The following is a 57,671-nucleotide window of genomic DNA, read 5'->3' on the forward strand; positions in this document are numbered from 1 at the left end:
CTTAAAAGAGGATTTTTAGCGAGTAATGTTATTTACCTTTCGATTGCCCATACCGATGAGCTTTGCGATAAATATATTGATGCAATGAGAGATGTTTTTTATTTTCTTCAGCAGTCGCTAGACAGTAATGCAGATATAGAAAGCCTAATCAATGGCCCGGTATGCCACAGTGGCTTTCAAAGGTTAAATTAATGAAATCAGTTGCTGCATTTATTCAAGCAAGAATGGGGTCGTCAAGATTACCAGGCAAGGTGTTAAAAGAATTAAATGGGATCCCCGTTATTTTGCACATTGTAATGCGTTTAAAGCAATCTAGGTACATTGATAATATTGTTCTTCTTACTTCTTTTAACGAAGAAAATGATGAGTTGGTTAAGTTAGCCAAACACCATAATATCAACGTGTTTAGAGGTTCAGAGGAGAATGTTTTAGCGCGTTTCCAGCAAGCAAGCCAAGTATATCCATCAGACCATATTGTGAGAATAACAGGCGATTCACCTTTTGTAGATGTTGGCGTGTGTGATTTATTATTGCAGACGTACTTTGAAAAACAGGTTGATTATGCCTTTTTGAGTGAACAATTTGCCGAAGGCGTTGATTGTGAGGTTTTTAAAACGAGCGTACTGTCTTCTTTAGATACGGCTGCACTCAGAGAGTCTGAACGTGAACACGTGACGTTACATTTTTACGAAAATAAACTAAATCAATTTTCTACCTATGAAATGCAAAACACAACAGATGACAGCAGCTATCGGTTTACATTAGATACACCTGAAGATTGGCAGGTTATTAAAGAATTAGCACGTTTTACTAACGATACTGTTAACATTAATTATCAAAATATAAAAAATATACTTGATGCTTATCCTCACATTAAACAGATTAATAGCCAAGTTATTCGTAACGAAGGGTTAGCTATTTCATTACAAAATGAACAACATTAATTAGCTTTGGACTTATTATGAAAATTAACAATAAAATAATCGATGAAAATAGTCCGTGTTACATTATAGCTGAAATGTCTGCAAACCATGGTGGAGACATAAATAAAGCGAAAAAATTAATCGCTGAGGCTAAGTTAGCTGGGGCAGATGCTGTAAAGCTACAAACTTACACGGCAGATACAATCACACTAAATTGTTCGAAGCCAGATTTTTGTTTGCCTAGCGACAACCCTTGGCAAGAACATGTGTCTTTGCACTCACTTTATCAAAAAGCGTTTACACCTTGGGAATGGCATCAGGCGCTGTTCGAAGAGGCCAAGCGTTGCGAAATTGATATATTCTCTTCCCCATTTGATGAATCTTCCGTTGATTTACTTGAATCATTAAATACACCGGTATATAAAATTGCCTCTCCGGAAATAACAGATATTCCCCTTTTGAAATATGTTGCGGCAACAGGCAAGCCTGTGATTCTTTCAACAGGAATTGCTGAGTTAGCTGACATTGAACTTGCGGTTAGTACATTGCGCAATAACGGGTGTGATAGCATTGCAATTTTAAAGTGTACAACAGCTTATCCAACCCCATTAGAAGAATGCAACTTAGCAACAATTTCCGATATAGCTAAACGATTTAATTGTATTGCTGGTTTATCTGATCATACACAAGGGATTATTTCACCGATAGTAAGTGTTACATTGGGTGCAAAAATAATTGAAAAACATTTTATTATTGATAAATCTGACGATTCAGTAGATGCCTTTTTCTCATTAGATAGAGACGAATTTTCATCACTGGTTAGGTCAGTAAGAGACGCCGAAAAAGCAATAGGTACTGTGAGCTATGACATAACAGATTCAGCGAAAAAAAATATGTTAGCTAGGCGCTCACTCTATTTTGCTAAGGATTTACCTAAGGGCCATGTTATTACAAAACACGATATCAAATCGGTTAGGCCAGGCTTTGGCTTACACACTAAGCATTTTGATGATGTAATAGGGCTGTGTTTAACAAGCGATGTAGAGCTGGGTGATAGAGTTAGTTTTGCGTTAACGAATAAGTTAAGAGGCTAGCTATGAAAACATGTGCAGTGGTCGGTGGTGGGATTTGTGGAATAACGGCAAGCATTTTGTTGCGCAAGCATTACGATCGCGTTGTATTAATTGAGCAGTCTGAATCGTTAGGTGGCTTGTTGAATTCAGTCACTGACGATGCTGGTAATTTTTACGACCAAGGTACACACATTCCAGCTAGCACCGGTGTTGCTGAAATAGACGAGATACTATTCAACCACCCTCAATTTTCTAAGAATTGGCGTACATTTAAACACCTCAAAACAGGAAATTACTTTGCAGGTAAGTGGGATTTAGAAACACAAACAATTGATGCAAGAAAATTAGATACAGCACTTTATAAACAAGGTATTGGTGAGTTTATGTCACTCACATCAGGGTCTGAGGCTAATAACATTGAGCAATACTTATGTGAAACTTTAGGTGTAGTGTTTTATCAGTACCTTGCAAAACCGGTTATTAATAAGCTTTATGGTGACGACGTAGCATTTACTGATTTAGCTAAAAATACCAGCATTAATTATTTTGGTGCTACAAGAATAAAAGCATTCAATGCATCGTTGTCACGAGTGTTAAAGCAACATCCAGAGTTTGATAAAAAGCTTGGCTATCATAGTGCTGCTGAATTTGAAACATTACTAGCAGAGCAAGGTTCATACCTTCCTAATTATTACTACCCAAATAGCGCTAAAGGCGCGCAGACTTGGATCGATCAATTACAGGCAAAAGCTGAGTCTTTAGGAGTTGAAATTCGCTGTAGTAGTCAAGTGGTAGATATTGAATATCAAGATGATTTAGTTACTGCGTTTAGCCTTAACGATGGCTCACGTATTAAGTGCGACTTGTTATTTTGGAGTGCGCCGCCTGTATTTGCACTAAAGGCCGCTAATTTACCGATCGCAAATTATAAACCCATATTTAGGACCGCAAATATCTTACATTTTACGTTTGATAAGCAGCCTTTAAATAAAGAATCGCATTACCTTTGGAACTGGGACCCATGTTCGGATATTTTCAGGGTTACACTGTATAACAATTTAAGGCAAAGCGATAAGTATCAAGTATCAGCAGAGGTATTAAGGTACAAAGCAGATCCTAAGTACACATTAGAGCAGGGTGTTATTGATCTAAAAAATATGGGAGTTTTAACGCCTGACACCAAAATGAAAAGTGGATGTGTACAAATAATTGATAATACTTTTCCTGTACCTACGCATGATTTTTGTACTACAACACAGATTAATTATGAAACATTAACAAATTCGTTTAAAAATATTATTGTATCGGGTAGGTTTAGTGGTCGTTGCTGGTTGTTATCTGATGTGCTAATTCTTGCTCATAAAGAATTAAAAGAGTATTGCACTGTTGGCTAATTTTATATTCTATTGTAATGGAACTATGAAAACAGGCTTTGGGCATTTATCAAGGTGTTTAAATGTTGCAAGGGCGACCTTTGCATTACAGCCTTTTAGTAATATTGTTTTTTTTGGCGACTTTGATCAATTTTCTACCCAGCGTATTAATAATTTTGGGTTCACCGTAGCAGGCAGTGACTTTACTTTTGAGCCTCATATGACGTTGCTTGCCGATAGCTATCAGTTCACTTTTGAGCAATTATTTGAGTTAAAAAAAATAGGGTTGAAGCTATGCATCATCGACGACTTTGATCAATATAATTACACTTTTATAGATCTTATTGTGAATTTTAGATTTAACGCTGAGGCGTTTTGTCGTTCAACCACTAAACATAGGTTAGGGGTACGTTACTTTTCATTTGCCCAAGAATTATTACCATTAAGGCGAAGCCGCTCACAAGGTCACTTTCAAAATAGTATTAATACTATTTTGGTTTTTATTGGCGGTAATGATCGATTTGATGTGGCCACGCATGTTGTAAATGCCTTAGATAAGCTAGTGGTAGGTAAGAAAATTATTTTATTAGATCAAAAAGCCCCTTCTATTAGTTTAAAAAATAACACTTACCAAGCATTAGAGTTTGTTGATGATATGTCTGCCGTATACAAACAAGCCGATTTAATCATTAATGGCGGGGGATTAACAAAGTATGAAGCAGGTTTTTGCCTTATACCTAACTGCGCCATTTCACAAACGAGAGAACAACATACCGATACTATAGAACTTGCCAGAGCACATTTAACCTTTGATTTGGGTCTTGCTGAAGATGCAACGATAGAAAGCTTAACATTAAACATTGAGGGTTTTTTACACACCGGTGTTCTGGCGCAAAGAGACGCAATGTTATCATCATATTATCTCGATTCGACCGAGCAATTCGCAAAAGAAATTTTAAAGGTATCAAATGAGTGAGTTTAATTCTAAACAAGCAGAGTGGGATGAAATTGCTCGTATAAACAGTGATTTTAAGGCACAGGTTGGGCGACCCTTTGACGATACACTTTGGCAGGCGCTCATCGATGATGTTGAGCAAAAACTCATGTTCTCAGCGCAAGGTAATAGTATTTTAGATGTAGGGTGTGGTAACGGCTTACTATTATCAAAATTACACAAGTGCTCACAGTATGCGGGTGTTGACTACTCTCAAGCTATGATAGATGAAGCAAAAAAATTACTCCCTCAGGGCGTTTTTTATCAATCACAAGCGAGTGTTCTTCAATTTGAAAACAATGAGTTTGAGAGAGTACTCAGTTACAGTATCTTTCATTACTTCCCAAGCTATCAATATGCACTTGATGCGATTAAAGAAATGATACGAGTATGCAAGCCCGGAGGTATAATTTTGATTGGCGATATACTCGATAAACACTTTGAGCACGATATAAAAAGTGCAAGTGATCTGGAATATGAAAAAACGATTCCGTTGATACATCGTTATTCTCAGTGGCGCTTTTTTTCTTTTGAGCAATTGAAAACTGATTTACAGCATTGTGTTAAGAAAGTAGAAATACTGACTCAACCAGAAGGTTTTCCTTTATCTCGTTATCGCAAGGATTTGAGGTTATGGGTTTAACTCGATTACAGAGCCTTATTGCTACTGCATTTGACCGCCAGCATGCATTATTGACTAGCTCTGGAAGCTTTGCGCTTATAACTGCACTCAATGCCTCACAGGCTCCAAAGGGTAGCTCAGTAATAATGCCAGCAAGCTGTTGCCCGATTGTTTTGTTTGCTATTCAAATGGCAGGTTACAACGTTATTTTGGCTGATGTTTCGTTGTGCTCTTTGTCTATGGAGGTCACTAATATAGAAGCTGTTTTTAATGATTCTGTATCAGTAATAGTGGCCGTTCATGGTTACGGACACTATTGTAAAATTGATGAAATAGAAAAGTTTGCAAAACACAATAACATTACACTAATAGAAGATGCATGTTTGGTGTATGGCAGTAAATACAAAGGCAAACCGTTAGGTAGCTTTGGCGACTTCTCTATTTTAAGTTTTGGGTATGATAAACCTATTGATAATCAATATGGCGGAGCTATTTTAACTAACTCTGAGCGGCTATTTGAATGCGCTAAGGAGTTTTTAAACGAGAATAAAATGGCTCAATTTAGTGACGTAAAACCGTTAGAAGTATTAAATGGCCGCTTTTTAAATTTAAATAAGCAAATGCAAGTGCGAAAAGAGAATGTAGATTATCTGCAAAATAATATTACTAATTCGCTTTTTGTAAAAGCAAGTTTTGATGCTGAAGTAACGTATTGGCGCTACCCTTTACTTATAAAAAATAGACGTCACTTTTTAGCTAAGGCAAAAGAGAGTGGCATTATTTTTACTAAGCATTATAAATCGTTAGGTGAGTTACAAACCAATGGACATTATCCAAATGCGTCACTGATTGATGATCAAATTATAAATTTATTTGTCCGTCCCGAAACACCTCAAGAGCAATTAACCAATATGGTAATGTTTATAAATGACTACCAAGACAAGTAATACTTTAAAGTCGTATTATCAGTCTCTGTATAAAGAGTATGGTGACAGCCACAAATCAGTACAGCATGTATCAAAAGAATCACAAAATATAAGATTTGCGATATTTCTGAATATGATTTCATCAAGTAGCCGAGTTATTGATTTAGGCTGTGGGCTGGGTGATATGCTTTCGTATCTAAGAAAAAACGGTTTTACCGGTGAGTATTTAGGTTATGACTTTGTACCAGAGTTTATAGACGCCGCAAATGCCAAGTTTACCTCTGATACAAAAGCTCAGTTCAAAGTGTTTGATATCTATGAGGATGAGATAGCACAAGGCTATGACCATGTGCTTATTAGCGGTGTGTTCAATAATAAAATGACTGATAACATGGGCTTTTTAACACTTACCTTACAAAAAAGTATTCAGCAGTGTGAGCAGTCGGTTATTTTTAATGCGTTATCGACATTTGTGGAATTTAAAAATGAGGCTCTTTTTTATGTCTCACCCTTAGAATTATTTGAATTATGCAAAACAACAATGACACCTTTTGTTTCCTTAAAGCATGACTACGTTACTAAGCCAGATGGTTACCCTTATGAATTTACAATGCAATTAAGTAAAAGCGAAATAACATGTTACTGAGTATAATGCAGCCTACTTACTTACCCTGGTTAGGTTATTTTGGGTTAATTAACAGCGCCGATAAATTCGTATTTTTAGACAACGTAAAGCTTGAAAAAAGTGATTGGCATGTTAGAAATAAAATTAAATCGGGTAAGCAAGAGCTTATGCTGACTTGTCCGGTAAGTACCCCTAAAGGAAGAATGACAGCAACAATTGAAAACACTCAATTTGTCAGTGCAAATCCTTGGCGAAGAAAGCATCTTAAAAGCATTGCTGAAAGCTACGCAAAAGCACCGTTTTTTAGTTCCTTGTTTCCACTATTAGCTCCCATTTATAAAGACGAGAGCATTACTTGCCTGGCTCAAATGAATATTAAAATCATTAGAGTATTGATGGGGTATATGAATATAACCACACCAACATTTACTGCTTCTCAGCTTAAAGGCGTGTCTGGTGTTAAAGATGCTCGGCTAGTATCTATTTGTCATGAGTTAGAATGTAATACTTATTTATCACCAGTAGGCGCGCAGGCTTACATTGAACAAGAGACCCCAGGCGGGGCATTAGTTAAAAATGGTATTGATGTTTTTTATCAAAACTTTATTCATCCTAAATACCCACAAATTAAGGGTGAGTTTATCTCTCATTTAAGTGTGATTGACTGCTTATTTAACGTTGGGCCTGTTGAAACAGCTAAATTAATTAATACATGCACGAGAGCACATACTCACTATCAATCTCTATCAGTTTAATTGCCAAAGTGCTGGGTTAATAAAACGCTCATCAGGTAGGCTAAACTCAGATAAATCAATATTGGATAAGCTTGAAGTTAAGCAGCTTAAAATTTCATTAAGCTGTTGTTCGTTGTTTACGCCTACAACCACTTTGTCTACTTCATCAATATTAACCACATAATTTAATGCTAGTGATAACGTTGAGACATTTAAGTAATTACTCAGCGTGGTAAGCTTATCTAGTAAAGGAGCAATAGGTTTAAAATAATCTGGGAAAGTGTCACTTTCCATTAGCAATAACCCCTGAAGAAAGGCTGAACGAGTATGAATTTCTATATCTGCAGCTTTTAGTTGTTTTAATGAATTTGATTGAACGAAGCGTTGATCAAGAATATTAAGAGGTAACTGAATTAGATCTGCAAATGCTAATACATCATTATTAAGCTGCTCGGGGGAATATAAAGATACTCCCACTTTTTTTACTTTATTATCTGCTTTAATTTGCTTTAAGCAATCAAGTGCAACAGGGAATTGACTAAAATCTTCAAAGCGATGAAGTAGTAATCCATATAAAGCGTCACAATTTAAGTCGCAAAGAGACTGTTTAACCGTTTTTGTTATAAAATCATCAACATTGATTAAATTAGATATAGGAGGAACTTTACTTACTATATTGAATGAATTTACTAGGCACTGGCCTAATTCTTTTTCAGCATTACCATAAGCTGATGCAGTATCAATGGTCGTTATATTTTCGCTTTTGGCAAGGTTAAGTATTTTTTTTATTTCTTTCTGATGTGTTTTGCCACGTGTATTACTTATTCCGTAGTCAACACCAAACTGAACAGTACCTAGTGCGAGCTTCACAGTAATTTACCAATTTCATCAATAATATAGCTCTGCTCTTGCTCTGTAAGTTGAGGATGCAAAGGGATAGTGAATGCTGTTTTATAGTATTTCATTGCATTGGGGAAGTCGCTATCTTTAAAGCCCATTTTTTTATAAAAAGGTTGAGTGTGTATTGGAATATAGTGAAGATGACTAATAATGCCTTTACTCCTCAATTGCTCAATAATATGCCTATGAAGGTGGCAGTGGCCATCAGCAAGTTTAACTACGTATAAATGGTAGCTCGAATAGCATTTTGTAAGTTGTGTTAAATGCGAGAGTGGCATAGTTTCAAACGCATTAGAATATGAAATAGCGAGTGCGTTTCTGGTTGTAACAAATTCATCAAGTTTATCAAGTTGGCTGAGGCCAAGTGCTGCTTGTAGTTCTGTCATTCGGTAATTAAAGCCAAGCTCTACTTGCTGGTAATACCAAGGGCCATGGCTTTGCTCAGTCATTTCATTTGGATCATTAGTGATCCCATGACTTCTTAAGCGCTGTAATTTTTTTGCAAGCTGTTGATTATTACTAACTGCCATACCGCCTTCGGCAGAGGTAATTATCTTTACCGGGTGAAAACTAAATACAGTGATATCTGAAAATTCACAGCAACCTACTTTATTGCCATTATATTGTGCGCCAATAGCATGTGATGCATCTTCAATGATTTTAAAACCATACTGCTTTGATAAATCGTAAATAGCTTCCATATCACACGATTGACCTGCCAAGTGAACAGGGATAACGACTTTAGGTAAGCAATTATTTTTTTTTGCGCTAATAAGCTTATCAGCAAGGGCTGGCACTGACATATTGCCAGTTGCCAAGTCAATATCTACAAAGTCCACAGCAGCCCCACAGTAAAGCGCACAATTGGCTGAGGCTACGAACGAAATTGGCGACGTCCAAACAGTATCACCTTCGCTTACATTTAATGCTAAACATGCAATATGTAGAGCAGAAGTCGCGCTATTAACAGCAATACCATATTGAGCGTTACAGTATTTTGCAATCGCAGCCTCAAAAGCGGGTACTTTTGGTCCTTGAGTTAGCCAATCAGACTCTAAAACAGCTACAACGCTATCAATATCTGCTTGGCTTATTAGTTGTTTACCATATGGAATCATTTATTTTATTCAGCTTTAACTTAATGCCTGAGTGTTAAATTCTTTAATCTCCTCAATCGTCATATAATGCGAGTTATGCAGAGAGTTATATTCAAATCCTTGATCTACCTTTTTGCCAGTCTCGCCAATTGCGTTCACGGTAAAGTCATTACTACGGCTACTAAATTTAATACCTGGAGCAATAACAAAGTGGTCGTTGTACTCATAGGTTTCAAAACACAAGTCTGCTGGGCACATTACTTCATGAAGTTTTTCACCAGGGCGAATGCCAATTATTTTTAGTGGTAAGTCAGGAGCCATTGCTTTTGCAAGATCGGTAATACGGATTGAAGGGATTTTAGGAACGAAAATTTCACCGCCTAACATTCGTTCAAAATTAGTCAGTACAAAATCGACGCCTTGTTGAAGGTTTATCCAAAAGCGAGTCATTTCATCGTGTGTGATTGGGATATGATCGCGTCCCTCATCAATAAACTTTTGAAAAACAGGCACTACAGAGCCGCGAGAGCAAACCACATTACCGTAGCGTACAACAGAAAAGGTAGTGCGGTTGCCACCTGCAATATTATTTGCGGCTACAAAAAGTTTATCTGATGCCAATTTAGTGGCGCCATACAAGTTAATTGGGTTTGCAGCCTTATCAGTAGACAGTGCAATTACTTTTTCGACATCGTTATCAAGAGCTGCATCAATCACGTTTTCAGCGCCATTAATATTTGTTTTAATACATTCCATCGGGTTGTATTCAGCGGCCGGAACCTGCTTCAAAGCAGCTGCGTGAATAACATAGTTTACACCGCGCATGGCACGTATTAATCTGTCTTTGTCTCTTACATCGCCAATAAAATAACGCATACAAGGTTGGTCAAACTCTTGTTGCATTTCAAATTGCTTAAGTTCATCGCGTGAAAAAATAATGATCTTTTTTGGATTGTAACGCTCAAGTAGCGTTTTGACGTATTTTTTCCCGAATGAACCGGTACCACCGGTGATTAAAATTGTTTTGTTATCGAACATAGTGCTACCCAAATTATTTATTATTGGCGTTATATGACACGCAAACGTGATTTTTTAATACGCATCTCAATACTTTAACCACTAAGCAAGCAAAGTGCCAAGTTAATTTAGTCTAACCATGGTACAAAGCACAAAATTTCGCAAATTAAGCTATAATTTAATCAGTCAGCACCACGGAGGCCGTTATGAAAATTCAATCACCATCAGCTAACTTTTTAAACCAAACTCAGCAAACAAATAACAAACTTGCAGAGCAACTAGCAACCGGTAAAAAAGTAAATAGCGCAGCAGATGATGCCGCAGCGTTACAAATTATTGATAGACTTACTTCACAGCAAAATGGCTTCAGTCAGGCTTTAAATAACGCCTATGACGGAATTTCATATACTCAAGTAAGCGAAGCTAGCTTGAGTGGTGTAAATGATGCTGTCACGCGCATTCAAGAGTTATCTGTTCAAGCGGGTAATGGTGCACTGACTGATAATGATCGTGCTGCGCTACAAGAAGAAGTCGTGCAGCTGCAAAGTCAAATTAACGACACGTTCGAAAACGCTAATTTTGCAGGGAAACCGTTGTTTAATGGTGAGCCTGTATCATTTCAGGTAGGCTCTGATGCAAATATCAGTCAAACACTAAACCAATCTGATGGAAGTCTTGCCCCGACGCTATCTACTATTGATATTTCGACTCAGGCTGGAGCACAAGCAGCTATCGATATAACCAAGCAAGCAAATGATGAAATAAATGCGCAACGCGCTGAGTTAGGTGCATTTCAAAATACGTTGGCAAGTACAATTAAAGGATTAGGGGGGCAGCAAGAAAATATTGCAGCTAGTCAAAGCCGAATTCAAGATACCGATTATGCGCAGGCAATTTCGCAACAAGTGTCTAATGACATTTTAGCGCAATCATCAGTTGCACTTCGTGGTCAGGCTAACCAATCTGCTGAGTCTATTTTAGGTTTACTTTAAATTTTAATACTTAATAGTTAATTCTTAAGTATTATTGATCTTACTAGTGCGTCTGTTTTTTGGCGTTTATGTCAAAAAACTGCCGCTATCACTTGCATCCGTGCTTAACTGGCTTACAATTTAGCTAATTATATCAAAGAGTGAAGCACGGCTCGCTAACTATGATCCTGATTTTAGATAATAATAACAATCGCTCTATTGGGTTAAACGCATCACTTGGTTTTATCGGTGAGGTTACTCATCGCTTAGATGAAGATAACTTTGAACAAGAGTGTGCAAAATATAAGCAGCACGAGTGCATGGTTATTTTGGGGGCTTTACAGTCACTCGATCATGAAAGCTTAATCAAGCGCTACCCAACACTTCCATTTTTATTAATTGGTGAAACGTTAAGACCGTTACTTAGCATTGCTAACGTAGTTGGGCTTATTTGCGAGCCATTTAATCACGAAGTTACCACACAGTTACTTCATGATTGCCAGCAGTATCATCGTATGTTGCCGGGGGAGCACAAAAATAGTCAGCCGCATAAGTCTTTTGATGGCCTTGTTGGTGAAACACAAGCAGTTAAAGAGGTCCGCTTTTTAATTGAGCAAGTTGCAAAAACAGATGCAAACGTTTTAATTTTAGGTGAGTCAGGTACAGGTAAAGAAGTGGTTGCGCGTAACGTTCATTTGCTATCTAAGCGAAGTACAGGACCCTTTGTACCAGTAAACTGTGGGGCCATTCCGGCAGAGTTACTAGAAAGTGAGCTTTTTGGTCATGAAAAAGGGGCGTTTACAGGGGCTATCTCTGCTCGTAAAGGTCGTTTTGAGTTAGCGCAAGGCGGTACGCTGTTTTTAGATGAAATTGGTGATATGCCGCTACAAATGCAGGTTAAACTTTTACGCGTATTACAAGAACGAAGCTATGAGCGTGTAGGTGGCACTAAAGCAATTCAAGCCGATGTACGTGTTATTGCTGCGACTCACCGTAACCTTGAAACCATGATTGAAGCCGGCAGCTTTCGTGAAGATTTGTATTATCGGCTAAATGTATTCCCTATAGAGAATCCGTCGTTAAGTGAGCGTGCTGATGACATTCCTTTATTACTCAAAGAGTTAATGCGTCGTGTAAACGAGCAAACGGGAACTACCGCTAAGTTTACTGAGCGTGCAATTGAAAGCTTAAAAGAGCATGCGTGGCCGGGTAATATTCGTGAGCTTGCGAATTTGGTTGAGCGCATGGTTATAATGTTCCCTGAAAAGGTGGTAGACATACCTGACCTACCGAATAAGTACCGTTATATTGAAGTTGATGCTTATGAGCCTGAGTATCCTGAAGAACTAATGGAGAAAGATGCGTTTAACGATATATTCAGTACTGGGTTTAGTGACTATGAAAACGAACCCGAGGCAGAGTTTAATAGTAACGCCGGTGGCTTACTTCCAGATGATGGCATTGAGCTTAAAGAGTATTTAGCTGAGCTTGAAATTAGCTTAATTACCCAAGCACTTGAACGCTTTGATTATGTTGTGGCACGCGCCGCGGAAATATTAGGTGTAAGGCGTACAACGCTCGTCGAAAAAATGAAAAAGTATAACCTGTCGCGAGACTAATAATGCCCAAAAGATAAACTACTTTTTATACTCATTGTAAGCTATCACTTTACGGGCTTTGCCCGTTACGCAAGCAAGCTTGACGTCTACGAGTAAATTTAGCCTCGGTGTAAATTTTAGCGGTAGACGCTTAGCTTGCTCGCGTGAAAAGCGTAGCTTTTAATTACTTAAACACGCATCTTAAAAACGAAGGCAAGTGAGAAACCATAGTTAACTTACACGTTACTTCTCTAAAGCGAAGCGTCTCTTAGCCTCTTTGTGAACAGATCACTTTTATGGTTATAAGTCCTTATTCAGCAAAGCCTTAATAATTTCTTCTTTTCTAAAACAATCATTACTATGGTCGTTGACCATACCGCAAGCCTGCATGTAGGCATATACTGTTGTAGGGCCTAAAAATTTAAAACCTCGTTTTTTTAAATCTTTTGCAAAAGCTGTTGATGCCTCAGTGATTGCGGGGTAGTCCTCGGTATTATTAAAATTGCTGACTATGGGGGTGTTATTTACAAACTGCCATTGATACGCGCTAAAACTGCCAAACTCTTTTTGAATGTTTAAAAATCGCTGCGCGTTATTTATTGTTGCTGTAATTTTTAAACGGTTGCGAACGATTGTTTTATCAAGCATGAGTCGCTCTACATCATCAGCTGTAAACAAGGCCACTTTGTTTACATTAAAGTTAGCAAATGCGTTTTTATAGCCTTGTCGCTTTTTTAAAATGGTATACCAACTTAATCCCGCCTGAGCTGACTCAAGGGTGATAAATTCAAACAGTGTTTGGTCATCGTAAACAGGCACACCCCATTCTAAATCATGGTACAAAACATAATCGGGCTTAGTGGTATCGAGCCACGGGCAGCGGCACTTATTTTGCTCACTCATCTGTATTCCTTTTTATTCGCGTCATTTTTATGTCGCGTTATTATTATTGTAAGATTATGAAAATATAGCAATTTAATTTTGGTACGTATTGTGCATTAAGCCTTGTATCTATACAAATTCGAGATTTGATTATGGCCCTTGCGAGCGTGCTAAAACCACAGTTTATTTCTGCAAATCAGTATAACCCATGTTTACTTCAAGAGGAGTACATAGGTGAATTAAGCGATCTGCGTCAGCAAGCAAGTTGGCTTTCTCATTTAGTTGATACTATGCCTGCAGGTGTGGTTGTGCTTGATGGTAAAGGAATGATTGCAAAGGCCAATCAAATAGCGATTGATATGTTGGGTGAGCCTTTAGAGGGCGAGAAGTGGTTTAATGTAATTCAGCGCTCTTTTAGACCCCACCAGGACGATGGCCACGAAGTATCACTAAAAGATGGACGGTTAATAAAGCTTGATATAACAGCGTTAGCTCCCGAGCCGGGGCAACTTATTTTAATGACCGATTTAAGTGAAACACGCCGTTTGCAGAAGCGAGTTGCCCATATGCAGCGCCTTAGTGCGTTGGGTAAAATGGTGGCGTCTCTTGCGCATCAGGTTCGCACGCCGCTTTCAGCGGCTATGCTTTATGCTGCTAATTTAGGCTCTAAGCGCTTACCTGAGGCATCTCGCGATAATTTTCAAACCAAGTTAATGTCTCGCTTAAAAGATTTAGAAACTCAAGTAAACGACATGCTACTTTTTGCCAAAAGCGGCGATCAGCAGGTTGTTGAGCAAGTGTCTATGCAGCAATTACTCAGCGAAGTAAAGGCGGGCGCCGATGCGATGGTGACACTAAACGATAGCCACTTAGCTGTCGGTCTCCCAGAACCAGATATTCAAATAACAGGTAATAAATCCGCCATAGCCAGTGCAATTCAAAACTTGATTCATAACAGTATCCAGATCACTGGTGCTGGCGCAGAAGTGTATTTAAGTGCAGTTACCGATGAGCTAGATTCAGACTATGTACGCATTAGCGTTGCTGATAACGGGCCCGGTGTTGATTTAAGCTTAGCAGAAAAAATATTTGAACCGTTTTATACCACTAAAAGTCAAGGTACGGGATTAGGGCTTGCTGTTGTGAGTTCAGTTGCAAACGCACATCAAGGACGTGTTGAAGTGACCAATAATAAAGGCGGTGGAGCATGTTTTAGTTTGCTTTTACCTATTCGCACCGCATCTAAATTAGAGGAATCATTATGAGTAACACTATTTTAGTTGTAGAAGATGATGCAGGGCTTCGTGAAGCCTTAATTGATACACTCGAAATGTCGGGGATTGAATGCATTGCGGCTAATTGTGCAGAGCAAGCCATGCTTTTGCTTAAAAAAGAGCAATTTTCGCTGGTGGTGAGTGATGTACAAATGGGGACTATGAGTGGTTTAGATTTACTACGAAGTATTAAGCTTAACCACCCTGAGCTACCTGTTTTAATGATGACGGCGTACGCCACCATAGATGATGCCGTTGAAGCTATGCGCTTAGGTGCGATTGATTACATGGCAAAGCCGTTTGCACCTGAAGTTTTGCTCAATATGGTAAGCCGCTACTTACCTGAAAAAGCAAAAGAGACAGACGGTCCTATTGTTGCCGATCCAAGTAGTATTCAGTTATTAGAATTGGCAAGTAGAGTAGCACGTTCCGATGCAAGTGTGATGGTGCTTGGTCCTAGTGGTTCTGGTAAAGAAGTGTTAGCTCGCTACATACATGATAAATCGAATCGATGCGATGAGCCGTTTGTTGCAATTAACTGTGCAGCAATTCCTGAAAACATGTTAGAAGCAACTTTATTTGGGTATGAGAAAGGCGCGTTTACAGGGGCAATTCAAGCCTGCCCTGGTAAGTTTGAGCAAGCGCAAGGCGGAACTATCTTGCTCGACGAAATAACTGAGATGGATCTTGGATTACAAGCTAAATTATTACGCGTTTTGCAAGAGCGCGAAGTGGAGCGCTTGGGTGGACGCAAGACAATTCAGTTAGATGTACGCATACTTGCAACAAGTAACCGTGATCTAAAAGAAGCGGTAAGCGAGAATCAATTTAGAGAAGATTTATATTACAGACTTAACGTGTTTCCGTTAATGTGGCGACCGCTCAATCAGCGCCCAGGGGATATTATTGTATTGGCTAAACATTTAATTGAACGTCATTTAAGCAAAAGTAAAGAGCCTATGGCTTACCTCGATAGTGGCGCAGAGAAAAAATTACTTGCTCACTCTTGGCCGGGTAATGTGCGTGAGCTTGATAACGTTATACAACGTGCGCTTATACTTAGGACTGGTAATACTATTAATGAGCATGCTATTTTTATTGAAAATATAGCCGCAACAGATTTTGTAATGACGCCTACATCGATTAGCACACAAAGTGCTAGTCAGTCTCAGGCGAACACTGCTGATAAAAGTATTGAGCATGGCCCTACTAGCTCTGCTTATTATGATGAAAAGTCATCATTAGTAGAGCCGCCAAAACAAGACTTATTAGCTGGTGATACGGGCAGTTATAAAGATGAGCTCAAAGATAAAGAACACCGTATCATTTTAGAAACGTTAGCAAGGTGCCAAGGTAAACGAAAAGATGTTGCTGAAACCCTCGGTATTAGCCCTCGTACTCTACGTTATAAACTAGCGCAAATGCGCGACTTAGGTATTTCACTTCCTGCGTAGCCTCACATTTAGCCCTTGATTCAGGTATTGAATTTAAGGGCTGTCAAAACTCTGACTCACAAAATTAAGCTTTAAGCTATTGAAAATTAAAGCTTATTATTTGGCATGGTTTGTGCTTTATCTATATTAAGAGTTAACTGCATTGTCAGAGAAAAATTATGAAAATTCAAAATAGCGCTGTATTTCAAGAAATGCAATCAATGGCTTTAGAGGCTGGTCGTAGTAATCAAGTTGAACGACTGCCAGTAAAAACGCAAGCCTCATCAACGGCTCAATTTGGCGACATGCTGTCAGATGCAATTAATACTGTGCACGGTTTACAGCAAGATGCTAAGCAAAAAGTGGTTGCAGTAGAGACCGGCGACAGAAGCGTCTCTTTGGCTGAAGCGATGATTGCATCTCAAAAATCGTCAGTGGCATTTGAAGCGACAGTACAAGTTCGTAATAAACTTGTTGAAGCTTACAAAGAAATCATGAACATGCCTGTTTAACTAGGTAGTGGAGAATTATTGTGGCGCAATCTAATCAATCAACCGATCTTGCACTTGCTACTGGTGATATTGACCAAAGCGATAGCGACGATCAACAAGAACAAAAATCTGGCTATTTAAGTTCGTTAAACGGTGTTGATTTATTGCGCCAAGTAACGCTTGTTATTGCTTTAGGCATTTGTTTAGCAATTGCTATATTCATCATTATTTGGGCTCGCCAGCCAGATATGCGCCCGCTTGGTAAAATGCAAACAGAAGAGCTAATACAAACGCTCGACTTTTTAGATGCACAAAAAATTGAATATCAAGTTGATGGTAATGTGGTACTTGTCCCTGAAACCGAATATCAAAACATTAAGCTGTTAATGACTCGTGAAGGGTTAGAGCAAGGGCCTACATCGGGTTCAGATATCATCATGCAAGACATGGGCTTTGGTGTAAGTCAACGCTTAGAACGCGAACGCTTAAAGCATGGTCGTGAGCAACAACTCGCACGTACAATTGAAGAGCTTAACAACATTACTCGCGCACGTGTATTACTTGCCATCCCAAAAGAAAATGTATTTGCGCGCAGAGAGAAAAAACCTTCAGCTACCGTTGTATTGACTCTTAAGCGAGGGCGTTCACTTGACAGCGAAGAAGTAGACTCTGTTGTTGATATGGTTGCATCGGCTGTACAAGGTTTAGAGCCAGCTCGTGTAACGGTAACGGATCAAAATGGTCGCTTATTAAATTCTGGCTCACAAACGTCTCTTGCGGCACGTTCGCGCAAAGAGTACGACATAGAGCGCAAGCGTGAACAAGAGTATCTTGAAAAAATTGATAGCATTCTAATTCCCGTCGTAGGGCTTGCAAACTACACTGCACAAGTTGATTTAAGCATGGATTTTAGTGCCATTGAAGAAACGCAAAAGCGCTACAACCCAGATCTGCCTGCAGTAAGAAGCGAAACAACGTTTGAAGAAAATAATATAGGCGGTTTAGCGGTAGGTATACCTGGTGCGTTGACGAATCAGCCGCCAGTAAACTCAAACATTCCTGAAGTAGCTGGCCAAGGTGGAGCAGGTAGTGCAACTTCACCATCAAGAACACATAAAGAAGCTACGCGTAATTATGAGCTAGATACAACTATTTCACATAAGCGCCAGCAAACAGGTGTAATACGTAGAATAAGCGTGTCGGTGGCTGTTGATTACACTCCAAAAGTAGGTGAAAACGGTGAAACAACCATGACACCGCGCTCAGTGGAAGAACTGTCAAATATTCGCCGTTTATTACAAGGTGGTGTTGGTTTTGATATGCAACGTGGTGATGCACTTGAAGTGGTAACGGTTCCGTTTGTGCGTGAAGCAACTGATTTTGACATTAGTGTGCCGCTTTGGGAACAAGACTGGTTTATGAAAATAATCCGCTTAGTACTGGGTGCCCTCGTTATTATTGTACTGATAATGGCGGTAGTTAAACCGATGCTTAAACGCTTAATTTACCCAGACGATACACTTGAAGAGTATGACGAAGATGCCTTAAGTGCTGGTGTAGATATTGGCGATAGCACGTTAGATATGCTAAACAAAGACTTTGATTCTGCTTCAATTGGTTTCTCAAGCGATGGTACACTTCAGTTACCAGACCTACATGGCGACGAAGACTTACTAAAAGCAATTCGTGCCCTTGTGGCCAATGAACCAGAACTCTCATCACAAGTAGTGAAAGCGTGGTTAACAGAAGATGACTGATCAAGAACAAAAACAATTACCGCCAGCGTTTGATGTTGATAAGCTCGATGGCGTAGATAAAGCCGCAATATTACTGTTGAGCCTATCAGAAGAAGATGCAGCGCAAATCCTAAAACACTTAGAGCCTAAGCAGGTGCAAAAAGTGGGTATGGCAATGGCGGCGTTAGATGATCTTTCGCAGGCTAAGATTAGTGCAGTTCATAATTTGTTTATTGAACAGATTCAAAGCTTCAGCACTATCGGATTTCAGTCAGAAGACTTTATTAAAAAGGCGCTTACCGCTGCATTGGGTGAAGATAAAGCCGCTAGCCTTATTGATCAAATTGTTATGGGATCGGGTGCTAAAGGTCTTGATTCGCTTAAATGGATGGACTCTAAGCAAGTGGCAAACATTATTCGTAATGAGCACCCGCAAATACAAACTATTGTGTTGTCTTATTTAGAGCCTGAGCAGTCAGCAGAGATTATCGCGCAGTTCCCTGAAAAAGTTCGCCTTGATTTGACCATGCGTATAGCCAACCTTGAAGAAGTGCAACCAGCTGCACTACAAGAACTTAATGAAATAATGGAAAAACAATTTGCCGGTCAAGCGGGTGCACAAGCTGCGAAAATGGGTGGCTTAAAAGCAGCGGCAGACATCATGAACTACCTAGATACAAATGTTGAAGGTCAGTTAATGGATTCTATTCGTGAACATGACGAAGAGATGTCTCAGCAAATTCAAGATCTAATGTTTGTATTTGAAAACTTAATGGATGTGGATGACCGTGGTATTCAAGCTATATTACGAGAAGTACAACAGGACGTGCTAATGAAAGCAATCAAAGGTGCTGACGACGGTCTGAAAGATAAGATACTTGGTAATATGTCTAAACGTGCCGCGGATATGCTTGCCGATGATCTAGAGGCAATGGCGCCTGTGCGTATTAGTGAAGTAGAAGCAGCACAGAAAGAGATTTTATCAACAGCACGACGTTTATCTGATTCGGGTGAAATTCAGTTAGGCGGTGGTGGTGGTGAGGAGTTCTTGTAAGCCATGAGCAAACTCAAAGGGCGTCCACTTCGAGCTGAAGAAGCCGATGAATTATTAAAAAACTGGGCTATCCCAGATGTAGCACCTAACGAAAAAAGCTTTGGTAACCGCTCAACAGCCTATGGTACGCCCCTTAGTGAGCTTTATAAAAAAGAGCTTGCCGAAGAAATGCCCGCTGATGAACCACAAGAACCGGAACTGCCTAAGCTTACTATGGTTGAGCTTGAACGCATTAGGCAAGATGCTTACGAAGAAGGCCTTAAGCAAGGCCATGAACAAGGCTACATTGACGGCTTTGAAAAAGGCGTTAGTGAGGGAAAAGAGGCCGGTTACAAAGAAGGGTTAGAGCTTGGAAAAACTCAAGGGCAAGAAGATATTAAACCGATTGTTGAAGAGCAGCTAATTAGCTTAAAAAGCATTTTAGAGGCGCTTAATTCACCGCTAAAAAAGGTGGACGAACAAGCCGAATTGCAGCTTGTTCAATTGGCTAGCATGCTTGCTGAGGCTGTGATTTACCAAGAGGTACAAACATCGTCAGAGGTTATTTTACATACATTAAAACACAGTATTGATTCGTTAAATGCGCAGCAAGAAACAGTGAAAATTCACCTAAACCCGACCGACCTCGATATAATCAAAGAAAGCTATGGCGAACAAACTATTGCACAAAACAACTGGCAATTGGTTCCCGAACCCACGCTTGATAGAGGTGGATGTGAGGTGAAAACCGCGCAATCCTCTCTTGATATGACTCTAAAAACACGTGTCAAAGAAACGTTGGATAGCTTTTTGCATAATAGCAATATCTAAGTATTTTTTAGGCGTACTATGTCTGCTCAAAGTGCCTCTTTAAGCGAACGCTTATCGCAATATCAACAAAATATTAAGCCCCATACACCTGCTGTAGCGGGGATCTTAACGCGTGTCGTTGGCCTTACTCTAGAGGCTAAGGGCTTACGAGCGCCAGTTGGTAGTCAATGTAAAATAGAAACCATGAATGGTTTTGTTGACGCCGAAATCGTCGGATTTAACGATCAAACCTTATATTTAATGCCCAACGATCATATTTCTGGTGTGCTACCTGGTGCGCGTGTTATTCCTCAAATAAATAATTTGGGTTTACCTGTAGGCATGAGCTTATTAGGGCGTGTTGTTGATGGGTTAGGCAGACCACTCGACGGTTTAGGCAAAATTAATGCTGAGCACTACTTAAAGTTTGCCCAAAATACAATAAACCCATTAGCAAGACGGCCCATCAGCCAACCCATGGATGTAGGTGTACGTGCTATAAACTCAGTGATCACCGTAGGGCAAGGTCAAAGAATGGGATTGTTTGCAGGCTCTGGGGTAGGTAAATCTGTATTATTAGGCATGATGACACGGGGCAGTGAAGCCGATGTCATTGTAGTGGGTTTGGTAGGTGAGCGTGGCCGTGAGGTAAAAGAGTTCATTGAAGAAATACTTGGTGTAGAAGGGCGTAAACGTTCGGTTGTTGTTGCTGCACCGGCTGATTCATCGCCGCTAATGCGGCTAAAAGGCTGTGAAAGCGCAGTTACTATTGCTGAGTATTTTAGAGACCAAGGCTTAAATGTATTACTGCTACTCGATTCAGTAACACGTTATGCCATGGCTCAGCGAGAAATTGCTTTAGCTGTAGGAGAGCCACCCGCTACAAAAGGTTATCCACCCTCGGTTTTTGCAAAGTTACCCGCCTTGGTTGAGCGAGCGGGCAATGGGGGAGAAGGGCAAGGTGCAATTACGGCCTTTTTTACTGTATTGAGTGAAGGTGACGATATGCAAGACCCAATAGCTGATGCCGCTCGCGCCATACTCGACGGTCATATTGTACTTTCTCGTGAGTTGGCCGATAGCGGACATTACCCCGCAATAGATATCGAAAAATCAATATCTCGAGTTATGCCTCAAGTAGTTTCTGAACCTCATATGCAGCAAGCGCGAGTGCTTAAGCAGGTGTATTCGATGTACCAACAAAACAAAGACATGATCACGTTAGGTGCGTATCAAAAGGGAACCGATCCTATGCTCGATCAAGCAATAAACATGATGCCTAGGGTTAACGGTTTTTTACAGCAAGGTATGCGTGATGTAATAAGTTATGACGATGGGCTACAAGGTCTTGCTCAATTATTAGGCCAAGGATAATGGCTAAAAGTAAATTCGAATTATTACTAAAGCTTGAAAGCGAAAAAGAAGAAAACTTGCGTATGAGTTACCTGCAAGCAAATCAAAACTTGCTCGCAAATCAGCAAAAACTTCAAGGCTTAAACGATTTTCGACTTGAGTACTCCCAGCAATTACATTTAAAAGGGCAGTCGGGTTTATCAAGTGCAGGTTTTGGGCAGTATCATGCGTTTATTGCAAAAATTGAAGAAGCTATTCGCCAACAAGCAAGTACGGTTAATACAGCAAAGCAAGTTGTTTCACAGCGAAAAACGCTGTGGCTAAAACAACAAATAAAAGCGAAAGCGGTTGCTAAGTTGATAGAGAATCAAAAAGTGAAAGCTGCAGCTATAGTTGCTAAAAACGAACAGAAAATGTTAGACGAGTTTACATCTAATCAATTTTTTCAGCGTCGAAAACTCTCTTAAGTTAGGCACGTTTATTGCTTTATTAATGGGTGGTATTTAATTTTGGGCAATGTGCGGTGACATGTTGCCGTAACCGTATTAGGTGATTTATGGCGATGAATGATATGTCTGTTTCAATTGCGGCTGATAAAGAGTCTTTTTTAGCATTTAAAGACAGTGGCTTAGCTACTTCCGGTGATGAATCAGGTGCGGAGTTTTTTACTCAGCTACAAGATGCGCACAATGCATTTGAGCCTATAAAAAAAGAGTTTGAACAGACTCAGGCTGACGGGCAGTTTGCTGCTTCATCAGCTTCAGATGTTGAAAAAAGCTCAGTGAGCCACATTGATGACAAAAATGCTGCCAAATTCGATGCAGAGTCTGGCAATGACATTTTCGAACAAATTAATTCATCCCAATCAATAAATACTGAAGTCACAAAACCAAGCGAAAATGCGAAAGATACACACCTAACAGATACATCTACAATAAAAACTCCGCTCGGTATTGCTGATTTAAACGAGAAGCTGCCTGTTAAAGGTTATGTTGCTGTGCCAGCAAAAGATTTACCTGTTAAAGATGAGGTAGGTAAAATAATTAGACCTCATTCGCCAATTGCTGACAGCAGTAAAAGTGGTGTGGCAAAATTAGTCGATGATGCTGATATTAGTAGCTCGTTAAATTCAGAAAAACAAAATAAAACGTCTATCGCACAGGCTGTTGAAACACAGCTAAATATAAAATCGGATACAGTTAAACACACTGCAGAAACGCAAAGTATAACTCAGGGAACTGATGCAAAAGACGGCGGGGCAGAGGCTAACAAAGGCACTTTTGCAGATAAACGAGCCGCTTCACAAAGCTCAGTACTTTCTGAAGCGAGTATAAATTCTGATAACACTGTTTTAAAAACGGATGTTGATAAAATTGCGACTACCCAAAGCACACCAGAGAACAGTAATAAAATTAATGCCAATACCGTAGCTCAAAATGCTGTAGCTCAAAATACAGTTACGGAACCAGCAGAAAATACGTCAAGAGCAATTTCACCCAACTCAAGTATCACTGAAACCGAAAAAGCAGACGCGATAGATGCGCTAACGGTTAAAGATGCGAATGCAATAAAAACAGATAAGGTATTAGCAAGTTTAACGCCTGAACAACTTTCAAAATTAAATGATCAGATTAAAGCAGATTCGCTTTCTTCATCAAATAGCGTTGAAAAGTTGACGGCTTTAAAGCAAATGCTCACTCAATTTATAACGGATAACGAGCAGACACAAAGCACTGAAGTTAAGTCGTCGCCTAGCGGGCAGTTTAATACACTTTCTGGGACTGAAAAGCAGGGACTACTGACTCAATTAAATACTTTTATTAAAACCGAGCAACCAAAAGGTGAACAGTTAGCGGTTATTAAGCAAGCGATAGGTGAGCTAAAAGTCTCGATTGCGGCAGATACTAAATTTACAATATCTCAAAAAGCTGTAAACGATTCACAGAAACTGCCGCAAGCAAATGAATCGCAAATAGACAAAGCAGTTACTTTAGCGGTAAAAGGTGAAGAGACAACAAAGCCAGTTACTTTTATAGCTTCACAAACACCAAATACGGTGAATAAGCCACAAAAAGTGAGTGTGAAATCAGGTTCTGAAAGTAGCGCAGAACCAACTAAATTAGCTGCACAGCCTACTAGTGATGAAGAGCTAACAAAAGCGCTTGACCAACTGCAAAAAGACGGGCTAAAAAATACCACGGCTGAGCAGTCACCGGCTAAAGTTACGCAGTTGTTTAACACTATAACTAATGCATTAAATACAACCCAAACCAGTACCCAAAGCTATTATGATTCGATTGATTATGAAATGGGGATATTGGATCAACAGGTTACGCAAAATCAGCAGTTACAAAGTACAGCACAGACAAAGCAGGTGAGTATTGACCCTGGTATGATGCAGGCGATTAACATAGTTAAAAGTGACGCGGCCAAGTTGTTACAAGAGCGCGTTAGTTCAATGTTAAGCATTAATAACAAAGAGGCTGAAATTCGTCTTGACCCACCTGAAATGGGCAGCATGCAAATACGCGTTCGTAGCGATGCAGAACAAGCACAAATTAACTTTGTAGTACAGAACCAGCAGGCCAAAGAGGCACTTGAACAATCTATGCCTCGTTTACGCGAAATGCTAGCACAGCAAGGTTTGGAACTGGGTGAGAGCACTATTTCATATGGCCAGTCAGGTGGCGAAAATGCTGAGCAAAATGAATCGGGTTCGGGGGAGCAATTGGCCCAAAATGGAGTAGCAAATAGTGAAAGTGATGAGCCAGTAAATAGCCCAGAACAAACTTCTGCGCTACAAACATCATCATCAATAGATTACTATGCCTAACTACTGCTATTATAATAACTAAAACAAGCAAATACCTTTGCGATATAAGGAATGATGATGGCTGAAGAAACAAGTTTAGAAATAGAAGAAGCGCCTAAAAGTAAAAAAAAGCTGATAATTATTATTGCAGCAGCATTGCTAGTTGTAGGTGGTGCTGCGGGTTTCTTTTTAATGTCGGGCTCGGATGAGCCAGTTGAGACGTTAGATGAAGAAACAACTCTTTCAGAAGAAGCGCCAGAGGCTTCTGGTTCATCTGCAGAGATAGGCAGTGCTCTTTACGTTGCGATGCCTAGACCATTTGTATTTAACGTACCGGGCTCTAGCAGAGATAGAATTGTACAAATTAAAGTGCAGCTTTTGGTTCGTGGCGAAGTTAATGAAGAAACCGCTAAAAAGCATATCCCGCTTATCGAAGGTAAGTTACTCAGCGTATTTTCAACGACTACTGCAGATGAGTTAAGTACCAGTGCAGGCAAAGAAACACTGCGTTTTTCTGCACTAGAGACAGTGCAAACCGCCTTAAATGACGTTGAAGGCAGTAAAGTAATTGAGCGGGTATTGTTTACCGGCTTTGTAATGCAATAAGGGGTTAGCGTGAGCGACTTATTATCCCAAGACGAAATTGATGCGCTATTACACGGTGTTGATGACGTTGAAGAGGAAGATATAAACGATGGCGAAGATGGCGGGGGAAGTACGCTTCAGTACGATTTTTCTTCGCAAGATCGAATCGTACGTGGTCGCATGCCGACGCTGGAAATTGTTAATGAGCGCTTTGCTCGCCATATGCGAATTAGCCTATTTAATATGATGCGCCGGACAGCGGAAGTATCCATTAATGGCGTTCAAATGATAAAATTTGGTGAGTACGTACATACCTTGTTTGTACCAACCAGCTTAAATATGGTGCGTTTTAGACCGTTAAAAGGAACCGGTTTGATCACCATGGAAGCACGTTTAGTGTTTATTTTGGTGGATAACTTTTTTGGCGGTGATGGTCGCTACCACGCAAAAATTGAAGGCCGTGAATTTACCCCGACAGAGCGCCGAATTGTGCAAATGCTACTAAAAATAATCTTTGAAGATTATAAAGAGGCATGGGCACCGGTCATGGATGTGTCGTTTGAGTACCTCGATTCAGAAGTAAATCCTGCTATGGCTAATATTGTAAGCCCGACTGAAGTTGTGGTTATTAGCTCTTTTCATATTGAACTTGATGGCGGTGGCGGTGATTTTCACATTGCTTTGCCGTACTCAATGCTCGAACCAATAAGGGAACTTTTGGATGCAGGTGTTCAATCAGACACCGAAGATACCGACTTACGTTGGAGTAAAGCATTACGAGATGAAATAATGGATGTTGAAGTTGATATGTCGACTCAGCTTCTAGAGGTCGACTTAACACTTCAACAAATAATGGAGCTAAAAGCAGGTGATATTATTCCTGTTGAAATGCCAGAGCATATTACTGTATTTGTAGAGGAGCTGCCCACATTCAGAGCTAAAATGGGTCGTTCTCGTGATAATGTCGCCCTACAAATCAGTGAAAAAATTAAACGACCTGATTCAGTTAAATCTGAGCTGCATGTATTTACTAAAGGCGGCAAGAAAATTGACTCAGATGCAGAGTTAGCAGAATTAGAAGAAGATTTACACCTTTCAGACGGTGTAGACTTAGACTGGTAATTGATTAAAAGGTTAAACGTATGAGCGATGATCAAGATACAATGGACGAATGGGCAGCCGCACTTGCTGAGGCTGAAGGCGGCGATGATGCTGGCGAAGCGCAAGTTGCCGAACTTGATGAATTAAGTGATGAAAAAAGCGAAATAACGGGCGAAGAAAAGCGCAAGCTCGATACAATTTTAGACATCCCAGTGACAATATCGATGGAAGTTGGGCGCTCAAAAATTAATATTCGTAATTTACTACAACTTAACCAAGGTTCAGTAGTAGAGCTAGATCGTGTTGCTGGTGAGCCATTAGATGTATTGGTTAATGGTACCTTGATTGCCCATGGTGAAGTGGTTGTGGTAAATGACAAGTTTGGTATTCGTTTAACGGATGTTATCAGCCAAGTAGAGCGGATCAAAAAGCTACGATGAGTGCCCTTTTTGCGCTAACAGCGTCTGTATTTACAAAAACAGAGTCGGTTACACCTGCGGGCGATTTAATTTCCATGGTGCTTTCGCTTATTGTGGTGCTAGTGCTCATTGTTGTTCTGGCTATTTTTGTAAAAAAGCTTAATCCTAATTTGGCAAACAGTGATGAATTTAAAGTGGTTCGAAGTCTTCCCTTAGGCTCTCGCGAACGCTTAATGGTGGTAGAGATTGATAATGCGCAGCATTTATTAGGCGTCACGCCGCACAGCATTAACTACCTTCATAAATTAGAGTCACCACTGAGTGAAAAAGAAATTCCAGAACTTGCTAAACAATTTAGCAAACTGTTAAATCCCAAATCAAAACAAAATAAAAAGAACTGAACCTATGATTAAGTGGCTGCTAATTATTTTCGCCATTATGTTTGTTCCAAGCGCAAGCGCTGAAGGTATCGATGCGCTTACCATTACAACAAACGCAGATGGCACACAAGATTACTCAGTGACGTTGCAAGTTTTAGCCATTATGACGGCGCTGAGCTTTATACCAGCCGCCATTATAATGATGACGTCTTTTACACGTATTATTGTTGTGTTGGCTATACTCCGCCAGGCAATTGGTTTGCAGCAAACGCCATCAAATCAGGTACTGTTGGGCATGTCTTTATTCTTAAGTATTTTTATCATGGCGCCTATTTACCAAAAGGTAAATGACGTAGCCATAGAACCTTATTTGAGTGAGCAAGTGACTTCAGTTCAAGCATTGGAGCTCGCAAAAGAGCCAATGAAAGCATTTATGCTCTCGCAGGTTCGTTTAAAAGACTTAGAAACATTTGCTAAGATAGCAGGTTACGACAAGCTAGAATCACCAGAAGAGACCCCGTTAATTGTACTTATACCCGCATTTGTAACAAGCGAATTACAAACTGCATTTATTATCGGGTTTATGTTTTTTATACCTTTTTTAATTGTTGATCTGGTTGTTGCATCCGTACTCATGGCTATGGGTATGATGATGCTCTCCCCCATGATTGTCTCCTTACCCTTTAAAATAATGCTGTTTGTACTTGTAGACGGTTGGAGCTTAGTGATGGGAACCCTAGCAAAAAGCTTTGGTTTAGGCACATAGTATGTATTGTTTGAATGTAACTAAAAGATAGGATTACAGCATGGAACCGGAAATTTTTGTTGATATTCTTAGCGATGCACTGTTTTTAGTTATTAAATTAGTATCAGCTATTGTTGTTCCAGGTTTAATTATTGGCCTAGTGGTTGCGGTGTTTCAAGCGGCTACGTCTATCAATGAGCAAACGTTGAGTTTTTTGCCTCGCTTATTGATCACTATTAGCGCGTTAATTGTTGGTGGCCACTGGTTCACTCAGGAGCTAATGGATTTTTTTACTCGGTTAGTGCTGCTTATCCCCGAAATTGCAGGTTAACAAGTGGAGTACCCGTTTTCAGTTGTCATTCAATGGTTGAGCGATTTTTTACTCCCTTTGGTAAGAATTAGCTCCATGATTATGATAATGGCGGGTCTTGGCGCTAAAAATGTGCCAACACGTATAAAGCTGGGTTTATCAGTCGTCGTGACTCTGTTGGTTGTTCCAGTGCTTCCTCCTGCTACATTTACTAACCTGTTTTCGTTCGAAATGATTTTAGTAGTGATACAGCAAATGCTTATTGGAATCGCGATTGGCTTTGCATCTACCTTACTCCTCAATACCTTTGTATTGGCAGGTCAAATACTTGCTATGCAAACCGGTTTGGGTTTTGCTTCTGTTATTGATCCCTCTAATGGTGCTAGCGTTCCGGCGGTTGGCCAGTTTTTTCTTATTTTAGCAACACTATTATTTTTTGTATTTAATGGCCATTTAATGATGATACAAATGGTTGTGCATAGTTTTGAAGTGCTGCCAATTGATGGTAATTGGTGGTCGGTAGACCACTATTGGGATATTGTAACTTGGGGCGGCTGGATGTTTACAACAGCTTTAGTGCTCTCACTTGCCCCATTGACAGCAATGCTGGTTATTAATATTTCATTTGGCATTATGACACGTGCGGCGCCGCAGCTAAATATTTTTGCGATTGGTTTTCCATTCACGCTTGTAGCAGGGCTTGTCATTATTTGGGCAACATTAGGCAACTTTATTCTGCAGTTTGAATTTCAGTGGCTTAAAATGATCGAACTAATGTGTACCTTAGTTGGTTGCTCGCCTTAGGAGTGCGTTATGGCTGAAGATTCAGGTCAAGAAAAAACAGAAGAACCCACAGGGAAAAAAATAGAAGAGTCTAAAAAGAAAGGGCAGGTTGCTCGTTCTAAAGAACTAGGTACTATGTTTGTACTTATTTTTTCAGCTATTTCACTGTTAATGTACGGCCCTGAAATTGGTAAGGGTTTATACAATATTATGGGCAGAATGCTTAGCCTTAATCGAAATGAAACCTACGACACTACTAAAATGTTTGCGGTTTGGTCTAGTGTGGCTGATGCGCTTATTTTTCCTATGGCTATGTTTGTATTCATTATTTTGTTTGCAGGCATTATAGGCAACACTTTATTGGGTGGCTTTAATTTTAGTTGGCAAGCAGCCGCTCCCAAAGCAAGCAAAATGTCTCCGTTTAAAGGCTTTAAACGTATGTTTGGTCCGCAAGCAGCGGTAGAGCTCACTAAAGCTATTTTAAAATTCTTAGTCGTTGCAAGCTTTGCTTTTTTTCTAATTAATACTTTTTTCGACGAAATTTTACACTTAAGCATTGAGTCTGCGCCTAACAATATTATTCATGCGCTCGAAATACTTTCGTGGATGTTTTTGGCATTATCATGCACATTGGTAATTATTGCGGCAATTGATGCGCCGTATCAAAGTCATACTCACCATAAGCAGTTAAAAATGACACTGCAAGAGGTAAAAGACGAGTACAAAAACTCTGAAGGTGATCCTCAAATAAAAGCGCGTATTAGGCAAACTCAAAGGCAAATGTCTCAAAAAAGAATGATGCAAGACGTGCCTGATGCCGATGTTGTGGTTACTAACCCAACGCATTATTCTGTCGCGCTTAAATACGACACCGAGCGAGCAGGTGCTCCTATAGTGCTTGCAAAAGGCGTAGATGAACTTGCTATGCAAATACGAAAGGTGGCAAATGGTAACGATGTACCGATTGTTGAGTCGCCCATGCTTACGAGAGCGCTTTATCATACCGCAGAAGTGGGTGAACAAATTCCTGATCAACTCTTCACTGCCGTTGCACAGGTGTTAGCTTATGTTTTTCAGTTAAAACGCTTCAATAAAGGTCGCGGAAAACGCCCGACAAAGCTTAATAAAAAGCTCCCCATCCCAGATGCTTACAGGTATTAATATTACTCCTTTATTAACTTGGAATAGTTATTGCTAATTCTACGTAGTGTCAATTTTTTGAAATTGTAGAATTATGAGTTTTAAAGCGGTATTACAACAACTTAACGCAGACAAAAAAGAATATGCAAAAGGCGTAGGTACACCTTTGCTTGTGCTTGCAGCTTTGGGAATGGTCATTTTACCGTTACCGCCATTTTTACTTGATATCCTTTTTTCATTCAATATTGCTTTGGCGTTGGTGGTACTACTCGTAACGGTTTACACCATGAAACCGGTTGAGTTTGGTATGTTTCCGGCCGTATTACTTATCGCCACAATTATGCGTTTAGCACTTAACGTAGCAAGTACACGTGTTGTACTACTTGAAGGACATAATGGTGGAGATGCCGCGGGGAAAGTGATAGAAGCCTTTGGGTCTGTTGTTATTGGCGGTAACTATGCTGTTGGCCTAGTGGTATTTTTAATTCTTATCATTATTAACTTTGTTGTAATTACCAAAGGTGCAGGGCGTATTTCTGAAGTATCAGCACGTTTTACACTTGATGCAATGCCAGGTAAACAAATGGCAATTGACGCCGATTTAAACGCAGGATTCATTAGTGCAGAGCAAGCGCGTGATCGCCGCGAAGAGGTTACTCGCGAAGCTGACTTCTATGGTTCAATGGATGGTGCAAGTAAGTTTGTAAAAGGTGATGCTATTGCTGGTATTGTCATTTTAATTATCAACATTGTTGGTGGTTTATTTGTTGGCATGATCCAGCACGATTTAAGTTTTGGCCAAGCTATGGAAGTTTACACACTGCTTACGATTGGTGATGGCCTAGTGGCTCAGCTTCCCTCACTGTTACTATCGATTGGTACAGCGATTGTAGTAACACGTCAAAACGAGTCACTCAATATGGGCGACCAGTTTAAGAAACAACTTGGCAACGAGAAGTCATTATTTATAGCTTCTGGTATCTTAATTACCATGGGCTTAGTACCGGGCATGCCTCATTTAGCATTTTTAAGCCTAGGCGCATTATTAGGTTATTTAGCTTACTACACTCAACAAAGTAAACTAAAAGTGGCTGCAGCAGAGGCTGAAGCTGCTGCAAATGGAGCTGCTGGTACGGGCGTTGCTAATAAACAAGAACAAAAAGAACTGGGTTGGGATGATGTTCAGCAAGTAGATGTAATTGGATTAGAGGTAGGCTACAGGTTAATTCCTTTGGTTGACCAATCTCAAGGCGGAGAACTACTAAATCGTATTAAGGGAGTACGTAAAAAGCTTTCTCAAGAGCTGGGTTTTTTAGTTCCACCCGTACATATTCGCGATAACTTAGAGCTTGACCCTAATGCATACAGAATTACGCTTATGGGGGTATCTACAGGTGAAGGTGAACTTAAGCATGGTGATGAACTGGCAATAAACCCTGGTCAAGTATTTGGGCCAATTAAAGGGATTGAAACTAAAGACCCTGCTTTTGGACTTGATGCGGTATGGATAAAACCAGATCAAAAAGACGAAGCACAATCGCTAGGTTATACCGTGGTAGATTCAGCCACAGTTGTGGCTACACATATTAGCCAGTTACTCACAAACAGTGCAGCACTGCTGTTAGGCCACGAGGAAGTACAGAACTTATTAGACATGTTAGGTAAAAGTCACCCTCGCTTAGTTGAAGGTTTAGTTCCTGACGTATTACCGTTAACTGTGATTGTAAAAGTACTACAAAACTTACTTAATGAAGGGGTTGCAATTCGCGACATGCGTTCAATTGTACAAACGCTTGTTGAGTATGGCCCGCGTAGTCAAGACCCCGATGTATTAACGGCTGCAGTGCGTATTTCATTACGCCGATTAATAGTTCAAGATGCTGTAGGTATGTCGTCAGAAATCCCTGTCATAACCTTGGCGCCTGAGTTGGAACAGATGTTGCATCAGTCACTGCAAAATGCAGGCGACGAAGGTGCCGGTATAGAACCAGGACTTGCAGAGCGACTTCAAGTGTCACTAAACGAAGCGCATCAAAACCAAGAAATGTCCGGTGAACCTTCAATATTGCTAACGTCGGGAATGTTACGCACTGTGTTATCTCGTTTTGTTAAGTACACCATCCCGGGTTTAAGGGTGATGTCTTATCAAGAGGTACCAGATGAAAGACAGATCAAGATAGTCAGCTCTGTAGGCCAACAATAAGATTTTTAAAGGGGTTGAATCATGAAAATAAAACGTTTTTTTGCTAAAGATATGCGCACAGTACTTAAAGAAGTTAAAGACGAATTAGGTGTTGATGCGGTTATTATGTCAAATAAAAAGCTAGCTAACGGTGTCGAAATTGTAGCAGCAGTTGATTATGACAAAGCAGCCCCTAAAAAAGAGCAACCGCAAAGTGCGCCAGCAAAAAGTTTTGCAAAGTCACAGCAAGTGCATAATTTTGTAAAACCAGAGCCACTTCGCGCTAAGCCAGAGCCACAAGCGAAAGTAGCTGATAGTCTTCAAGCATTATTAGAGCGTCAAGCTCCACGTCCTCGCTCTGCAGAACTGGCTTCTATGTTTTCGCAATCAGGTATTGATACTACAGACAACTACCAAGAGCCAGTGCAAGAACAGCGTCCTCGACCTATATTTACCAATGAACGCCAAGCTTCAGCTCGTCCGCAAACACAAGCAGACAGCCTTGGGTTTGATGACCTAGAAAGTGATTTTGATGACCTTGATACCCCAGTGACAAACCGTCAAGAAACTAAACATAATGAAAGTGAGCAAATTTCGTCAATGCGTGACGAAATGAATGCCATTCGTCAGTTGTTAGAGCATCAAGTATCAGGGCTCATGCAACAAGACATGGCAAGACGCGACCCTACTCGTGCATGCATGATTGATCGTTTAGTTGGTATGGGTATAGATAAAGATGTTGCAGAGCAAATGGCGTGCTTTGTTCCTGACGATGTGTCTCGTCAGCAAGGTTGGAAAGCACTTTTAACAATGGTTGAAGATCAGATGCAGACAACCAATAACGAAATTTTACGTCAAGGCGGTGTATACGCTTTGGTTGGCCCAACTGGGGTTGGTAAAACAACCACAGTTGCTAAATTAGCTGCACTTGGTGCACAAAAGTACGGTGCAGACAAAGTCGCTTTAATCACAACCGACACATACAGAATTGGTGCTTATGAGCAACTTGCTACGTATGGTCGAATTATAGGCTGTGGTGTTAAGCAAGTTAAAGATGCTAATGAATTAGCTGAAGTTTTATATCATTTACGAAATAAACGACTAGTATTAATTGATACTGCGGGTATGAGCCAACGCGACTTACGTTTAACTGAGCAGCTTAATACTCTTATGCGTAACCAGCGCGTTGATATTCGTAGCTATTTAGTGCTCAGTGCAACATCGCAAATACACGTGTTGCAAGAAACCGTTAGACACTTTAAGAAAGTGCAGTTAAGTGGTTGTATATTCACCAAATTAGACGAATCTTTAAGTTTAGGTGAGATTATTAGTATTGCGATTCAAAATCGCCTTCCAATAGGGTATCTTACTAACGGTCAACGAGTACCAGAAGATATTCGAGTTGCAAATGCTGAAAAACTAGTTAAAAAGGCTGAGCAACTCTATTTAAAAAGAGCAAAAGCACAACATTCAAGGCACCAAGCAGTGGCGCCAAGCACAGTAGGGATGTATGATTAACACAGTATTAGATCAAGCAAGTGGCCTGCGCAAAATGAGTCAAAACAATAACAACGGCGTAAAAGTTATCGCTGTCACTGGCGGTAAAGGTGGAGTAGGAAAAACAAATGTTTCTCTTAATACTGCAATTGCATTAGGCCAGCAAGGTAACAGAGTATTGGTTCTTGATGCCGATTTAGGCTTAGCAAACTGTGACGTTATGCTAGGGCTGCGTGTTGAACGTAACTTATCACATGTTTTATCTGGTGAATGCGAACTTGATGAAATTCTAGTTGAAGGCCCCGCAGGTATTAAAATTGTACCCGCGACGTCGGGTTCTCAAAGCATGGTTGAATTGTCGCCTTCAGAGCATGCGGGACTTATCAGAGCTTTTAGCGAATTAAATACAGAATTTGATATTTTAATTGTAGATACTGCAGCAGGTATTTCTGACATGGTGCTGAGTTTTTCCCGCGCAGCACAAGATGTCATGGTTGTTGTATGCGACGAGCCCACATCAATAACAGATGCCTACGCGCTGATAAAAGTATTGAGCCGTGAGCATGGTGTATATAAATTTAAAATTGTTGCAAATATGGTCCGCAGCATGCGTGAAGGGCAAGAGCTATTTGCTAAACTTTCCAAAGTAACCGATCGTTTTTTAGATGTATCAATGGACTTGGTTGCAACGGTTCCCTACGACGAAAATATGCGTAAGGCAACACGCCGTCAAAAAGTTATTGTAGAACTTTTTCCAAATTCGCCTGCGGCACTGGCGTTTCAAGCGCTAGCAACAAAAGCAGTTAAATGGCCAATACCTAACCAACCATCGGGTCATCTGGAGTTTTTCATAGAGAAACTAGTAAACGGCTAATTATGACAACATTGGTGAATAAAGTTATGGGATATCAATCAGCACAAAATTTAAATGTGATTGTTGAAAAACATGCATCACTCGTCAAAAAAGTGGCATGTCACCTTATAGCGCGTTTACCTGCCAGCGTTCAGCTGGACGATTTAATACAATCAGGCATGATTGGCCTGATTGAAGCTTCTAAGAGCTTTGATGCAACCAAAGGCGCCAGCTTTGAAACTTTTGCAGGGATTCGTATTCGTGGCGCAATGCTTGACGAAATGCGACGCGGCGATTGGGCACCCCGTTCAGTGCATCGCAAAAGCCGTTTGGTGGCTGAAACAATTGCTTTTTTAGAAAAAAGCTTAAGCCGTGAGCCTACAGATATAGAAGTTGCTGAAAAACTTGAAATTTCGTTAAATGAGTACCATCATATCTTAAACGATGTAAATGCAAGTAAAGTACTCGGTATAGAAGACCTTGGTGTCGACGAGGATGTCATCAGTCCAGTTGATCAAGATTTAGCGCTAGACAAACCGTTTAATAACGTTAAAAATGAGCGGTTTAATGAGTCTTTGTTAGGTGCGGTAAAATCTTTGCCAGAACGAGATGCAATGGTGCTTTCTTTGTACTATAACGATGAAATGAATTTAAAAGAAATAGGGCATATACTCGATGTAAGCGAATCGCGTGTAAGTCAAATACATGGTCAGGCGATGATTAAGCTCAAAGCTAAAATCAATGACTGGATAAATTAGTAGTAAGTAAACAAGGTTAAGACCTCACTGGGGGATGTTTTGGATAAAAACATGAAAATTCTGGTTGTTGACGATTTTTCAACAATGAGACGTATTATTAAAAATCTGTTACGTGACTTAGGTTTCACTAATGTTCAAGAAGCAGACGATGGGTCAACCGCTTTGCCAATGCTACAAAATCAAGTATTTGATTTTGTTGTTACCGATTGGAATATGCCAGGAATGCAGGGTATAGACCTATTAAGAGCAATACGTGCGGATGATAAGCTTAAACACATTCCGGTATTGATGGTAACGGCTGAAGCTAAAAAAGAACAAATTATAGCGGCAGCACAGGCAGGTGTTAATGGTTACATTGTTAAGCCATTTACTGCTGGAACACTCAAAACTAAATTAGAAAAAGTATTTGAACGTTTAGGCTAATGATAGGGGGAGAGGCTTATGTCAGCACTTGCTGCGCCTCAAATAACTTTAGAACAAGCTCGTCAGCTCGTTGTTTATCTAGAAAACGGTGAGCAAGACAAAGCCAATCAGTTAATTTTAGATACTGCTTCTAAGGAGCAATCTGAAATATTTGCTGAAGTTGGAAAGTTAACCCGTCAATTGCATGAAGCTTTAAAAAGCTTCGAGCTAGACACTCGCTTAACTGACTTAACTACCGATGCGATTCCAGATGCAAAAAAACGGCTTAATTATGTTATAGAAATGACAGAAAATGCCGCAAATAAAACAATGGATGCTGTTGAGGCTAGCCTACCAATTGCTCAGCAGTTGGCGGATGAGATATCTCATATCAAACCGACATGGGATCGCCTAATGAATCGAGAGATTGAGTTAGGAGAGTTTAAATCGTTATGCCACAGCATTGATAAGTTTATGAACAAATCTCATCATAAAACCGATGAGCTGCAAAGTTTGATGACAAATGTACTTATGGCGCAAGACTATCAAGATTTAACCGGGCAAGTTATTCGCCGGGTTATTGAGCTTGTTAGAGAAGTCGAAGAAAGCTTGATCCATCTTTTGACTGCCTTTGCTGATCAAAACGACGGTAAAGCCGAAAAAATAGAACAACAAAAAACAAATGAACCATTAGACGAACAAACTTTAGCAGGTCCAGAAGGCCCTATTATTGATAAAGAATCACGTAATGATGTTGTATCTGATCAAGATGAAGTCGATGATCTTTTATCAAGTTTGGGCTTCTAAGAGGAGAGTAACTGCATGTTTGAAGTCGATGAAGATATTTTACAAGACTTTCTTGTAGAGGCAGGAGAAATCCTAGAGCTTTTATCTGAACAGTTAGTTGAGCTGGAAAACAATCCAGAAGACACCGAATTACTCAATGCCATATTTAGAGGGTTTCACACTGTAAAAGGTGGTGCTGGGTTTTTAGCCATGACGGAGTTAGTTGACGCATGTCATGGTGCAGAAAATGTATTCGATTTACTCAGACAGGGTGTACGAACAGTTAACTCTGAGTTAATGGATGTGATTTTGCAGGCACTCGACACTATTAACGAGATGTTTGCTACCATTCAAAACCGCGATAAACCTGAGCCTGCCGATCCCGAACTACTTGAAGTTCTTCACAAACTGGGCTTGCCTCCAACAGAGGAAGAGCTTGCTGGTGAATCTCCATTTGACACGGTAGATGAGCCTCAACATGAAGCTTTAGAAACGCCTGCGGCAGAAGAAACTTCATCAGCAGATGAAGAAGACCCATTTGCCTTTGATGAGTTATTTAGCGGCGGTTCAGCTGCGCAAAGCGATGAAGAAACTCAGATAGATGAAATAACAGAAGATGAATTCGAAAACCTACTCGACGAGCTACACGGGAAAGGTCAAAGCCCAATAGCTGAAAGTTCGCCAAGTAGCAGTGATGTCAGTGGAGACATTACAGATGATGAGTTTGATAATCTACTTGATGAACTCCATGGCGTTGGAAGCTTTGGCGCTGTTGCCGCTAGTGAGCCTGCAAAAGAGCAACCAGCAAGTAATAATCCAGTAGAAAATACTGCAACGGCATCAACAAATACATCGGCAAGTAATACTAGCGATGATGAAATTAGTGATGATGAATTTGAGGCTTTACTAGATGAACTTCATGGTACTGGCGCTCCTAAATCAATAGAGAGTCCTGCAGTTTCAGAGTCTAAGCCAGCGGCAAAACCCGCGGCTAAGGTAAGTGAGCCTGTTAAAAAGCCTGAACCCGTAAAAGCTGCTGCGCCAAAACCAGTGCAAAAGCCTGCAGAAAAACCAGCAGCAAAAGCAGCGCCTGCTCCAGCGCCTGCAGCTGTGAAAAAACCAGCTCCTCCTCAAGCCGAGACAACAGTCCGAGTTGACACAAAACGCCTAGACCAAATAATGAATATGGTGGGTGAGCTTGTACTTGTTCGTAACAGGTTGGTAAGTTTAGCAACAAACTCAGAAAGTGAAGCAATGGGTAAAGCCATTTCTAACTTAGATGTTGTGACGGCTGATATCCAAGGCGCAGTAATGCAAACGCGAATGCAGCCAATTAAAAAGGTATTTGGCCGCTTCCCTCGAGTTGTTCGTGACTTAGCACGAAGCTTAAATAAAGATATTAGTTTACAGCTTGTTGGTGAAGAAACTGATTTAGATAAAAACTTGGTTGAGGCACTTGCAGATCCACTTGTTCACTTAGTTAGAAACTCAGTTGACCACGGAATAGAGATGCCAGCAGCTCGTGAAGCAGCTGGCAAACCTAGAACGGGTAATGTCACGCTTTCAGCTTCGCAAGAAGGCGACCATATCTTGTTAACTATCAAAGATGATGGTGCGGGTATGGATGCTGAGAAGCTCAAAAAAATTGCAATCAGTAAAGGCGTTTTAGATCACGATCAAGCGAGCCGTTTATCAGATACCGAAGCGTACAATTTAATATTTGCACCAGGATTTTCTACTAAGGAAGAGATCTCTGATATTTCAGGGCGTGGTGTGGGTATGGATGTTGTAAAAACTAAAATCACTCAACTCAATGGCTCAGTGAGTATTCAGTCAGAGCTAGGTGTTGGTACAATTTTAGAAATTAAAGTACCGCTAACACTTGCCATATTACCTACCTTAATGGTTGTAGTTGGTGAACAAACATTTGCACTACCATTGGCTGGTGTTAGTGAAATATTCCACTTAGATTTAACCAAAACAAATGTAGTTGATGGTCAACTAACGATCATTGTACGTAAAAAAGCAATACCGCTGTTTTATCTTGAGCATTGGTTAGTTAAAGGAGCAGATCGTACTCAGCGCAAAGCTCAAGGCCATGTTGTTATTGTTCAAATAGGTACTCAGCAGGTTGGTTTTGTCGTTGACTCCTTAATAGGACAAGAAGAAGTTGTGATAAAGCCTCTTGATGCACTTCTTCAAGGCACTCCTGGTATGGCAGGTGCAACTATTACGTCAGATGGTGGAATTGCACTTATTTTAGATGTTCCCAATATGTTAAAACACTACGCAGGCTAAATCATAAAGCAGGCACACAATTAAGTGTGCCTACATAGAAATTTAATAAGAGAGCTAAATGGCCGTAAAAGTTTTAGTTGTTGACGATTCAAGCTTTTTTCGTCGTAGAGTAAGCGAAATTCTTGAGCAAGACAGCGACATACAAGTAATTGGATTTGCCATAAATGGCAGAGAAGCTGTTGAAAAAACGGCCCAACTGCGTCCTGATATGATCACAATGGATGTAGAAATGCCAGTGCTTGATGGTATTAGCGCGGTTAAAGAAATAATGGCCAGCAATCCTACACCAATTTTAATGTTTTCTTCATTGACCCGTGCTGGCGCAACAGCCACACTCGATGCTCTTGATGCGGGGGCGATGGACTTTTTGCCTAAAAAGTTTGAAGACATAGCACGTAATAATGAAGATGCCATAAAGCTTCTCCAAGCTAAAGTTAAAGAAATTGGCAATAGACGCATTCCCAGAACTTTTAAGCCAGTGTCGTATTCTAAACCCGCAACACGTGCGGTACCTCAAAGAAGTAGCACATCTTCCATCAGGCAACCGGATAGAAGTTTTCAGCGTTCAACCCCTGAACCATCATTAACCAAAACACAGAGCTCACTTCCTTCTCGTGCCAGTGGAAAGCAATATAGATTAGTCGCAATTGGTACGTCTACGGGTGGCCCAGTTGCTTTACAAAATGTGCTAACGCAATTACCAGCTAATTTCCCGCATCCTATTTTACTCATTCAGCATATGCCCGCTGCTTTTACACCGGCATTTGCAGCTCGCTTAAATGGTTTGTGCAAAATAAAAGTAAAAGAGGCACAACAAGGTGATCGGTTAGACCCAGGAACTGCTTATTTAGCGCCGGGCGGTCAACAAATGATGGTTGAAGGACGAGGTGGTTCAAAAACATTGCGTGTTTTTGAAGATAATAGCGAGCGAATTACTTATAAGCCTAGCGTCGATGTAACGTTTGCAAGTGTAGCTAAGGCTTTTCAAGGCGATGTATTAGCAATTATTTTAACTGGCATGGGCGCCGATGGTCGAGATGGTGCGAGAATGTTAAAACAAACTGGGGCTACTATTTGGGCACAAGACGAAAAAAGCTGTGTTGTTTATGGTATGCCACAAGCTGTTGCTAATGCGGGACTTTCAAGTGAGAGTTTAGCGCTGGATGATATTGCAACGCGGATAAAAAGTGAAACCGGTTGTGGATAAGCTCTCCGTACTTGGGTTAATAGTTGCACTAAGTGCTATAGCAATAGGCTATCATCTAGAAGGTGGTGTGATTGCAGCGCTTTTTAATGGTCCGGCACTCATTATCGTACTAGGTGGTACTTTAGGTGCTGTCATGCTTCAAACATCTGCCAGTACTTTTAAAAAAATGCTTAGAATGAGTCACTGGGTATTTGTTACGCCAAGCTATGATATTGATGATGCGATTGAACAGGTTAAACGTTGGTCGCATAAAGCGAGACAAGAGGGCTATTTAGCACTAGAGGATGAGGCATTAACGCATTCAGATGTTTATGCCGCAAAGGGGCTCAGCCTGTTAGTTGATGGTGGTTCAGAACAAAAACTCAGAGATACACTTGAGATAGACTTATTGTTAGAACGTGAACGCTTACTTGAAGCGGCTCGGGTTTACGAAGCAATGGGCGGCTATAGTCCTACCATAGGTATTTTAGGGGCCGTTCTTGGACTTATTCAAGCAATGTCTTTTATTACTGACCCCCAATTACTAGGTGCTGGAGTTGCTACTGCCTTTATTGCTACGATATACGGCGTGGGGTTGGCTAATTTATTATTTTTACCCATGGCAAATAAGCTTAAGCAACGTGTAGAAGAAAAGATGCTTTACCACGAAATGCTTGCTGAAGGTATCATTGCAATTAGCGATGGCCAAAGCCCTATGAATATAGAGTTAAAGCTTGAAGCTTACCGTGTTGAGCGGCCAAACCTAGTGGACGCATAAAATGATGCGTCGACGTTTGGGTCGCTCGGCCCAAAAAAGTCAGCACACAGAACGCTGGTTGGTGTCGTATGCTGACTACATGACCATCATGTTTGCTTTTTTTGTTGTAATGTATGCTATTGCAATAAACAAAGAGGAAAACTTTCAAATTCTATCGGATTCTTTAGAGCAAGTGTTTGATAAATCAGCACGTATTTATTCTCAGCAAGGGACGGGGGTAGAGGGTACCGGAATACTCACCGATAGAGTCACGCCTGAGAAAGAATTACTCTATGGTGAAAGTATAAACAAAGAAGAGCAAGGCCCCGAGTTACTCGATGGCCAAAGTGATACGAGCAATATCCAGCAAAAATATTTAGGAAAACCGCTCGATAGTTTATTAACAAAGCTTCAATCTGCGCTTATTGACGAGATTCGTGATGGTGAGGCTAACCTAGAATTACATCAAGATTGGCTAATTATCGAGCTGAGTTCAGGTATGTTGTTTTCTAGCGGTAGTGCTGTTGCACATTCTCGAGCAAAACAAGTCGTTAAAATAGTTAAAGATATTATTGAACCGGTAGATAACTATATACGGGTTCGCGGTTATACAGATGATGAAACTATTCGAAATGAAATATTTCGCTCTAATTGGGAATTATCTGTAGCTCGGGCGACTTCTGTTTTAGTTGAGCTTGAATCATTAGGAATAAATTCAGCCAGAATGGCCATTGAAGGGTATGGACAGTATTCACCTTTTGCTGAAAATAATACAGAAGAGGGGCGCGCTGAAAATCGCAAAGTGGTTATCGCTTTATCTAAATATGGATTGCCTAATGAAGTAAATAAACTGGCTGAAGAACAAGCAGCTGAGATTAAAGAGCCAGAGCCAGAAGTAGAGTTGCCGTCAGACGATGACACAATAAAAATTATTCGTTTACCACATGGTGGCATACGTATTACTACACGTAATTAAAAAGTAACTGGGATGTAATGTGAAGATTTGGACTGTAGCAAACCAAAAAGGGGGGGTTGGTAAAACAACTACTGCGGTCAGTCTTGCTGGAATTTTAGCATTACAAGGTAAGCGAGTTTTACTCATTGATACTGACCCGCATGCTTCTTTGACCTATTACTTTGGTATTGATTCAGAAGATTTAGAAGTCAGTGTTTACGATATTTTTGCTCGCGGAACCAGTATGCAGAGCGAGGAAATACTTCAAGCACTGTGTCCTTCTACACTTGAAAACTTGGATATTTTGCCGGCTACCATGGCTATTGCTACGCTTGATCGAAGTATGGGCAATAAAACAGGCATGGGGTTAATATTGAAAAAGTCGCTTGCAAAAATAAGCGAACATTACGACTATGCTATTTTAGATTGCCCACCTGTTTTAGGTGTATTGATGGTTAATGCATTAGCTGCCAGTGAGCGAATTTTAGTGCCTGTACAAACAGAGTTTCTTGCACTTAAAGGCCTTGATAGGATGATGCGCACAATGGAGTTAATGCAGAGCTCACAGGCGAAAAGTTATGAATATACTATAATACCTACAATGTACGATAAACGTACAAAGGCATCGCTTGAGGCTTATAAAACTTTACAAGAAACGTACGGTGATAAAGTTTGGCCTGGTGTTATTCCCGTTGATACAAAATTAAGAGACGCAAGTTTGGCTCAAAAGGTACCAATAGAATTTTGCCCTCGTTCTCGTGGTGTATTTGCTTATAAAGCATTATTAGAATATTTAATTGAACAAGGTTAATGAATGAGTAAGCAATTATTTGCTAATGAAAAAGTAATGACTCAGTATTTAGGTGCCTTGCTTTGTGAAGAGGAGCTTGTGAGTGATTTAGAGCCCGTAGCAAAGCTTTTAGAAAATATACCGGATGATTCACATGATTTAACTGCGGACCCTAAACTTAAAAAACCGGATGTTGAAGTAAAAACAGAATTAAGCACTCAATTACCTGTAGTAAAAAATAAGCAAGACGTTAAAGAGACAAAAACGGTTGTTGAAGATAATATTGATTCGCCAAAAGAGGTAACAAGTACAAGTGTTGATTTAGCTGAAGAGGCAAAGCCAAAGCTCTCAAATAACAGTGAATCAGATTACTTTGATGGCGAATTTCAAGCATTATTTTTCGAAGTTGCAGGGCTTACGTTGGCTGTGCCACTCAAAGCTTTAGGCGGTATACACCAATTAGGTGAAGTAAATCACTTGTTTGGTAAGCCAAAATGGTTTAAAGGCGTTATGCTAAACCGAGATGAAAAATTAAATGTTGTTGATACTGCGCGATGGGTAATGCCAGAAAAATACGACGAAAAACTTGAAGCATCATTAGACTATCAATATTTAATCACCTTGGGTGATAGCCAGTGGGGATTATTAGCAGAAAAGTTAATAAATAACATTACATTGACAAAAGAAGATGTAAAATGGCGTACCGATCAAAGTAAGCGCCCATGGCTTGCTGGGGTTATTAAAGAAAAAATGTGTGCTTTAATAGATGTAGATAATTTAAATACATTATTAGAAGAAGGCTTAGATAGCCGTCAGTAGTAATGACCATTATGGGGTAACAGCATGAACCAAGAGAAATTACTGTCAGCAAATAAAAATGCGGATAATAATGATGAAATATTACAATGGGTTACATTCAAGTTAGAAGAGGAAACCTACGGTGTAAACGTAATGCAGGTGCAAGAAATACTGCGTTACACTGAAATTGCTCCTGTACCCGGTGCACCTTCTTATGTAATAGGCATTATTAACTTGCGTGGTAACGTGGTAACCGTTATTGATACACGCGCTCGATTTGGTTTGTCGGCAGCCGATGCTACTGATAACTCGCGTATTTTAATTATTGAAGCAGAAGAGCAGGTTATTGGTATTCTAGCCGATAGCGTATCTGAAGTTGTTTATCTGCGTAGCTCTGAGATTGACAGTGCACCAAATGTAGGTACGGAAGAAAGTGCTAAATTTATACAAGGTGTGTGTAATCGAGATAACGAGCTTCTTATATTGGTTGATCTAAATAAATTACTTAGTGATGATGAATGGGACGAGTTAAGCGATTTATAAGCTTTACCAGATAAACTATGCTGTTACTTAGTATTGCTATAAGCGCGTTAGCGATAGGATTAATATCGTTAACGCTTATTATGGCACTTAAAAATAAACACACCAGTGATGCAGGTGATTTGCATCAAAAGCTTAAAGAGTGTGCAGAGCAGATTCATATTCTCAGAAGCGAAGCTGCAGAGCTAAGAACAGGTTTACTTAGTATAGGTAAGCGAGTTCTTGAAGTTGAACAACAAAACCAAGATTTGATACAGCAGCAGTCAGCTCAAAAGTACGATGATCCTGATGCTAAAATTTATTCTCGTGCTGTAAAAATGGTTGAATTGGGAGCTGACTTAGACGAGGTGATACGCGAGTGCGAGTTACCCAGAGCGGAAGCTGAGTTACTGTTTTCATTACACAAAAAAAAAGGCGCTTAGCGCCTTTTTTGCACACATAACACAACACTTTAATATTAAAAGCTATACTTTACACCAAACATAGCAACCACAGGATCAAGTTCTACAGTTGATGTTAATGCCTTTGAACCATTAGCATATACTGTTGCATCTGTATCGATATCCATCATAGAAACCATAGCGTGTAGTCCCCAATTATCATCAATTTTGTAATTAGCGCCTACTTGTACTAACAAGCCAAAAGAATCATCAAGCTCAACTTCTACATCGTCCGTACCAAGTGTTGCTTTAAGTGCTTGTGAAGGTTGTTCGTCGAAAAAGGTTGTATAGTTTACGCCAACACCTATGAATGGTCTAAGCTGATAGCTTGTATCTAAAAAGTGGTATTGTGCTACCAGTGAAGGTGGAAGGTGTTTAATATTGGCAATTTTATTACCAGCTAAGCCACCTGTTCCATTCACATCGTGAGAAAACGGTGTTGCAGCAATCAATTCTAATACCCATGTATCATTAAAAGCATAATCTAAGGTAATACCCAATTGGGTATTTGAGTCACCTTTTAGGCCCAATGAAGGAGCTTCGTTAATTGCTGATCCGCTATTGTCTGGGTTTACATTAATAGCACCTACATTAACGCTGAAGTCTGCGTTTGCAGCCGGAGAAAGTGCTAATAAAGAGGTGAATATTGCAATGCTAATTTTAGTTTTCATGTTGTTCTCCAAGAACTACTTTTTGATTGGCGCTATTATTGCGTTTAACAAATATGAAAAACCTGTGCTAGATCAAAGTTTCAGAAATGATTGAACATTGAAAAGTGTTTTATTGATTTAGATTAATTTTAACGCTGTTTTGTAACTGCAATGATTGACAATTTTTGTAATTAATAATCATCAGAATGTATAAATGCTGACATCTCTTAGTCATACTCTCACTATTTAATAATGCCTTACTTAGTAATAAAGGTGTTAAAAATGTCTTTAGTGGTTTCACAACAAGCAATCATATCTCATAGGTTAAACGCCGAATTAATAAAACAACTACAAACGCTTATCCAATTTAAATCAGTGACGCCAAATCAAGCCGGCGCAATAGATTGGTTAGTTGAGCAGTTATGCGAGCTAGGTTTTTTTTGTGAGAAGTTTACGAGTAATGGTGTCACTAACTTAATTGCGCGTGTTAAATTTAAAGAAGGACCTTGTATCGCTTTTTCAGGGCACATTGATGTGGTGCCCGCAGACAATGATGATTGGCTAAGCCCTCCGTTTGATGGAAAAATAATTAATGGCGTAATTTACGGAAGAGGTGCTGCTGATATGAAAGGAGGCGTGGCAGCGATGCTAAGTGCCACAAAAAAATTAATAAATAACACATCATCAAAAGCGGGGACTTTTTATTGGCTCATTACCTCTGATGAAGAGGGAGAAGCTGAGTTTGGTTCTGCGCAAATAGCTAATAACCTTTCTTCGAATGGGATTGTTTTAGATGGATGTATTGTAGGCGAGCCTACAAGTTCCACATATGTTGGTGATACAATTAAAAATGGCCGTCGTGGTGCGCTTTCGGCTCGTATTTTGGTAAAGGGCAAAGCAGGGCATGTAGCTTATCCTCAAAATACCATTAATGCTGCGCATATTAGTGCAAAAATAGTCAGCAAATTGAGTGAGCAAGTGTGGCATTTAGATGATGCAGGCTCAAAAACCACACTGCAAGTCACAGGCATAAATACTGATAATGTGGTCGATAATTTAGTCCCCAGTCACTGCGAAATCACATTTAATATTCGTTATAGCCATCGGTACAACAGTAACGAAATCAAATCGATATTGATTAATTCGTTGGATGAATTTTCACGTTGCATAACGATTAACTGGGAACGTCCATGTGAGCCATATTATACCCGCACTGATAGTACTTGGAGTTTAATTTCTTGTGTTGAACAAGCCATACATAGTCAAACCGGAAACTACCCTCTTCTAAGCACCAGCGGAGGGACATCTGATGGTCGTTTTTTTGCTAACAGTCATACTCAAGTGATTGAGTTTGGGTTAAAAAACAAAACAATTCATCAAATTAATGAGCATGTATCTATTGATGACTTAATTAAAGTTGAGGCTATTTATTATGATTTACTTTCACGTATTTTTATAAATGACACTAATTTTAAATGAGCTCGCTTTTTAACAGCAGGTAGGTAGCACCGAGGGGCACCTCGCCTTGATTAGCTTAAATATCGTTTGGCTTTATTTTCTTTTACACTGTGTAAGTCAACTAAGACTAAACCGTCAATACAATTGTTAAAGTCGGGATCTATACTAAAACTTAAAAATTTCACTCCGCCAGGTTTGCATAGCTCGGTGTATTGTTTAAATAGCGTAGGTACTTGCGCGCCCATATTAGCAAGTACATGTTTGAGTTCTACAAAGTCCTCTTTTACATCGTTTTTGCAAAAAATGATGTCACATTGTCCGAGCTGTTGTTCACTGGGTTTAAATTCGTTATTAGGAGTGGCAAGTATCTCATCTGCTTTATAATAATGTTGGTAGTAATGCACTAGCATGGCTTTTGCTGGATCAGCTAGCGTGTTAGGTACGCTAACAGCACCAAATAAATAGCGATATTGAGGGTAGCTTTTAATAAAAGCACCAATACCGTACCACAAATAATCTAGACTTTTACGGCCCCAATACTTTGGCTGAACAAAACTACGGCCAAGCTCGATTCCTTGCTCCAAATAGGGTTCCATGGCATCGGTGTATGTAAACAGGCTATCGGTATATAGCCCTTTACGACCATGCTTATCAATAATTTCTTTAGCACATGCTAATCTATAGGCACCAGCTAACTCTAACTGTGTTGGATCCCAAAGCACGAGATGTTGATAATCCATATCGTATTTATCTATATCGCGGCGTTTACCGCTGCCTTCACCGACGGCTCTAAACGCTATTTCTCTCAACCTACCCAGTTCTCTAAAAATAGGTGAGCTACCTGTATATTGATATAGATGAATATGCATTCCATCTTGTGTTTTCCCCAGAAGCTGGCACGCCTCTATCGCTTTTTTCAGCTCTTTTCTGCATTCTGGAACAGCAATCGGTGTTTGTGTTTTTAGTGGTAACGGTTTTTTGCTTGTGAGGCGATACAGTTGTTTTCTAATTAAGTTAACAACCTCTTTGTCTTTCAAGTTTTCTATTAGGTATGACGCAGGAGGGATAGACGCACCAATTTCAAACTCTAACGATTTTTGGCGTTGTTTAAACATTTCTTTTACTAATAATAAGCTAGCTAATGGTTTATAAATTATTGAAGTACCATAAAATAACGGGCTGTTCTTAGCTTTAATATAAATGGGTAATATAGGACAATTCGCTTTTTTTGCCATACGTAAAAATCCGCTGTTCCATTTACAATCTTTGATACCTGTTGGGCTTAATCGTGAAACTTCGCCGGCGGGAAATATCAATAATACCCCCTCATTCTTTAAATGCTGGTGAATATTATGAAGCTCTTGTTTTTTACTTGTGCCTGATAAATTATTCACAGGTAAAAGCAAATCATGCATAGGGGTTACCGACATAAGCATACGGTTTGCGACAACTTTTAAATCTTTTCTTACGCTTGAGATCACTTTAATTAATGCAAGCGCATCTAAAGAGCCTATAGGGTGGTTTGCAACAATAATTAATTTACCTTCGCTAGGAATATGCTCTATTTGCTTTGGCTTATAACGTGTATCAAAATTTAGCTCATCGAGAACTTGTTCAACAAATTCTAGCCCTTGTAAATGAGGGTAGGTGTCTGCAAAGGCAACAAACTCTTGTTCATGCAATAAATAGCCTAACCCCTTTTTTACTAGGCTTTTTACTTTTGGTGAGCTTTCTAATTGTGGTAAATTTGCTGCAATTACTTTATCGACACTGATCATATAAACCTCTTTGCAATTTAGCTTGGTTGCCATGTATATAGAGTAAAAAAAGGGTGTGACAGTTATTTTGCAGTTGTGTGACCTTTTAAAGTGTAAAGAAGGCTGCTTAGTGATTGATTGGTCAGCATTGATTTTTATATAAACTTATTTTGGAAGTAACTATGTCGGTATTAGTAGCAATTACAGGGCGAGATAACACAAAGTTAATAGAGCAATTACAAGCCCGATTACCCTCTACACAAATACAGCAATGGCCAGATTGTAATAATCTAGAAAGTATTGATTTTGTATTAGCATGGAAAGCACCACAAGATATGTGGGCAAAGTTACCAAACCTTAAAGCGGTATCGTCATTCGGTGCCGGTGTAGACAGCATTGATTTAAGTTTGCTTGGCGACAATATAGATGTAGTACGTATAGTTGACGAAAAGTTAGCGCAAGACATGGCCGAATATGTCTTAACTCACGTTTTAGCGCAAAAATTACGATTAAAAGAATACTTTATTAAGCAAACACAGCAGCAATGGAAACCTAAACGCGCTTATGAACAAAATAAGGTAGGGATTTTGGGTTTTGGGGAGCTAGGCAAAGCATGTGCGAAACAACTTATTGCCAATAACTTTAGTGTAAATGCTTGGGCTCATACACATAAAACGAGTAATACAGTTAATTTATTTTATGGCGAACAAGGGCTTCAAAAAATGCTTAGCAATATTGATTATCTAATATGTTTGTTGCCATTAACCAAAAAAACGAAAGGTATTATTAATAAAAGTACAATTAGTATGCTTCCTAATCATGCTGTTATTATAAATGTTGCGCGAGGTGAGCATGTTATAGAAGCTGATTTACTTAATGCCTTAGAGGAAAATTCACTTCGAGCTGCAGTTATTGACGTTTTTGAACACGAACCTCTTGGTAAAGAACACCCTTATTGGCAGGATGATAAAATAACCCTTACACCGCATTGTGCTGCATTATCAGATATAAACAGTGTTACAGCACAAATAGCAGAAAACGTTGAACGCTTGCAGCAAGGTATTACTTTAAATAATCGAATAGATAGAACGAAAGGATATTGATAAATATTTAAAGAAACAGCTTGTTAACATATGTAATTTTTATTAATGTTGTATGTGTTCTCAACAATAAAAATATAAAGAGGGTGAAATGAAAACAAATCAGGGCGGTGCTAGGTTAAGCTTAATTATAATTTCAATAATAATATTAGGCGTATCTGCATGGTTTAATCAGCCAACTGTTTTATAAAAAATTGACACAGCAGGTTTACCGCTTGCTGTGAATTTCTCTATTTTCGTGTTTTTTATCGGCACTTTTTTTAAGCAAAACATACGTTGCGCCACTCCCACCATGATGTCTCTGTGCAGTATGATATGCTAACACTGCGGGCAACTCAGGTAGCCATTTATTTACAAAACTTTTAAGTATTCCCGGTTTAGTTTTATTTTTGATTCCTACACCATGCCTAATAAGCACCACACGTACATTTTGCTGCTGACAGTCATTAATAAAATTAAAGAGCGTATTGCGTGCATTGTTAAGTAGCTGGCCATGAAGGTCTAAGGTCGCGTCAACTTGATACTTTGCTAAACGCAAGTTTTTAAATACAGGACCTTGTACACCGTCTTTTTTAAAGCTTAATATAGCAAATGGCTCAACAAGCTCTACAGACTCTGAACTTAAGTAGTTTTCATCTACCGATAAAGTGTTTTCAGCCGCTTGTCGCTTTTGTTGCTGCGCAAGTGAAGAGTGAGGGTTATTTGATAACGGCTTAATGGTATCACTGCTAATAGGGGTCACATCTTCCATAGAAGATAAAAATAAATCAAAATCAGATAAAGACATACCGAAATCTCAAAATAATGTAATACGAGGTAAATATTATCTTAGTTCACCCAATTTCCCAACCATTTTGATTTATACAATAAAAAAGCCCAGCAATGCTGGGCTATAAAAAATTCTAAGGGAAGTTGTTAGCTCTGAGTTACATTAAGTTGCCCAAATGTATAAACCTTAAACAGGTAAAATGTATTGATCAATACCAAACTCATATTTGAAATAACACTCGACGACATAAGATCTAAGCTAAATGATAAAAATAGCAGGCCACATGCACTTATCGCAGCTACGCGCAGTAATGTTATGTGGTTAATAAAGAATGCACCTAAACCTAGTGCAAGTAGTATCGTGTTTAAAAGCCAATCTAGCTCGTTTAGCATGGTTGTTTCAATAGTTCAGTTGTTGAAAAAAGGAGCGCCATTATGGTGATCTTTTGCGCACCTTTCAACCAAGTAATTTTATATTTTCAGATTAGTTTTATTTATGCTAAAAGTAACTTTTAATCGCTGAAATTAGACCGTCGTCAGCAATAACTTGATACTTTTGACAGCTCTGCGGGTTCTGTAAATCACTGCATAAATAAAGAGATTTGCGCTTATCGTCAAACTTAGGGTGTAAATTAGAGTCTATAAGCGTTGCACCGTATCCAAATACACCAGGCCAATAAATACTTTCGCTAACCATCCCTAATTTTTTATAGGTGAGTAAAGTTGGTTTTGGAAAAGCGACAATGATTACTGCAATAATAGCGAGCGTTATTAACAGTCCTTTTTTGGCTTTAGGTTCTTGGCTATTTAACGCAGCATCAATATTGTGTTGATTTGTTTGAGCCTGCCTTTGAGAAGTTGCCTGAGTTTTATTTTTTTGTGTTGTTTTTTTTCTTGCTGGTGTTTTACCTAGCAAGGATTGTTTTTTTGGTGTTTTTGACATAAAGCAGATCTGGCCTTTTTTACATAGGTCTTTATAATTCAAATAGTAAATTTATATACTAAGCTAATTATTATAATAACGTAAAGTTAGCTTATAGCCTATGAGGAATGAAGATGGACACGCAGCTATCAATTTTAATTGTGGATGACGTTAGCACGGTGCGTAGTTTTTTGAGTCAAACGCTCATGCATCTAGGTATAGACAATGTAAAGGAAGCATCTACCGCCTCACAGTGTATTAGTGAATGCCAAGCTGCAAAATACAGTATGATTTTTTTAGATATTGAATTGCCAGATGGAGATGGTAAAGAGTTAATCGCACAAATTAACGAAATGAGCCCCGAAACAAATGTGGTGATGGTCTCTGCTCATTCAGGTGTTGATAACGTGAAGGATGCTATAGATAAAGGGGCTAAAGGGTTTATTGTAAAACCATTTACGCCAAAGAAAATAGCCGCCATGCTTAAAAAGTTTTATCCAGATTTAGAAATAATGTAAATCACAATATTTAAAGCAAAAAAAAACCGGCAAAAGCCGGTTTTTATATTCAAGCAAAAACAAATTATAGCGCTTTAATCTTAGCTGCTAAACGGCTCTTATGACGAGCTGCTTTGTTTTTGTGAATTAGACCCTTAGTTGCGTAACGGTCTAGGATAGGTGTAGCAACAGAGAAAGCTTGCTGTGCAGCTTCTTTATCGCCAGCTTCAATAGCAACAACTACTTTTTTGAAGTAAGTGCGCATCATTGAGCGACGGCTTGCGTTGTGCTGACGGTTCTTTTCGCTTGTGATAGCGCGTTTTTTTGCAGACTTGATGTTAGCCAAGGTTTGCTCCTAACAATCTTAAAATAAAGCTTAAATTAAAGGCCGTGGAATATGCCTGTTTCTATCATGAATGTCAATTTAAATTTAACAATCCAAGAAAAACTGCTCCTTATAACGAGCATCAATTTGCCGCTTTAGCAGTTAATGACGCTATTGTAACAAAGCACAGACCCTCAGCCTAGTGCTTTAAAGCGATTTATAAAAAAGACTGTGGCATAATCGCGTATCTTAGGGATTTTTAAGTAGGTTTAAGGTGTCAAAAGGTTTATTTCGCTCCGGTATGATTGTTAGTTGTATGACTATGATATCGCGCATTTTAGGACTCGTAAGAGATGCTGTTGTTGCTAATTTATTAGGAGCAAGTGCTGCAGCTGATGTTTTTTTATTTGCTAACCGAATTCCTAATTTTTTACGTCGCTTATTTGCAGAAGGCGCTTTTGCACAGGCATTTGTACCCGTTTTAAGTGAAATAAAGGAGCAGAAAGGTGATGATAAAGTAAAGCTCTTTGTTGCCCAAGCAGCCGGTACGCTGGGTACTATTTTACTGTTAGTCACTATTTTTGGTGTAGTAGCTTCGCCGGTTATTGCCGCTTTATTTGGTACAGGGTGGTTTATTGATTGGTGGCAAGGCGGCCCTAATGCAGAAAAGTTTGAACTAGCCAGTTCGTTATTAAAGTTTACTTTTCCATACTTGTTTTTTGTAAGTTTAGTCGCGCTGAGCGGGGCTGTAATGAACGTTTACAATCGTTTTGCCGTTGCAGCGTTTACCCCTGTGTTGCTAAATATATCAATTATTACCTGTGCAATCTTTTTACATGATAAATTTAGTGTAGGCGCCTATGCGTTGGCCGTTGGTGTATTTGTAGGTGGTATTGTTCAATTGTTATTTCAACTGCCGTTTTTATACCGCGCTAAAATGTTGGCTCGTCCGCGTTGGGCTTGGCAAGACGAGAACGTAAAAAAAGTGCGCAAGCTGATGCTGCCTGCATTGTTTGGCGTATCGATAAGCCAAATTAATTTATTACTAGATACCATGATAGCCTCATTACTGATGACAGGCTCTATAGCATGGCTTTATTACTCAGATAGGCTAATAGAGTTTCCGCTTGGCTTATTTGGAATTGGTATAGCAACGGTCATTTTACCCGCACTCTCTAAATTGCACAGCAGTAAAAAACTCAGTGATTTTCAGCAGACGTTAGATTGGGGGGTTCGCTTTGTAATATTTTTAGGTATACCAGCAATGGTTGGCTTAATGATAATTAGCCCACTTATAATTACGGTGTTATTCGATCATGGTGCTTTTAAAGAGGACAGTGTTGATCATGTAAAAGCGGTAAGTTTAGGTGTTGTTGCTTACTCTGTAGGGTTAGTTAGCTTTATGTTGATTAAAGTGCTCGCGCCTGGTTTTTATTCCCGCCAAGATACTAAAACGCCGGTACGAATTGGGATTATAACCTTAGTGTTAAATATGGTATTTAACATTATGTTGGCACCCTTTATTGGTTACTTAGGGTTAGCACTCGCGACATCAATGTCAGCCAGTTGTAATGCATTTTTACTTTACAGGCAGCTTAAAAAAGAAAACGTTTATCAGTTTTCTTCTATGAGTTTGCGTTTCACTATAAAGTGTATTGTTGCAAGTATAGTTATGGGGTGTGTTACATGGTATGTAAGTAGTTACTATTACTGGGCCTCGTGGGCGTTCGTACAGCAAGTTATATTATTAATTGCCCTTGTTGCACTAGCAGGAGTTAGCTACTTTACAATGCTCTTTTTAATGGGCGTAAGACTAAATACGATAAAAAGTGTAGCAATTACTGAATCAAACTAAAAAAAAGATTATAATCGGCAGCCTTGTGGCTTTTCCTTGGTATAAGTCGTGATAATACTTGCTGAAAAAAGGCTTTAGGTGGCATGGAGTTAATTAGAGGTATACACAATATTCGCCCACAGCATTTTGGGTGTGTGTTAACTATTGGTAATTTTGACGGCGTTCACTTAGGTCATGCGCAAGTGTTAAAGGGCTTGTTAGCCGACGCTAAAGCACATAACTTACCTAGTACGGTGTTGTTGTTTGAGCCTCAGCCTCAAGAGTTTTTTGCAAAAAACAATGCCCCAGCAAGGCTTACTCGGTTACGTGATAAGCTGCGTTTATTGAGCGATTTAGGCATTGAGCGAGTTATTTGCATTAGCTTTAACCAGCAGTTTGCAAATATGCACGCAGAACAGTTTGTAAACGAGATACTAATAAAAAAACTCGGTGTTAAAGCGCTAACGGTGGGTGACGACTTTAGGTTTGGCCAACAACGTAAAGGTAATTTTAATTTACTTGTTAATATGGGTAAACAAGCGGGCATGGATGTACAAAGCACTGCGAGTTTTCACCAGTTAAATGCTAGAGTAAGCAGCACGTTAATACGTGAAGCATTGGCATGTGGCAACTTAGCTGATGCCAAAGTAATGCTTGGTCATAATTATGCGATTTCTGGGCGTGTTATACATGGTTGGAAACGAGGCCGTGAACTTGGCTTTAGAACCGCAAATATAGCGCTCAAACGCCAAGTTTGCCCCGTAAATGGAGTGTTTGCTGTGCAAGCGACCATTGCAGGGAAACGGGTTTTTGGAGTTGCTAATATAGGCAATAAACCCACATTTAATGGGACACGTGCACTTCTAGAAGTTCATCTTTTTGACTTTGCACAAGACATTTACGGACAATTTATGCACGTTGAGTTGATACAAAAACTCCGCGATGAAAAAAAATTCGAGACATTAACACAATTAACGGCGCAAATAGCAACAGATGTTGCCGCCGCTAAACAGTGTTTTGGTTTAAATCAGGTAGCCGATAGAGACGGAATGTAGGATAAATGAGCGACTATAAACATACTTTGAACTTACCGGAAACACCGTTTCCAATGCGTGGCAATTTGGCACAACGTGAACCAAAAATGCTAAAAGCATGGTATGAAGACGACCTTTACGGTCAAATCCGCAGCGCTAAAAAAGGTAAAAAAACCTTTATTTTGCACGACGGCCCTCCGTATGCAAATGGCGACATCCACTTAGGTCACTCAGTCAATAAAATTTTAAAAGACATTATTGTTAAGTCTAAAACCTTATCAGATTTCGACTCGCCGTATATTCCAGGTTGGGACTGTCACGGTTTACCAATTGAGTTAATGGTTGAGAAAAAAGTAGGTAAGCCTGGCGTTAAAGTAACTGCGAGCGAGTTTCGTGAAAAATGCCGCGCATATGCTAAAAAGCAAGTTGAAGGTCAAAAAGTTGATTTTAAACGTTTAGGTGTGTTTGCCGATTGGGACAAGCCTTATTTAACAATGAACTTTGACTTTGAGGCGAATGCAATTCGTGTGCTTGGTCGTATTATTAAAAATGGTCACCTACACAAAGGCGCAAAACCTGTGCACTGGTGTACAGATTGTGGTTCTGCATTAGCTGAAGCTGAAGTTGAGTATCAAGATAAACAATCGCCAGCAATTGATGTGCGTTTTATTTTTGATGATCAAGACGCTGTAGTTCATGCATTTGATATGGCAAAAGGGCATAAAGGTAAAGGTGATGTTGGCACTGTAATATGGACTACAACACCATGGACGCTTCCGGCCAACCGTGCAGTCGCTGTCCATGCTGACCTAGAATATGCATTGGTTCAAGTTGAAGATGAAGGTGCTGAGCAACGTTTGATTTTAGGCTCAGAGCTTGTAAAAGATGCTATGGATCGTTTTGGTTTTAACCATTACCACGTTTTAGGCTATGTAAAAGGTGCAGCACTTGAAAACTTGCAAGTAGCACATCCTTTTTATGATTTTAGTGTACCGGTGATTGTTGCAGAACACGTAACTACGGACTCAGGTACTGGCGTGGTGCATACAGCACCGGGTCATGGTCAAGAAGATTTCGTGGCAGGCTTAAACTACAACCTTGAAGTTGCTAACCCAGTTGGCGCAAACGGTGTGTACTTGCCTGATACAGAATTATTCGCAGGTCAGCATGTATTTAAAGCTAACGCGAGCGTCATTGAAGTATTAAAAGAGCGTGGCGCTTTAGTGCATCACCATGCGCTTACTCACAGTTATCCGCATTGCTGGCGCCATAAAACCCCTATTATTTTCCGTGCTACGCCGCAATGGTTTGTTAGTATGGATCAAGCTAATTTACGTAATGATTCACTTGCTGAAATCAAAAATACACAGTGGCTCCCTGAGTGGGGCGAAAGCCGTATTGCAAACATGGTTGAAGGCCGTCCAGATTGGTGTATTTCTCGCCAACGTACATGGGGTGTGCCGATTGCTTTATTTGTTGATAAAGACACCGGTGCATTACATCCAAATACCCAAGCGCTTATTGAGCAAGCTGCAGAACTAGTAGAAAAATCAGGCATACAAGCATGGTATGACTTAGAGCCAGAAACACTATTAGGCGAAGAAGACGCTAAACAATACATGAAAGTGCAAGATACACTCGATGTATGGTTTGACTCAGGCGTGTCGCATGCGTGTGTTGTTGATGCGCGTGAAGAATTAGTCGGCCCAGCCGACTTATACCTTGAAGGGTCTGATCAACACCGCGGCTGGTTTATGTCGTCGATGATGACATCGGTCGCAATTAATGGTCATGCTCCTTATAAACAAGTGCTTACGCATGGTTTTACCGTTGATGAAAACGGCAGAAAAATGTCTAAATCGTTAGGTAACGTTATCTCTCCACAAAACGTTATGAATAAGCTAGGTGCAGATATTTTACGTTTATGGGTTGCCTCTACTGATTACACGGCAGAAATGACTGTATCGGACGAAATATTTAAACGCTCAGCAGATCGCTACCGCCGTATTCGTAATACGAGCCGTTACTTACTCGCTAACTTAAATGGTTTTGATCCTAAAACAGATCAAGTGGCTGTTGATGATATGGTTGAGCTTGATAAGTGGATTGTTGGACGTGCAGCTCAGCTGCAGGACGAAATTTTAGCCGCTTACGATAGCTACCAAATGCTATTAGTTACACAAAAGCTGATGAACTTCTGTACGGGTGAGCTTGGTTCGTTCTATTTAGATGTAATTAAAGACCGTCAGTACACTGCAAAGAGCGACAGCCATGCACGACGTTCTTGTCAAACAGCGCTATACCATATTGCTGAAGCAATGACGCGTTGGATGGCACCAATTATGAGCTTTACAGCGCAAGAAATTTGGGAAGCATTACCAGGTGAACGCAGTGATTACGTATTCACATCAATGTGGTATGAAGGTTTACAAGCACCAACAAATACCCAGTTTAGTAATGATGACTGGCAAGCAATTTTAAATGTACGTGACGAAGTGAACCGTTTATTAGAAGCGGCACGTAAAGAAGAAGTTATTGGTGCTGCACTTCAAGCAACAGTTAATTTATTTGCGGGAGAAGAGCTGGCAAATAAATTAACGGCATTGGGTGATGAGCTGCGTTTTGTACTGTTAACATCAGCTGTTAACGTTACTCGCGTTGATAGCCAACCTGCAGATACGCAAGAAACAGAAATTGAAGGTTTGTACATTAGTGTTGCAGCAACAGATGCCGCTAAATGTGAGCGTTGCTGGCATTACAGCGACGATGTAGGTGTTGAACCTACTCACCCTGAAATCTGTGGTCGTTGTGTTAGTAATGTTGATGGCGAAGGCGAAAAGCGTCAATTCGCTTAGGGGATATTGTTAGTGAGCAAACTAGCCCAAAAAAGTGGTTTAGTGTGGTTGTGGTTGAGTCTATTGCTTTTAGCAATAGACTTTGCCAG

At 39.8% G+C, this 57,671-nt stretch carries 59 protein-coding genes (2 of these 59 cut by a window edge); 49 read left to right on the top strand and 10 right to left on the bottom strand.

Features of this window, described 5'->3' with window-relative positions; genetic code table 11:
* The 9 genes in view from AC27I2_RS02870 to AC27I2_RS02910 are tightly spaced (at most 25 nt apart) and all read left to right on the top strand, a layout consistent with a single transcriptional unit that may run on beyond the window.
* Nucleotides 1-192, top strand: the 3' end of a protein-coding gene (locus AC27I2_RS02870; protein ID WP_487203453.1) for an aminotransferase class III-fold pyridoxal phosphate-dependent enzyme. Its footprint begins 1,134 nt before the window's first position; the window shows 192 of its 1,326 coding nt (coding positions 1,135-1,326); its start codon lies beyond the left edge, outside the window; the stop codon is at nt 190-192.
* On the top strand, nt 192-944 hold the full coding sequence (locus AC27I2_RS02875; protein ID WP_487203454.1) for a cytidylyltransferase domain-containing protein: 753 nt from the start codon (nt 192-194) through the stop codon (nt 942-944). The genes AC27I2_RS02870 and AC27I2_RS02875 overlap by 1 nt, the downstream gene beginning before the upstream one ends.
* A 17-nt stretch (nt 945-961) precedes the next feature.
* On the top strand, nt 962-2,017 hold the full coding sequence (pseI, locus tag AC27I2_RS02880; RefSeq protein WP_058403519.1) for a pseudaminic acid synthase: 1,056 nt from the start codon (nt 962-964) through the stop codon (nt 2,015-2,017).
* Nucleotides 2,018-2,019: 2 nt separating this feature from the next.
* Entirely contained in the window at nt 2,020-3,390 is a 1,371-nt protein-coding gene (locus AC27I2_RS02885) for an FAD-dependent oxidoreductase (RefSeq protein ID WP_487203455.1), read from the top strand.
* Between the two features lie 25 nt (nt 3,391-3,415).
* Nucleotides 3,416-4,345, top strand: a complete 930-nt coding sequence (locus AC27I2_RS02890) for a glycosyl transferase (protein WP_487203456.1) — start codon at nt 3,416-3,418, stop codon at nt 4,343-4,345.
* On the top strand, nt 4,338-5,006 hold the full coding sequence (locus AC27I2_RS02895) for a class I SAM-dependent methyltransferase (protein ID WP_058403516.1): 669 nt from the start codon (nt 4,338-4,340) through the stop codon (nt 5,004-5,006). Before AC27I2_RS02890 ends, AC27I2_RS02895 begins: the two co-directional genes overlap by 8 nt.
* Nucleotides 4,997-5,932 (top strand): DegT/DnrJ/EryC1/StrS family aminotransferase, encoded by a 936-nt coding sequence (locus AC27I2_RS02900; protein WP_487203457.1) that lies wholly within the window; start codon nt 4,997-4,999, stop codon nt 5,930-5,932. The genes AC27I2_RS02895 and AC27I2_RS02900 overlap by 10 nt, the downstream gene beginning before the upstream one ends.
* The gene (locus tag AC27I2_RS02905) at nt 5,913-6,557 is read left to right on the top strand and encodes a class I SAM-dependent methyltransferase (protein ID WP_487203458.1); all 645 of its coding nucleotides are present in this window, start codon (nt 5,913-5,915) and stop codon (nt 6,555-6,557) included. The genes AC27I2_RS02900 and AC27I2_RS02905 overlap by 20 nt, the downstream gene beginning before the upstream one ends.
* A complete protein-coding gene (locus tag AC27I2_RS02910; RefSeq protein ID WP_138528756.1) occupies nt 6,548-7,291 on the top strand; it encodes a WbqC family protein in 744 nt (247 codons plus the stop codon). The genes AC27I2_RS02905 and AC27I2_RS02910 overlap by 10 nt, the downstream gene beginning before the upstream one ends.
* Here the strand turns inward: AC27I2_RS02910 and AC27I2_RS02915 are convergent.
* The 3 genes from AC27I2_RS02915 to pseB are packed head-to-tail and all read right to left on the bottom strand — an operon-like array spanning nt 7,283 to nt 10,305.
* Nucleotides 7,283-8,140 carry an aldo/keto reductase gene (locus AC27I2_RS02915; protein ID WP_487203459.1) on the bottom strand — a complete coding sequence of 286 codons (858 nt, stop codon included), beginning with the start codon at nt 8,138-8,140 and terminating at the stop codon, nt 7,283-7,285. The two genes, AC27I2_RS02910 and AC27I2_RS02915, sit on opposite strands and share 9 nt — an antisense overlap.
* Nucleotides 8,137-9,288, bottom strand: a complete 1,152-nt coding sequence (gene pseC / locus AC27I2_RS02920) for a UDP-4-amino-4,6-dideoxy-N-acetyl-beta-L-altrosamine transaminase (RefSeq protein ID WP_487203460.1) — start codon at nt 9,286-9,288, stop codon at nt 8,137-8,139. The genes AC27I2_RS02915 and pseC overlap by 4 nt, the downstream gene beginning before the upstream one ends.
* Before the next feature lie 15 nt (nt 9,289-9,303).
* Entirely contained in the window at nt 9,304-10,305 is a 1,002-nt protein-coding gene (pseB, locus tag AC27I2_RS02925; protein ID WP_487203461.1) for a UDP-N-acetylglucosamine 4,6-dehydratase (inverting), read from the bottom strand.
* Between the two features lie 185 nt (nt 10,306-10,490).
* Between pseB and AC27I2_RS02930 the strand changes: the two genes are divergently transcribed.
* Both AC27I2_RS02930 and AC27I2_RS02935 read left to right on the top strand, forming a co-directional pair.
* Entirely contained in the window at nt 10,491-11,276 is a 786-nt protein-coding gene (locus AC27I2_RS02930) for a flagellin N-terminal helical domain-containing protein (RefSeq protein WP_058403510.1), read from the top strand.
* A gap of 161 nt (nt 11,277-11,437) precedes the next feature.
* Entirely contained in the window at nt 11,438-12,874 is a 1,437-nt protein-coding gene (locus tag AC27I2_RS02935; protein ID WP_138528749.1) for a sigma-54 dependent transcriptional regulator, read from the top strand.
* Nucleotides 12,875-13,153: 279 nt separating this feature from the next.
* Here AC27I2_RS02935 and AC27I2_RS02940 read toward each other — a convergent pair whose 3' ends face one another.
* Nucleotides 13,154-13,756 carry a DNA-3-methyladenine glycosylase I gene (locus tag AC27I2_RS02940; RefSeq protein WP_487203462.1) on the bottom strand — a complete coding sequence of 201 codons (603 nt, stop codon included), beginning with the start codon at nt 13,754-13,756 and terminating at the stop codon, nt 13,154-13,156.
* 131 nt (nt 13,757-13,887) lie between these two features.
* Between AC27I2_RS02940 and AC27I2_RS02945 the strand changes: the two genes are divergently transcribed.
* The 31 genes from AC27I2_RS02945 to AC27I2_RS03095 all read left to right on the top strand — a co-directional run bounded on the left by AC27I2_RS02945 (nt 13,888) and on the right by AC27I2_RS03095 (nt 44,364).
* Nucleotides 13,888-15,000, top strand: coding sequence for a sensor histidine kinase (locus AC27I2_RS02945; protein WP_487203463.1), 1,113 nt, complete (start codon nt 13,888-13,890; stop codon nt 14,998-15,000).
* The gene (locus tag AC27I2_RS02950) at nt 14,997-16,463 is read left to right on the top strand and encodes a sigma-54-dependent transcriptional regulator (protein ID WP_058403506.1); all 1,467 of its coding nucleotides are present in this window, start codon (nt 14,997-14,999) and stop codon (nt 16,461-16,463) included. Before AC27I2_RS02945 ends, AC27I2_RS02950 begins: the two co-directional genes overlap by 4 nt.
* A gap of 158 nt (nt 16,464-16,621) precedes the next feature.
* Nucleotides 16,622-16,954 carry a flagellar hook-basal body complex protein FliE gene (gene fliE / locus AC27I2_RS02955; RefSeq protein WP_058403505.1) on the top strand — a complete coding sequence of 111 codons (333 nt, stop codon included), beginning with the start codon at nt 16,622-16,624 and terminating at the stop codon, nt 16,952-16,954.
* A gap of 20 nt (nt 16,955-16,974) precedes the next feature.
* The gene (gene fliF / locus AC27I2_RS02960; RefSeq protein WP_058550989.1) at nt 16,975-18,690 is read left to right on the top strand and encodes a flagellar basal-body MS-ring/collar protein FliF; all 1,716 of its coding nucleotides are present in this window, start codon (nt 16,975-16,977) and stop codon (nt 18,688-18,690) included.
* Complete coding sequence (fliG, locus tag AC27I2_RS02965; RefSeq protein WP_058403503.1) at nt 18,683-19,723, top strand: flagellar motor switch protein FliG; 1,041 nt, start codon at nt 18,683-18,685, stop codon at nt 19,721-19,723. Before fliF ends, fliG begins: the two co-directional genes overlap by 8 nt.
* 3 nt (nt 19,724-19,726) lie before the next feature.
* Nucleotides 19,727-20,533, top strand: coding sequence for a flagellar assembly protein FliH (gene fliH / locus AC27I2_RS02970; protein WP_487203464.1), 807 nt, complete (start codon nt 19,727-19,729; stop codon nt 20,531-20,533).
* An 18-nt stretch (nt 20,534-20,551) separates the two neighbouring features.
* Nucleotides 20,552-21,886: a flagellar protein export ATPase FliI gene (fliI, locus tag AC27I2_RS02975; protein WP_058403501.1), complete on the top strand. Its 1,335-nt coding sequence runs from the start codon at nt 20,552-20,554 to the stop codon at nt 21,884-21,886.
* On the top strand, nt 21,886-22,332 hold the full coding sequence (gene fliJ / locus AC27I2_RS02980; RefSeq protein ID WP_058403500.1) for a flagellar export protein FliJ: 447 nt from the start codon (nt 21,886-21,888) through the stop codon (nt 22,330-22,332). The genes fliI and fliJ overlap by 1 nt, the downstream gene beginning before the upstream one ends.
* A gap of 95 nt (nt 22,333-22,427) precedes the next feature.
* Nucleotides 22,428-24,698, top strand: coding sequence for a flagellar hook-length control protein FliK (locus AC27I2_RS02985; RefSeq protein WP_487203603.1), 2,271 nt, complete (start codon nt 22,428-22,430; stop codon nt 24,696-24,698).
* A gap of 57 nt (nt 24,699-24,755) precedes the next feature.
* On the top strand, nt 24,756-25,283 hold the full coding sequence (gene fliL / locus AC27I2_RS02990; protein WP_058403499.1) for a flagellar basal body-associated protein FliL: 528 nt from the start codon (nt 24,756-24,758) through the stop codon (nt 25,281-25,283).
* A gap of 9 nt (nt 25,284-25,292) precedes the next feature.
* Nucleotides 25,293-26,384 carry a flagellar motor switch protein FliM gene (gene fliM, locus AC27I2_RS02995; protein ID WP_010555915.1) on the top strand — a complete coding sequence of 364 codons (1,092 nt, stop codon included), beginning with the start codon at nt 25,293-25,295 and terminating at the stop codon, nt 26,382-26,384.
* 20 nt (nt 26,385-26,404) lie between these two features.
* Nucleotides 26,405-26,803, top strand: a complete 399-nt coding sequence (gene fliN / locus AC27I2_RS03000) for a flagellar motor switch protein FliN (RefSeq protein WP_006792745.1) — start codon at nt 26,405-26,407, stop codon at nt 26,801-26,803.
* The gene (fliO, locus tag AC27I2_RS03005) at nt 26,800-27,183 is read left to right on the top strand and encodes a flagellar biosynthetic protein FliO (RefSeq protein WP_487203465.1); all 384 of its coding nucleotides are present in this window, start codon (nt 26,800-26,802) and stop codon (nt 27,181-27,183) included. The genes fliN and fliO overlap by 4 nt, the downstream gene beginning before the upstream one ends.
* 4 nt (nt 27,184-27,187) lie before the next feature.
* Complete coding sequence (fliP, locus tag AC27I2_RS03010) at nt 27,188-27,928, top strand: flagellar type III secretion system pore protein FliP (protein WP_058550992.1); 741 nt, start codon at nt 27,188-27,190, stop codon at nt 27,926-27,928.
* 40 nt (nt 27,929-27,968) lie between these two features.
* Nucleotides 27,969-28,238 (top strand): flagellar biosynthetic protein FliQ, encoded by a 270-nt coding sequence (locus tag AC27I2_RS03015; protein WP_006792748.1) that lies wholly within the window; start codon nt 27,969-27,971, stop codon nt 28,236-28,238.
* A gap of 3 nt (nt 28,239-28,241) precedes the next feature.
* Entirely contained in the window at nt 28,242-29,021 is a 780-nt protein-coding gene (fliR, locus tag AC27I2_RS03020) for a flagellar biosynthetic protein FliR (protein WP_006792749.1), read from the top strand.
* 9 nt (nt 29,022-29,030) lie between these two features.
* Complete coding sequence (flhB, locus tag AC27I2_RS03025; RefSeq protein ID WP_010555918.1) at nt 29,031-30,161, top strand: flagellar biosynthesis protein FlhB; 1,131 nt, start codon at nt 29,031-29,033, stop codon at nt 30,159-30,161.
* Between the two features lie 73 nt (nt 30,162-30,234).
* Entirely contained in the window at nt 30,235-32,343 is a 2,109-nt protein-coding gene (gene flhA, locus AC27I2_RS03030) for a flagellar biosynthesis protein FlhA (protein ID WP_058403496.1), read from the top strand.
* Nucleotides 32,344-32,364: 21 nt separating this feature from the next.
* Nucleotides 32,365-33,840 carry a flagellar biosynthesis GTPase FlhF gene (gene flhF, locus AC27I2_RS03035; protein WP_138528735.1) on the top strand — a complete coding sequence of 492 codons (1,476 nt, stop codon included), beginning with the start codon at nt 32,365-32,367 and terminating at the stop codon, nt 33,838-33,840.
* Nucleotides 33,833-34,693: a MinD/ParA family ATP-binding protein gene (locus AC27I2_RS03040; RefSeq protein WP_006792753.1), complete on the top strand. Its 861-nt coding sequence runs from the start codon at nt 33,833-33,835 to the stop codon at nt 34,691-34,693. Before flhF ends, AC27I2_RS03040 begins: the two co-directional genes overlap by 8 nt.
* 26 nt (nt 34,694-34,719) lie before the next feature.
* Complete coding sequence (locus AC27I2_RS03045) at nt 34,720-35,430, top strand: RNA polymerase sigma factor FliA (protein WP_487203466.1); 711 nt, start codon at nt 34,720-34,722, stop codon at nt 35,428-35,430.
* 39 nt (nt 35,431-35,469) lie between these two features.
* The gene (gene cheY / locus AC27I2_RS03050; protein ID WP_008132609.1) at nt 35,470-35,853 is read left to right on the top strand and encodes a chemotaxis response regulator CheY; all 384 of its coding nucleotides are present in this window, start codon (nt 35,470-35,472) and stop codon (nt 35,851-35,853) included.
* An 18-nt stretch (nt 35,854-35,871) separates the two neighbouring features.
* Nucleotides 35,872-36,639 (top strand): protein phosphatase CheZ, encoded by a 768-nt coding sequence (locus tag AC27I2_RS03055; RefSeq protein WP_219421678.1) that lies wholly within the window; start codon nt 35,872-35,874, stop codon nt 36,637-36,639.
* Nucleotides 36,640-36,654: 15 nt separating this feature from the next.
* Nucleotides 36,655-38,916, top strand: coding sequence for a chemotaxis protein CheA (locus AC27I2_RS03060; RefSeq protein ID WP_487203467.1), 2,262 nt, complete (start codon nt 36,655-36,657; stop codon nt 38,914-38,916).
* A 58-nt stretch (nt 38,917-38,974) separates the two neighbouring features.
* A complete protein-coding gene (locus tag AC27I2_RS03065) occupies nt 38,975-40,123 on the top strand; it encodes a protein-glutamate methylesterase/protein-glutamine glutaminase (protein WP_219421680.1) in 1,149 nt (382 codons plus the stop codon).
* Entirely contained in the window at nt 40,116-40,880 is a 765-nt protein-coding gene (locus AC27I2_RS03070) for a flagellar motor protein (protein WP_058403491.1), read from the top strand. The genes AC27I2_RS03065 and AC27I2_RS03070 overlap by 8 nt, the downstream gene beginning before the upstream one ends.
* Before the next feature lies 1 nt (nt 40,881).
* On the top strand, nt 40,882-41,835 hold the full coding sequence (locus AC27I2_RS03075) for a flagellar motor protein MotB (protein ID WP_487203468.1): 954 nt from the start codon (nt 40,882-40,884) through the stop codon (nt 41,833-41,835).
* 19 nt (nt 41,836-41,854) lie between these two features.
* Nucleotides 41,855-42,625, top strand: coding sequence for a ParA family protein (locus tag AC27I2_RS03080; protein WP_058403489.1), 771 nt, complete (start codon nt 41,855-41,857; stop codon nt 42,623-42,625).
* Between the two features lie 3 nt (nt 42,626-42,628).
* A complete protein-coding gene (locus AC27I2_RS03085) occupies nt 42,629-43,423 on the top strand; it encodes a chemotaxis protein CheW (protein WP_487203469.1) in 795 nt (264 codons plus the stop codon).
* 24 nt (nt 43,424-43,447) lie between these two features.
* Nucleotides 43,448-43,945 (top strand): chemotaxis protein CheW, encoded by a 498-nt coding sequence (locus AC27I2_RS03090; RefSeq protein ID WP_058403487.1) that lies wholly within the window; start codon nt 43,448-43,450, stop codon nt 43,943-43,945.
* 17 nt (nt 43,946-43,962) lie between these two features.
* Entirely contained in the window at nt 43,963-44,364 is a 402-nt protein-coding gene (locus tag AC27I2_RS03095) for a DUF2802 domain-containing protein (RefSeq protein ID WP_058403486.1), read from the top strand.
* Between the two features lie 35 nt (nt 44,365-44,399).
* Here AC27I2_RS03095 and AC27I2_RS03100 read toward each other — a convergent pair whose 3' ends face one another.
* Nucleotides 44,400-45,053 (bottom strand): OmpW/AlkL family protein, encoded by a 654-nt coding sequence (locus AC27I2_RS03100; protein WP_138528725.1) that lies wholly within the window; start codon nt 45,051-45,053, stop codon nt 44,400-44,402.
* A 261-nt stretch (nt 45,054-45,314) separates the two neighbouring features.
* Here AC27I2_RS03100 and dapE point away from each other — a divergent pair, with 261 nt between their 5' ends.
* Nucleotides 45,315-46,511 carry a succinyl-diaminopimelate desuccinylase gene (dapE, locus tag AC27I2_RS03105; RefSeq protein ID WP_487203470.1) on the top strand — a complete coding sequence of 399 codons (1,197 nt, stop codon included), beginning with the start codon at nt 45,315-45,317 and terminating at the stop codon, nt 46,509-46,511.
* 50 nt (nt 46,512-46,561) lie between these two features.
* Here the strand turns inward: dapE and olsF are convergent, their stop codons facing one another.
* Nucleotides 46,562-48,268, bottom strand: coding sequence for a bifunctional ornithine lipid synthase OlsF (gene olsF / locus AC27I2_RS03110; RefSeq protein WP_058403483.1), 1,707 nt, complete (start codon nt 48,266-48,268; stop codon nt 46,562-46,564).
* Nucleotides 48,269-48,429: 161 nt separating this feature from the next.
* On the opposite strand from olsF, the gene AC27I2_RS03115 reads away from it, so the two are divergent.
* Nucleotides 48,430-49,350, top strand: a complete 921-nt coding sequence (locus AC27I2_RS03115; protein ID WP_487203471.1) for a 2-hydroxyacid dehydrogenase — start codon at nt 48,430-48,432, stop codon at nt 49,348-49,350.
* 205 nt (nt 49,351-49,555) lie between these two features.
* On the opposite strand, the gene smrA is transcribed toward AC27I2_RS03115, so the two are convergent.
* From smrA to AC27I2_RS03130, 3 genes are all read right to left on the bottom strand, one after another.
* Nucleotides 49,556-50,134: a DNA endonuclease SmrA gene (smrA, locus tag AC27I2_RS03120; protein ID WP_058403481.1), complete on the bottom strand. Its 579-nt coding sequence runs from the start codon at nt 50,132-50,134 to the stop codon at nt 49,556-49,558.
* Between the two features lie 128 nt (nt 50,135-50,262).
* Complete coding sequence (locus AC27I2_RS03125) at nt 50,263-50,508, bottom strand: hypothetical protein (protein WP_006792771.1); 246 nt, start codon at nt 50,506-50,508, stop codon at nt 50,263-50,265.
* A gap of 106 nt (nt 50,509-50,614) precedes the next feature.
* On the bottom strand, nt 50,615-51,058 hold the full coding sequence (locus tag AC27I2_RS03130; RefSeq protein WP_138528714.1) for a hypothetical protein: 444 nt from the start codon (nt 51,056-51,058) through the stop codon (nt 50,615-50,617).
* A 113-nt stretch (nt 51,059-51,171) separates the two neighbouring features.
* On the opposite strand from AC27I2_RS03130, the gene AC27I2_RS03135 reads away from it, so the two are divergent.
* Entirely contained in the window at nt 51,172-51,555 is a 384-nt protein-coding gene (locus AC27I2_RS03135; protein WP_058403479.1) for a response regulator, read from the top strand.
* Nucleotides 51,556-51,619: 64 nt separating this feature from the next.
* Here AC27I2_RS03135 and rpsT read toward each other — a convergent pair whose 3' ends face one another.
* Entirely contained in the window at nt 51,620-51,880 is a 261-nt protein-coding gene (rpsT, locus tag AC27I2_RS03140; protein WP_006792774.1) for a 30S ribosomal protein S20, read from the bottom strand.
* Between the two features lie 295 nt (nt 51,881-52,175).
* On the opposite strand from rpsT, the gene murJ reads away from it, so the two are divergent.
* The 4 genes from murJ to lspA all read left to right on the top strand — a co-directional run.
* The gene (gene murJ / locus AC27I2_RS03145; protein WP_487203472.1) at nt 52,176-53,714 is read left to right on the top strand and encodes a murein biosynthesis integral membrane protein MurJ; all 1,539 of its coding nucleotides are present in this window, start codon (nt 52,176-52,178) and stop codon (nt 53,712-53,714) included.
* Between the two features lie 83 nt (nt 53,715-53,797).
* Entirely contained in the window at nt 53,798-54,748 is a 951-nt protein-coding gene (ribF, locus tag AC27I2_RS03150; protein ID WP_058403477.1) for a bifunctional riboflavin kinase/FAD synthetase, read from the top strand.
* Between the two features lie 5 nt (nt 54,749-54,753).
* Entirely contained in the window at nt 54,754-57,582 is a 2,829-nt protein-coding gene (ileS, locus tag AC27I2_RS03155) for an isoleucine--tRNA ligase (protein WP_487203473.1), read from the top strand.
* 12 nt (nt 57,583-57,594) lie between these two features.
* Nucleotides 57,595-57,671 carry the beginning of a signal peptidase II gene (lspA, locus tag AC27I2_RS03160; protein WP_010555931.1) on the top strand. 424 nt of this gene lie beyond the right edge of the window, so only the first 77 of its 501 coding nucleotides appear in the window; its start codon is at nt 57,595-57,597; the stop codon falls past the right edge of the window.

The sequence above is a fragment of the Pseudoalteromonas sp. NH0006-46 genome, assembly GCF_057547735.1.

Coding starts and splice junctions, on each gene's coding strand:
- AC27I2_RS02875 (WP_487203454.1), top strand. CDS start 192: ATGAAATCAGTTGCTGCATTTATTCAAGCAAGAATGGGGTCGTCAAGA.
- pseI (WP_058403519.1), top strand. CDS start 962: ATGAAAATTAACAATAAAATAATCGATGAAAATAGTCCGTGTTACATT.
- AC27I2_RS02885 (WP_487203455.1), top strand. CDS start 2,020: ATGAAAACATGTGCAGTGGTCGGTGGTGGGATTTGTGGAATAACGGCA.
- AC27I2_RS02890 (WP_487203456.1), top strand. CDS start 3,416: ATGAAAACAGGCTTTGGGCATTTATCAAGGTGTTTAAATGTTGCAAGG.
- AC27I2_RS02895 (WP_058403516.1), top strand. CDS start 4,338: ATGAGTGAGTTTAATTCTAAACAAGCAGAGTGGGATGAAATTGCTCGT.
- AC27I2_RS02900 (WP_487203457.1), top strand. CDS start 4,997: ATGGGTTTAACTCGATTACAGAGCCTTATTGCTACTGCATTTGACCGC.
- AC27I2_RS02905 (WP_487203458.1), top strand. CDS start 5,913: ATGACTACCAAGACAAGTAATACTTTAAAGTCGTATTATCAGTCTCTG.
- AC27I2_RS02910 (WP_138528756.1), top strand. CDS start 6,548: ATGTTACTGAGTATAATGCAGCCTACTTACTTACCCTGGTTAGGTTAT.
- pseC (WP_487203460.1), bottom strand. CDS start 9,288: ATGATTCCATATGGTAAACAACTAATAAGCCAAGCAGATATTGATAGC.
- pseB (WP_487203461.1), bottom strand. CDS start 10,305: ATGTTCGATAACAAAACAATTTTAATCACCGGTGGTACCGGTTCATTC.
- AC27I2_RS02930 (WP_058403510.1), top strand. CDS start 10,491: ATGAAAATTCAATCACCATCAGCTAACTTTTTAAACCAAACTCAGCAA.
- AC27I2_RS02935 (WP_138528749.1), top strand. CDS start 11,438: ATGATCCTGATTTTAGATAATAATAACAATCGCTCTATTGGGTTAAAC.
- AC27I2_RS02940 (WP_487203462.1), bottom strand. CDS start 13,756: ATGAGTGAGCAAAATAAGTGCCGCTGCCCGTGGCTCGATACCACTAAG.
- AC27I2_RS02945 (WP_487203463.1), top strand. CDS start 13,888: ATGGCCCTTGCGAGCGTGCTAAAACCACAGTTTATTTCTGCAAATCAG.
- AC27I2_RS02950 (WP_058403506.1), top strand. CDS start 14,997: ATGAGTAACACTATTTTAGTTGTAGAAGATGATGCAGGGCTTCGTGAA.
- fliE (WP_058403505.1), top strand. CDS start 16,622: ATGAAAATTCAAAATAGCGCTGTATTTCAAGAAATGCAATCAATGGCT.
- fliG (WP_058403503.1), top strand. CDS start 18,683: ATGACTGATCAAGAACAAAAACAATTACCGCCAGCGTTTGATGTTGAT.
- fliH (WP_487203464.1), top strand. CDS start 19,727: ATGAGCAAACTCAAAGGGCGTCCACTTCGAGCTGAAGAAGCCGATGAA.
- fliI (WP_058403501.1), top strand. CDS start 20,552: ATGTCTGCTCAAAGTGCCTCTTTAAGCGAACGCTTATCGCAATATCAA.
- fliJ (WP_058403500.1), top strand. CDS start 21,886: ATGGCTAAAAGTAAATTCGAATTATTACTAAAGCTTGAAAGCGAAAAA.
- AC27I2_RS02985 (WP_487203603.1), top strand. CDS start 22,428: ATGAATGATATGTCTGTTTCAATTGCGGCTGATAAAGAGTCTTTTTTA.
- fliL (WP_058403499.1), top strand. CDS start 24,756: ATGGCTGAAGAAACAAGTTTAGAAATAGAAGAAGCGCCTAAAAGTAAA.
- fliN (WP_006792745.1), top strand. CDS start 26,405: ATGAGCGATGATCAAGATACAATGGACGAATGGGCAGCCGCACTTGCT.
- fliO (WP_487203465.1), top strand. CDS start 26,800: ATGAGTGCCCTTTTTGCGCTAACAGCGTCTGTATTTACAAAAACAGAG.
- fliP (WP_058550992.1), top strand. CDS start 27,188: ATGATTAAGTGGCTGCTAATTATTTTCGCCATTATGTTTGTTCCAAGC.
- AC27I2_RS03015 (WP_006792748.1), top strand. CDS start 27,969: ATGGAACCGGAAATTTTTGTTGATATTCTTAGCGATGCACTGTTTTTA.
- flhB (WP_010555918.1), top strand. CDS start 29,031: ATGGCTGAAGATTCAGGTCAAGAAAAAACAGAAGAACCCACAGGGAAA.
- flhA (WP_058403496.1), top strand. CDS start 30,235: ATGAGTTTTAAAGCGGTATTACAACAACTTAACGCAGACAAAAAAGAA.
- flhF (WP_138528735.1), top strand. CDS start 32,365: ATGAAAATAAAACGTTTTTTTGCTAAAGATATGCGCACAGTACTTAAA.
- AC27I2_RS03040 (WP_006792753.1), top strand. CDS start 33,833: ATGATTAACACAGTATTAGATCAAGCAAGTGGCCTGCGCAAAATGAGT.
- AC27I2_RS03045 (WP_487203466.1), top strand. CDS start 34,720: ATGGGATATCAATCAGCACAAAATTTAAATGTGATTGTTGAAAAACAT.
- AC27I2_RS03055 (WP_219421678.1), top strand. CDS start 35,872: ATGTCAGCACTTGCTGCGCCTCAAATAACTTTAGAACAAGCTCGTCAG.
- AC27I2_RS03060 (WP_487203467.1), top strand. CDS start 36,655: ATGTTTGAAGTCGATGAAGATATTTTACAAGACTTTCTTGTAGAGGCA.
- AC27I2_RS03065 (WP_219421680.1), top strand. CDS start 38,975: ATGGCCGTAAAAGTTTTAGTTGTTGACGATTCAAGCTTTTTTCGTCGT.
- AC27I2_RS03075 (WP_487203468.1), top strand. CDS start 40,882: ATGATGCGTCGACGTTTGGGTCGCTCGGCCCAAAAAAGTCAGCACACA.
- AC27I2_RS03085 (WP_487203469.1), top strand. CDS start 42,629: ATGAGTAAGCAATTATTTGCTAATGAAAAAGTAATGACTCAGTATTTA.
- AC27I2_RS03090 (WP_058403487.1), top strand. CDS start 43,448: ATGAACCAAGAGAAATTACTGTCAGCAAATAAAAATGCGGATAATAAT.
- AC27I2_RS03095 (WP_058403486.1), top strand. CDS start 43,963: ATGCTGTTACTTAGTATTGCTATAAGCGCGTTAGCGATAGGATTAATA.
- AC27I2_RS03100 (WP_138528725.1), bottom strand. CDS start 45,053: ATGAAAACTAAAATTAGCATTGCAATATTCACCTCTTTATTAGCACTT.
- dapE (WP_487203470.1), top strand. CDS start 45,315: ATGTCTTTAGTGGTTTCACAACAAGCAATCATATCTCATAGGTTAAAC.
- olsF (WP_058403483.1), bottom strand. CDS start 48,268: ATGATCAGTGTCGATAAAGTAATTGCAGCAAATTTACCACAATTAGAA.
- AC27I2_RS03115 (WP_487203471.1), top strand. CDS start 48,430: ATGTCGGTATTAGTAGCAATTACAGGGCGAGATAACACAAAGTTAATA.
- smrA (WP_058403481.1), bottom strand. CDS start 50,134: ATGTCTTTATCTGATTTTGATTTATTTTTATCTTCTATGGAAGATGTG.
- AC27I2_RS03125 (WP_006792771.1), bottom strand. CDS start 50,508: ATGCTAAACGAGCTAGATTGGCTTTTAAACACGATACTACTTGCACTA.
- AC27I2_RS03130 (WP_138528714.1), bottom strand. CDS start 51,058: ATGTCAAAAACACCAAAAAAACAATCCTTGCTAGGTAAAACACCAGCA.
- AC27I2_RS03135 (WP_058403479.1), top strand. CDS start 51,172: ATGGACACGCAGCTATCAATTTTAATTGTGGATGACGTTAGCACGGTG.
- murJ (WP_487203472.1), top strand. CDS start 52,176: ATGACTATGATATCGCGCATTTTAGGACTCGTAAGAGATGCTGTTGTT.
- ribF (WP_058403477.1), top strand. CDS start 53,798: ATGGAGTTAATTAGAGGTATACACAATATTCGCCCACAGCATTTTGGG.
- ileS (WP_487203473.1), top strand. CDS start 54,754: ATGAGCGACTATAAACATACTTTGAACTTACCGGAAACACCGTTTCCA.